This window comes from Shewanella sp. 4t3-1-2LB (genome assembly GCF_017368415.1).
Lineage (GTDB): Bacteria > Pseudomonadota > Gammaproteobacteria > Enterobacterales > Shewanellaceae > Shewanella > Shewanella fodinae.
Map to the genome: position 1 here is coordinate 1 of NZ_JAFNJD010000031.1, position 53,810 is coordinate 53,810.

The window sequence follows — 53,810 nt, forward strand, 5'->3', positions numbered from 1 at the left end:
GAAGGTGAATCCATGAGAAAACTAGCGCAATCCGGACAGGTAGGGTAAAAATAGGGCTAGAGAAAAGTAAGGAATAATGGTGTCCGGTTTAAACAAGAACCGGTGTCCGGAATCGCCGGAATACGCAATTTGTATGCCTAATGGCATGTCATTATTTAACGGCACTAATTGGCTGTGGTCCGGATATACTTTTACCACTTCAAACTCTACCTGTTCGTCGCTGAAGTTAGCGTATTTAACCCCTTGTTCATCCACATAGTTAAACTGATATTGCAATTTGAACATATCACCAATCTTCACGCCTTGACGCCCCCCCATCGCGACTTCCAGCGTGTTACTGCCAACACGCACGATCCTCGATTTAGGGTGAGCACATTTGAGGAGGTCACTCATGTCTTCAACAGCCACTTTCAATAATCTGGTGACTTCCAAGCCATAATCTGACTGCCACAACTGTTCGCTCCCTGGCGCTACCTTTTGAGTGAGAGAAAAGGGCCAATAGGTACGAGTGTGGTAATCTTTTTTCATGATTGGCAGCCCAGAGATACCATCAATAAGATACATGCTGATGCCAAATTCCCGCACTAACTTGTCACGGCTGAGTAGGCCGCTAGTGACTTTGCCTACAGCAAGATCGGTGATCCGCCCCATAACGATATACTGCGCCCGAGATTGCTCTGACAGATATTGCAGTTGCTGCTGGTCTTGATTGGACATACGATCGGGGTCAATAGCCAAGGGGTGTTGCAATAAGCTTTTTGCCAAGAAATCAGCTTTAGCCTGATCAAACTCGAAAAATAGCCGTTGTGACACTTCCTGAGGGAAATCGCTGAGACCGCCATATCCGGCATAATCACGGTCAGCGAGCGCTAGAGGCGCCATGATGATCGACTTACTGGTGAGATGCTGGTTTTCACATAATGCGCCATCATTCCAGATATCGGCACGTAAGGTGACAGTTACCCGATCATCCTTGCTGTATTCCTCCATTTTTTGGATTTGAGTAACATGACCGTTAGCCCGTACTTGAAAGGTGTTGCCATTAAGGCTGCCTTCATCCACCTCACTGAGTAGCGACACGGAGGCACCCGCCTGTAAAATCGCATCTCTAAGCGCTGCTCGCGCGGCTTGCTCTTTGGCATAATCTTCATTGCCATTAATAACGGGAGCAGAGCCTACGCCTTTATACCAAGCAGCGGTGACTGGCCAAGGCAATAGCAGTAACAACATCAACGCTCTCAGTACCACCATTTGTTTTCCGTCTCTATTGGTTTGTTTTCAACTGAGCCCAAATCAGCCAGCACGTTGGTATCAAGTGACAACTCTGTGGTGTAAAAAGCCCCTTGCACGTTTTGGCTGACGACTTTTGCCCCTCGGACAACACCTTGGACTTTGGCATCCAAGGTCTTGCGGTTAGTCGTTTCACCAGTCATACGGGTATATGCGCGTAATTGCTGCCCATAGAGTTGTTCAGCCAACCGCCGATAAGCATCCAAACGGGAGGCTTCCATGGCCTGCATCAGTTTTTCTTCATAAGTTGGGCCGACTTGTGATGCAATCGGCGCATAGCCAGTTGCCTGCAACACCTGAGCATGCTCAGGGGCAACAAGCTCGTAGCGCACTAATTGTTCATGAGTGCATGCAGTCAATAGCCAAAGGATCGTGAAGAATAATAAAAAGCGCATCAGAAGGGCCACACGGTTGGGTTATTCAGTTTGTCAGTCAGCCAACCTAAACGTTGGCTGTTAGCCAATTCACCGTTACCAGAGTATTCAATTCTGGCATTGGCTATCTTGGTTGATGGCACGGTATTGTCTGGCAGAATATCCTTGGCGCGGATAATGCCCGTTAACCGAATAAACTCTTTACCATTGTTGATCAATAACCATTTATCACCGCGGATCAACAGTGTGTTGTTTTTCATCACTTTCATCACAGAAACGGTTATCTCGCCTTCAAAATCATTGGACTGACTTGAACTACCATCACCTTTAAATTTCTGTTGCTGACTGAGGTCAAGATTCACCTCCTTCCCGGCAATTTTCAGATTACCACCGGGCACGGCGATGGGATCCAGTGTAAAACCAGTGCTTTTATTCATCTGAGTGCTGCCACTTTTACTGGCTTTGGTCGATTCGGCGAGTTTCACTGAAATAATGTCTCCCACCCGAAAGTGAGCCTGCTCCACATAAATACTTTGCGCTTGATGAATATTAAAAATCGAGCCTGTGGGGAGCGCTGATACTGGCTCATCCGCGGGATCTATCAATGCGTAGTAAGGATCATCTGGATCCGCGTCATCCAACTGTTGCACCGGTTCTCCGGCGGGGGGTAAAACTTTGGAACCTGAGCCATTTTTACCAGCAGTGTTCTGACTTCCAGAAGCACAAGCTGTCAGGATCAGAGTCATCATCAGCATTGTCATTGTCTTGATGAGCATTGCATGTTGTCCATACAGATTTCTGTTGAAGCAATCGTTAGCAATCTAGAAACAGACTTCGCAAAAAAATGACAAATACTGTGCAAAAAATGTGGAACACTTAAAAAGTGTGATACAGAGCAAAAAGCACACCAGTAAAAAACCTACCGGCTAAAGCAGAGGGAAATATAGCGGCAGCAAAAAGTCCCAGAAACGATAGGATCTGTGCGATTCCATCATTCTGGGGCATGCATTCAATCAGTCTAAACAGACCGCAACACGGGGGGTAAGCTTGGTGACGAGTTCGTAGGCAAATGTACCGATCTTTTCCGCCACTTCTTCTACGGGCAACTGTGGCCCCCATAAAATAGCATCATCACCGACTTTATCGGTGGCATTCGGACCCAAATCAACAGTCAGCATATCCATGGAAACCCGTCCAACAATCGGGACTCGTCTGCCATTAATCAACACTGGCGTACCTTGTAACGCATTACGGGGGTAACCGTCACCATAACCAATCGCCACCACCCCCAACTGGGTGTCTCTGTCGGACAGCCAATGACCGCCATAACCCACAGTGTCACCCGCTTTATGTGTTCTGACCGCAATTAACTGCGACACTAACGTCATAGCGGGTATCAACCCATGTTTGACACCACGATCACCATCCACCGGCGACACGCCATACAAGGCAATTCCCGGGCGGATCCAGTCAGCTTGGCTCGCTGGCCAAAACAAGGTTCCCGCCGAATTTGCAGTTGTTCGTTCTCCCGGCAAATCTCGAGTAAGCTCATTAAATATGGCGAGCTGTTTGGCGGTATAGTCTTTCTGCAGTTCATCAGCGCAGGCAAAATGCGTCATAAAATTAATCGGTTTGGCAACCTGAGGACAACGCAATAAACGCTGATAAATCTCTTGGAATTGTGCAGGAGAAAAACCCAAACGATGCATGCCGGTATCGAGCTTCATCCACACGGTTACCGGTTTATCCAGATGCGCCTGCTCCAACATCTGCAACTGAGATTCATGATGCACGGCGGTATCAATATTATGCTCAACCAGCAGAGGTAAATCTTCGCTTCTGAAAAAACCTTCCAGAAGTAGCAGCTTAGCCTTAACGCCACCCTTTCGCATTTCCAATGCTTCTTCCAGTCGCGCCAAGCCAAAGCCATCGGCATCCGGCACACTGTTCGCAACATTTAGAAGACCATGGCCGTAACCATTGGCTTTTACAACGGCAATCACTTTACTGTGAGGAGCTACTTCTCGAAGGCGCGCTAAATTATGTTTGAGCGCCTGACTGCTGATTTCAGCTCTGGGAAAGGGTTTCAATTAATACCTTCATAAACTTATGAGTATGGAGTGACAAAGGTCGCTCCAGAATGGTCAGACGGAGGTCTAATCCTCGTCGAATTGCGGTCCAGCATAGTTGTCAAAACGGGAAAATTGTCCCTGAAAAGTCAATCTGACCTTACCGATAGGACCGTTACGCTGTTTACCAATAATAATCTCAGCGACACCTTTATCTTGTGAGTCTTCATGATAAACCTCATCACGATAAATGAACATGATAAGGTCGGCATCCTGTTCAATAGAACCAGATTCACGCAAGTCTGAGTTCACCGGACGTTTATCTGAACGCTGCTCCAATGAACGGTTAAGCTGTGACAAAGCAATAACCGGGATCTCCAGCTCTTTTGCCAACGCCTTCAATGACCGGGAAATTTCGGCAATTTCCAAGGTGCGATTATCGGCCAAAGCCGGTACTTGCATCAGTTGCAAATAGTCCACCATAATCATTGACAGCCCACCATGTTCACGGGCTACACGACGGGCACGGCTACGCACTTCCGTTGGTGTCAGCCCCGAGCTGTCATCAATGAACATTTTACCTTTTTCCAGCATTAGCCCCATGGTAGAAGAAACACGCGCCCAATCATCATCATCCAGTTTACCGGTACGAATACGGGTTTGATCAACGCGGCCAAGCGAGGCCAGCATACGCATCATGATTTGTTCGGAAGGCATTTCCAGACTGAAGATCAACACCGGTTTATCTTCATTAAGGGCGGCATATTCGCACAGGTTCATTGCAAAAGTGGTTTTTCCCATGGAAGGACGCGCAGCAACAATGATCAGATCGCCCGCCTGGAAGCCCGCCGTTTTTTCATCAAGATCCGCAAAACCAGACGATACACCAGTCACCCCGTTATGCGGGTTATTATAAAGTTGCTCGATCTTATCGACGGTTTTTTCAAGAATGCTTTTGATGCCTTCTGGACCTTCATTGCTATTGGCACGCTGTTCGGCAATCTTAAAAACCTTGGTCTCGGCCAAGTCCAGCAAGGCGCCTGAATCCCGCCCTTCAGGATTGTAGCCAGCGTCGGCTATCTCGTGAGCGACACGGATCATCTCACGCACCACTGCCCGCTCACGCACAATCTCGGCATAGGACAGAATATTGCCAGCACTGGGCGTGTTTTTGGCTATCTCACCCAAATAGGCGAAACCACCAGCATCTTCCAGTTCATCAGTCAGTTCCAGCTGTTCTGATACCGTGATTAAATCAAGTGGTTGCCCACTATCTACAAGCTTCTGCATGGCGCTGAAAATCAGCTTGTGGGCGCGGGAATAGAAATCCTCTTTAACCAATGCTTCAGCCACCTTATCCCACGCCTCGGCTTCCAACATCAGGCCGCCCAGCACCGACTGCTCTGCTTCAATGGAATGGGGTGGCAACTTCAAGGCGTCAACCTGCGCCTCTTTACGCTTGTCACCTCTGACTTTGAAAGCACTCTGCTGTGGCATAAATCGGAAAGTCTCCAATATTGAACAAAAAATAAAAAATTATATAAAAACAAATAATTACAGTTGTAAACCCCGTCTCTCAAAAGTAAAAACTATAGGGTTAGGAGACACAACTATAGAAAATTGAAGATACTAAAAATGAGGTATCACCAATCCTCAAATTAGCGGTGGACAGTATAACCTTTTTAAACAGCACACGCCTACAGATGCCATGAAGACACTTGAAAATTGGCCTATACAACTGCCACAAAGCCTAAATGACTGGGATAACTAAGTTATCATCACATAAAACCCATAATAAGTTATAAAAAAGAATTAAATGTTAGTATTTTGATACTTTAACGAATTGAAAATTGCATTTAAAAAACAAAAATGCAACAATTCTGACGCTGTAAAAACAAAAAAATAACCTTAATAATTTTGTCTAAGAAGGAAGATATAATAATGAAAAGAGTTACATTTAGGAGGACGTTGGTCGCGGTCTCGGTATCCGCCTTTTTCGCGCTTAGTTTGCCTGCCTATTCCGCTAGTAATACAGACGGTTCAATTCAAGGTTCGGTTGTAACGACTGCTGATGCACCGTTGAGTAATGCAACAATTACTATCAAAAGCAAAGACACGGGCTTGACTCGGACTATAACAACGGACGAAAGTGGCAAATACCGTATTCCTCGCCTTCCGATCGGTAACTATACCGTTACTGTATCCGCGACAGGTTATAATGATAAAGTTACAGACAATGTTTCAGTAACGATTGGTGGTAATGCCAACGTAACCTCAGTGATGAATCAGACTGGGATGGAACGCCTTTCTGTGGTTGGTAGTCGCGTTGCCGCAATTGACACAACCTCCTCAGAATCGTCTCTCGTCATAAGTCAGGCAGATATTGAGCGTTTGCCAATGCCCAAAGACATCACTAGCGTGGCCCTATTGGCACCAGGTACTACTCGAGGCGATGATCGCTTTGGTAACTTTGCTTCCTTCGGTGGAGCATCAGTGGCGGAAAACGCCTTCTTTATTAATGGTCTTAATGTTACAAACTTCCGAAATGGTCTTGGTTTCTCCAATGTTCCATTTGATTTTTACGAGCAGTTTGAAGTGAAAACTGGTGGTTATGGTGCCGAATTTGGTCGTTCTACTGGTGGCGTGGTTAACGCCGTAGTCAAGCGTGGAACTAATGATTGGCATTTTGGCAGTAACGTTTATTGGCGTCCAGATTCATTGTCAGAAAATTCACCAAACAGCTATCTGTCTAATGGTGATCTGTACATTGATAACGCTAACACCACTTATAACAAGATCGAAGGCAACGTCTATGCTTCAGGTCCTATAGTCAAAGACAAACTGTTCTTCTATGCGATGTATCAGCCACGAAGAATCACAAAAGATTCCATCACAGAAGAAGGTACGGCTAAACAGAAAAGTGCCTCAAACAACCCTTTCTGGGGCTTAAAACTGGACTGGAACATTGCGGAAAATCACACACTGGCATTTTTAGCTTTTTCTGACAAAAACAATGAAGATATTGACAGCTTCGCAGATATCGATGGCAGTTGGAACTATTTGTCAACCACGACCAATAAAACCGGTGGTGATAACTATGTTGCGACATACATAGGCCAACTGACAGATAGTTTTACAACCAAACTGACCTATGGTGTAAACAAAGCTAACTCTTCGACCGTCAGCAATTCATCTGAACTGTGTAACCTTATTGTTGATACTCGAGATGTTGCGACATCAACCTACCCAGGCTGCGCATCAACTGCTGACTATTTCTTGGAAGCTGGTAATGATCAACGCAAAGAGTTCCGCGCTGATTTTGAATGGACCATAAATGATAGTCATACACTGGCCTTTGGTTATGACTTAGAAAAGAACAGTTCCTATTCTCAGCAGTTCTATTCAGGCCCAGGCGGTGTATATTGGTACTACTATGATGTGGCCGACCCAACAGTTGGTACATCCTTACCTAATGGAGTCAAAACACCAGTAGGAGTCACTCAGTATGCCCGTAGTCGTGAACGTACAGTGGGCGGAAATTTTGAAACTGTATCCAAAGCCTTATACATCGAAGATACTTGGACAGTCACAGATACTGTCACCTTGAATCTGGGACTGCGTTGGGATTCTTTTAATAATAAAAACGCTGAGGGTGCCTCTTTTGCAAAAATTGATAACATGATTGCTCCACGTATCGGTGCATCATGGGATATCAATGGTGATGGTGAATCAAAGCTGTTTGCTAACGTGGGACGTTATTATTTGCCAGTGGCCAGCAACACTAACGTACGATTATCTGGTAATGAATACGATGTAAGACGTTTTTACATACTGGAAGGTACTCAGGATGAAGTAATCAACGGTGTTACCGTTCCGACACCAATTCTCGGAGATCAAATTGGCCCAGATCAAGTAAATGCAGATGGGACAGTCCCTAATACTGATTCCATCGTAGACCAAAGCCTAGATCCAATGTACCAAGATGAGTACATCATCGGCTATCAGGCAATGCTCACCGAAGACTGGTCATGGGGTATCAAAGCTACCCAGCGAAAACTGAATGGCGCCATTGATGACATGACGATTGATCATTGGATTAAGGCAACCTACGGTTATACCCCAACTTCCAACATATATGTATTGGGTAACCCTGGCGAAGACATGACCGTTAGTGTTGATACAACAGGTAACGGTGATTATGAAATGGTCACTATTCCAGGAGATGCACTTGGTTACCCTAAAGCCAAACGTACCTATAATTCCATTGATCTGAACTTCACCCGCTCTTGGGCAGATGACTGGACTATGAGTGTTAACTACACATGGTCACAGAGCTACGGTAATACTGAAGGCCTAGTAAAATCAGATAATGCCCAGACTGATGCAGGTCTGACCCAAGACTTTGACTTTCCGGTATTGATGGAGGGCGCTGATGGTTATCTGCCAAATGATCGCCGTCATATGATAAAAGTATTTGGTGCATACTCAGTCACTGAAAACTTCACTGTGGGCGCTAATATTAGCGTTGAATCTGGCCGTCCGTTGAACAAGTTTGGTATTGGTAGCCCATCTGGTCTTCCATCTTATGGAGATACTTACTATACCCAAAATGCAGATGGCACCTACACTATGAACAGCCGTGGGACTGCTGGTCGTACTGACTGGGTATATCGTGTGGATCTGTCAGCTTCTTATAACTGGAAAATCACTGATAACCTTGATGTACTGCTGAAGGCTAACGTATACAACGTGTTCAATTCTTCTGCTAGCATCCGTAAATACGAATTCTATGAACAGAGTGGCCCTGGTGATCTGAACCCATACTACGGTGCAACCACCGCTTACCAAACGCCTCGTTACGTAGAATTTAGCGCCAGCGTGAAGTTCTAAATAGCTATTGTATTGCTTCAGACGAGAACACCGCCATAGGCGGTGTTCCTTGTGTTCAATAGTTGGAGGGGGGGAAGTTTACCCATAAAAAAACACCGCCATCAGGCGGTGTTTTTTCGTCAAAGACCGATTATGCTTCAGCTACGATAGTAACTTTAACAACCGCTTTAACTTCGGAGTGCAACTGCACTTCAACTTCGAAGTCACCAGTAGAACGCAGAGCGCCCAGTGGTAAACGCACTTCGGATTTAGCCAGTTCAACACCTGCAGCAGTTACGGCATCAGCGATATCACGAGTACCAACTGAACCGAACAGTTTACCTTCATCACCAGCTTTAGAAGCAATAACTACTGCTTCCAGTGCTGCAATCTTTTCAGCACGAGCATTGGCAGTTGCCAGTTCGGCAGCCACTTTAGCTTCCAGTTCAGCACGGCGAGCTTCGAAAACTTTGACGTTTTCATCGTTTGCAACAACTGCTTTGCCCTGCGGCAACAGATAGTTGCGAGCATAGCCAGCTTTTACAGAAACCTGGTCACCCAGGTTGCCCAGATTGGCAATTTTATCAAGCAGAATAACGTTCATTATCAATTCCTCTCAATTCGATTTGGATCAATGCCAGCTTACTGATGCAGATCAGTGTAAGGCAGCAGAGACAGATAACGAGCGCGCTTGATAGCACGAGCCAACTGGCGCTGATATTTAGCGCTGGTGCCAGTAATACGGCTGGGAACAATCTTACCGCTTTCGGTGATATAGTTTTTCAACGTAGCGATATCTTTGTAATCGATCTCCGTAACACCTTCAGCAGTGAAACGGCAGAATTTACGACGACGGAAATAACGTGCCATTTTGACAGTCTCCTAAATTTTCAATTCGACATTTTCGGCGTGTAACACCAGTCTACTTTGGCCATTGCGACTCTGTTGTAGAGTCAGAAAGCCGCTGACCTGGATATCCACACCTGCTTTCAGCTCATCTGTAACGCTTTCAAAGCGTTCACCACTCAATACCACTTGCAGTACACAGTAGACGTTTCTTGGCAGTTCTGCGTCGAAACGCTGTGACCTGTGTTCCAGTTGAATTACCGTGTGTTCGATGCCTGCCGGGCTTTTAAAGCGTCGACAACGCAGAATCTTTCCGGATAATTCCAGATGGTTGGTGGTCACAGAAAAACTTACTCAGCAATCTCTTCAGCGTTTTCTTCTTCGAACTCAGCAGAATCTTCGTCAACAGCTCTGTCGCTGTTGGCAGCGCGACGTGAGTCACGTTCATCTTTTGCTTTGGCCATTGGAGAAACTTCGGTGATGGCAGTTTTGGTGCGCATAACCAGACTACGCAGAACAGCGTCGTTGAAACGGAAAGCAGTTTCCAGCTCTTCGATAGACTCTGCAGTAGCTTCTACGTTCAGCAGAACATAGTGAGCTTTGTGCAGGTCCTGAATAGGATATGCCAGTTGGCGACGGCCCCAGTCTTCCAGGCGGTGGATCTTGCCGCCTACAGCGGTGATAGCACCGGTGTAACGCTCGATCATGCCAGGAACCTGTTCACTCTGATCGGGGTGAACTAAAAATACGATTTCGTAATGACGCATTTATTGCTCCTTACGGTTATTTAGCCTCTTTGTGGCTCAGTCAAACCCCTACGAGGCAAGGAACGAAAGTAAAGTGACTGATTTAGGCGCGAAATGGTACATAAAGGGGGACATAAACTCAAGCAATAACTTTGCCTGTAGACAGTCTGCAGTTATTATGTGACGCTGATTTGCAGCAGTAACAGCATAAAGACCCGAACACAATGACAAGATTATCTCTACTGGCGCTTTTTTGCTTTTTGTCATCGCCGGCCTGGGCTCTGGTTCCTCCAGATTATCGTGAGCCCCCAAATAACTTTACCGCCGAAATCGAAGCTGGTTTCCAACTCAATACGGGTAACACCGATTCTACCAGTTTCAACGGTCGTACCAAACTGGTGTATGACACCAGCAAAACCACGCAAGAAGGTACCTTCAAAGCGTATTATGCCGCTGATTCCGAAAATACCACCGCTGAAAAGTATGACCTGCAGCTACAGTCCAACTATAAACTCAAGCAAGGCTATGTCTTTGGACGTGGGGAATTCGTCTGGGACAAATTCGGCAGTTACACCGATATTTATACAATTTCCAGTGGTTACGGTTTTGACGCCATCAGTACGGGCAGAACCAAGCTGAGTTTGGAAGTCGGTCCTGGTTATCGTTATAACTTACCCATAGCCACTGATGATGAGCCCGACCCCTCGTCAGAAACAGATGTGATTCTGCGTACCGCTGCCAGATTTGAACAAAAAATCCACGAATACACCACGTTCAATGCTGATCTCACTGCAGAAATTGGCGAGAACAACAACACAGTGACACTGGATATGGGTTATAAGAACACTCTCTTTCAGGACTGGGCATTTAAAGTCGGTTTCTACGTTAAATATACCGAAATCGTGCCGGAAGGAAGTCAGCAGACAGACACCATTACCACCTTTAACCTGCTTTATACCTTTCAGTAAAAACAAAGGGATGGCTTTCACCATCCCTTATTATTCTCACAAAGTATTGTCTCAGGCTTGCCGTTGGCGTACAGCCTCAAACAGACAGATGCCCGTTGCCACTGAAACATTAAGACTGGAAACACTGCCGGCCATGGGAATAGAAATCAGAGTGTCACACCCCTCGCGACTCAAACGCCGCAGTCCTTTTTCCTCAGCCCCCATAGCGATTGCCAGCGGTCCACACAGATTAGCCTGATATAAGGTGCTGTCAGCTTCACCTGCGGTTCCCACAATCCAAACGCCCCGCTCCTGCAACTGCTTCATGGTGCGAGCAAGGTTGGTTACTTGAAATAAGGGGACTGTTTCTGCGGCGCCGCAGGCCACTTTACTCACCGAGGCAGTAAGCCCGGCCGAGTTATCTTTGGGCACAATCACACCGTGCACCCCGGCAGCATCAGCATTACGTAAGCAGGCACCCAAATTGTGCGGATCTGTCACACCATCCAGAATGAGTAGAAATGGCGTGTCTGTCTTATCCAGTAACGCTTCTAGATCATTCTCAGTCAGTATTTTGGCCGAACGAACGCGTACCACAATCCCCTGGTGCTGAGTGCTTTCCGCTTTCTCGTCCAGCGTTTTACGGGCAGCCATCTGTGGTTTAATGCCGATAGTATCCGCTAATGCCAACAATGGACGGATACGTTCATCCTGACGGCCATTAAGTAGCCACATTTCCAGTACCCGTTCAGGGGAATGTTCAAACAAAGAGGTTACGGCATGAATGCCAAACACCAGTTCCGGTTTCTTCATACTTTATTTCTTTCTCTTGGGCCGTTTCACAGCCTTACTTTTTTCAGTCTTAGCAGGCTTTTTAGCAGCTACCTTATCGGTGCTTTTATTGCGCTTATCGCCGCTTTTAGCGCGACCTTTGTTGGCCGCGAGTTTGGCACCTTCACGGTTGACACGTTCGCGTGCGGTCAGTGGTCGGCTAGCACTGCGGCTGCGTCCACGACTGCGCTGTCCCATATCATCCACCATCAACAGTTCAATTTGGCGATCGTCAAGATTCACTGCAGCCACTTTGACCGTTACTGGATCGCCAATTTGGTAGACTTTGCCAGTATGCTCACCGATCAGGCGCTGCCGCAACGGATCATATTGATAGTAGTCACTCCCCAGCGTTGAGATATGCACCAGCCCATCAATGAACAGATCTTTCAGCCGCACAAACAAGCCAAAGCTTGTGACCGAGGCCACCACGGCTTCAAATACGTCTCCAACATGATCCTGCATAAACTCGCACTTGAGCCAGTCGGCAACATCGCGGGTTGCTTCATCTGCGCGGCGCTCGGTATTGGAGCATTCTTCCCCGAGGAGATCCAACTCTTCCAACTGATAATTGTAACCGCCATCTGGCGTCCACTTATCCTTCACATCTGCCTCAGTTTTGGCTAACAGATAGCGGATAACACGATGCAACACCAGATCAGGATAACGGCGGATAGGCGACGTAAAATGGGCATACTCTTCCAACGCTAGACCAAAATGGCCTTCATTATCTGGGGTGTAGATGGCCTGGCGCATTGAGCGCAGCAACATCACCTGGATAAGTTGTGCGTCAGGTCGTTCTCGCACCTGCTCCATCAACGCCTGATAATCAGCAGGTTGGGGTTCCAGTCCACCATTGAGCTTCAAACCGCGTTCAGCCAGAAACTCCTTGAACTGCGTCAGCTTCTGCTCCGATGGTGCTTCATGTACCCGGTACAGCGTATGACCTTTATGTTTCTTGACAAATTTAGCCGCCGCCACATTGGCCATGATCATGCATTCTTCAATGATCTTATGCGCCTCATTGCGCACCCGCGGCACAATCCGGTCTATCTTGCGCTGCGCATTGAAGATGAATTGCGTTTCTTCAGTCTCAAAACCAATAGCACCACGCTCTTGCCGTTGCTGCTCTAGCGTCCGGTAAAGCTCCTGCAACACCTGTAGATGCGGATATAGTTCGCGATACTGTTCAGGAACATGACCGCTCTCCAGCATGTCAGCGACGACTGTGTATGTAAAACGGGCATGGGAATGCATGACTGCCGGATAAAATTTATAGCTAGAGAGTTTGCCGCTGGCAGCGATAGTCATCTCTGCAACCATACACAGCCGGTCTACGCCTGGATTGAGGGAACATAGTCCGTTTGAGAGCTTTTCCGGTAACATTGGGATCACTTGCGACGGGAAGTAAACCGAGTTACCGCGAGATCGCGCTTCAATATCCAGCACCGATTCGCTACGTACATAATAGCTTACGTCAGCAATCGCGACCCACAACCGCCAGCCACCACCACGTTTACGCTCTGCATATACGGCATCATCAAAGTCACGGGCATCTTCACCGTCGATGGTGACCAAAGGCAACTGGCGCAAATCAACGCGTCCGGCTTTATCGGTGTCCAGGACTTCATCCGGGATTTTACGCAACCGCTTCTCAATGGCCGCCGACCACGTGTGGGGCAAATCGTAATTGCGTAAGGCAATTTCGATTTCCATACCTGGCGCCATATCCTTCCCCAATACTTCGGTAATTTTACCGGCCGCTTTCACATAACGGCCAGGACGGCGGGTTAGTTCGACCACCACTACATCATTTTCTCTGGCACCATTGCGGTCAGCGTTATCGATCAAGATTTCCTGGGTGATGCGTTTGTCATCAGCGACCACAAATCCCATGCCGCAATCCAGATGAAACCGCCCAACCAAAGGCGCAGCGCGTTCTTCTAACAGGCGGACAATCCGCGCTTCAGTACGACCATGTCCGCCAGCTTTTTGTGCTAATACCCGATCACCATGAAAATACTTGAGCATATCGCCATGATGAATATAGAGATCTTCTCCAGCTTCATCAGGATGGAAGAAGCCATAGCCATCTTTGTGACCTATGATGGTGCCAGCGATCAAATCCATCCGTTCCGGCAACCCATAACATTGACCACGGGTAAACACTATCTGTCCATCACGTTCCATGGCGCGCAAACGGCGACGCAGCGCTTCTTGCTGTTCTTCGTCGTGAATATCCAGAGCTTCGGCAATATGGTCGCGGTTCAGGGGGGACGGCTGGCTTTTCAGGTAATCCAGAATAAATTCCCGACTGGGAATGGGTTTCTCGTATTTCTGCTGTTCTCTCTCAAAATGAGGATCTTTAATCATTCAAATTCCATCAGTTAGTTAACCACGGCTACTCATCTGTGTACCGTGGCCTTTTTCGCTTGTTCTAATTGACTGGCGGGTAACTTACCCGCCAGTTTCGCCAGTAAGACACTGGCCTGTTCTTGGGTTTTGGTATCATTGAACGTCTGGTTATAGAGCCAATGATAAGCCATCATGTAATCACGTGGGCTGCCATACCCTTCGCCAAATAACTTCACCAGCATCATTTGTGCGGGCAAATCACCATTAGCAGCCGCAGGATAAACATACTGCACTGCCCGCTGTTTATCTTTCATCAAAAACTTGCCTTGCGCATAGTATTCCGCAAGCCGAACCATTGCCTCGGCACTGCCCTGATCCGCAGCGGCCCGCAGTTGTTGGATACCACTAGCGGGATCGGCCTTGACGCAAACACCGTAATTAAGCATTTCTCCCCACAAATACTGATACAGTGGCTCTTTCAATACATCTGCATGTGCTTCAATATCCTGCACAATTTGGCAGTTATCGGCTTTTATCTGTTGCAGATAGGTATGGCTGCGGATCATTTTCAGCAATTGTGCCTGTGAGTAGATATCTACCGCTTTTTGCTCCGCCATCAAGGGCGCCGCTATCAGCAGGGATAACATCAGTATCAGTCGCAACATAAAGCTTTTCCGAGACAGTTAAAGACATAAGGATCATCGGCAGTATAACGCAATTCTGAAGGGATGCTGCAAGTTCATACATTGTAAAAAAGGCCGCTTAGGCGGCCTTTGGAGTAACTTATTCTTTAAACGGATTCACCAGAATCATCGTTTCGTTACGGTCTGGCCCGGTCGAGATAATATCTATCGGCGTTTCCAGTAATGCTTCTATCCGCTTGATATAGTCTATAGCGGCTTGTGGTAACTGCTCCAACGAGGTTGCCCCAAATGTGCTTTCACTCCAACCAGGTAAGGTCTCGTACACAGGTGTTACCTGCTCATAGCCCTCAGCTGCCAACGGAGTAACTTTGCTGACAGACCCATCTGGGAGTCGATAACCGACACAGATTTTGACCTCTTTTAGCCCATCCAGCACATCCAGTTTAGTCAGGCATAGACCACTTAGACTGTTAATCTGGATAGCACGGCGCATGGCCACTACATCTAACCAACCTGGGCGACGTCTACGTCCGGTTGTGGCACCAAATTCATGCCCTTTAATCGACAAGTGCTCACCAATGTCGCAAGTCAGCTCTGTCGGGAACGGACCACCGCCTACGCGAGTAGAATAAGCTTTGATAATACCCAGTACATAATCAATGTAACGCGGTCCCAAGCCACTACCTGTAGCAACGCCACCGGCGGTAGTGTTGGATGAAGTCACAAACGGATAAGTCCCGTGGTCAATATCCAGCATGGTGCCCTGAGCACCTTCAAACAGAATGGAATCGCCATTCTTACGGGCACTGTCGAGTAACTCGGCGACATCAACGCACATGCTCTTGAGATAATCAGCCAGCGCTAGCGAGTCTTCCAGAGTTTTCTCATAATCCACCGGCTCACACTTGTAATATTCAGTGAGGGTGAAATTATGGTATTCCATGACTTCTTTCAGCTTTTCAGCGAACTGCGTAGGATTGAACAGATCGCCCAAACGCAAACCGCGACGGGAGATCTTGTCTTCATATGCAGGGCCAATACCACGCCCGGTAGTACCGATGGCTTTATTGCCGCGCGCTTTCTCACGAGCGACGTCTAATGCACAGTGAAATGGCAGGATCAGCGGACATGCCTCGGACAACAACAGACGTTCTTCAACAGGAACGCCTTTATCCTTCAGCATTTTAATTTCTGTCATCAGCGCTTCTGGTGATAGCACCACACCATTAGCGATGACGCACTTGACGTTATCGCGGAGAATACCAGATGGGATCAGATGAAGAACGGTTTTTTCACCATCGATGACCAGTGTATGACCAGCGTTATGGCCACCCTGATACCGAACCACGTATTTTGCCTGTTCTGTCAGAAGGTCGACAATCTTACCTTTTCCCTCGTCACCCCATTGAGTGCCGAGAACGACTACGTTTTTGCCCATTGTTTGCTGCAAGGTTGCGGTTAAAGCAGGATTCTAACAGATTTTGACCGGTGAAGGGCAAGAGTTTACGAAAAAATAATCAGTATTGCTGCGCCAGCTAACACTAATGCGGCCCCGAGACGTTGCATGCTGCTTGCTGGCATTGCGGCTATCTGCTGCAGATATTGGCGCCAACGGTTAGGGAATAGAAGCGGCCCCAAACCTTCAAACAACAACACTATGCCCAATGCCGTTAACCAAAGATGCCATCCCATTATTTATGCCCTGAATTGTTTAACTATCGGTTCATTCTGCCATAAAAAAACCCGGCTGATGCCGGGTTTTTGCAAACATAAAAGCGATATTAACGCTTAGAGAACTGTGGTTTACGACGTGCTTTACGCAGACCCACTTTCTTACGTTCAACCTGACGAGCATCGCGGGTAACGAAACCAGCAGCACGCAGAGTAGGACGCAGAGTTTCATCCAGTTCCATCAGCGCACGGGTAATACCGTGACGGATAGCGCCAGCTTGACCAGTGATGCCACCGCCTTTAACGGTTACATACAGATCCAGTTTATCGATCATTTCAACCAATTCAAGTGGTTGACGAACTACCATGCGGGCAGTTTCACGACCGAAATAAACATCCAGAGGACGCTTGTTAACAACGATATTACCACTGCCTGCTTTGGCAAATACGCGGGCAGTTGAAGTTTTGCGACGGCCAGTGCCGTAGTACTGAGTTGCAGCCATTTGCTTAATCCCGTTTAGATATCAAGAACTTGAGGTTGTTGTGCAGCGTGGTTGTGCTCTGCGCCCGTGTAAACTTTCAGTTTACGGAACATGGCACGGCCCAATGGGCCTTTTGGCAGCATACCTTTAACCGCTTTCTCGATGATCATTTCTGGCTTATGAGCTTGCAGCTTCTCAAAGCTGATCTGCTTGATGCCACCTGGGAAGCCGGAATGGGAGTAGTATGTCTTACCCAAAGCTTTGTTACCGGTAACGGTCACTTTCTCAGCGTTGATCACGATGATGTAATCACCGGTGTCTACGTGAGGAGTAAATTCAGGCTTGTGCTTACCACGGAGGCGCAAAGCGATTTCGGTGGCGATACGGCCCAAAGTCTTACCTTCGGCATCAACAACATACCAGTCGCGAGCTACAGTTTCTGGCTTGGCAGTAAAAGTCTTCATTATTACAAAAACCCAAAGTTAAATTCTGTCACATGTTGCCGCGGATGCAGACAACACTATATACCGTTCCATACCCCTTCGAGCATGTAGTTGGCTTTAACCGCCCAACAAAGGACGGAGTAACGTGGGCAGGCGCAGGATTATAGACAAAGCTGAACTAAAAATCATCTGCTTTTTGCAGCCAACCCAATATTTTTACCTAAAAAATTATGGCAGATGTTCCAACGCCAGATACTCTTTGGATTGCATTTCTATCAACCGGGAACGACAACGCCGAAATTCGAAGCTCAATTGTCCTTCAGTATAGATTTGCGACAGCGGTACTGCTGCCGAAATAATCAATTTTACCCGCCGCTCGTAAAACTCATCCACCAAAGCCAAAAAACGCCGGGGAATGTCATCTCCAGTCTGTAACAGGCCCATCTGTTCAACACCACTCAGTAGCACCGTATGGAACTGATGCGCCAGCGCCATATAATCTCGCTGACTCCGAGGACCATCACATAGCGCGCGAAAATCTGCAAACAATACGCCTTTATTGCGTCGCTGGATATTGATATGACGGCCATTGATTTCCAGCGGTGCGGTGATGATTTCCGTGCCATCGGTCAATTGGCGGAAGTAACTTTGCAGATTGCTTTCCGCTTTCTGATCCAACGGAAAGTGGTAAATTTCGGCCTGCTCTAGGGTGCGCAGACGATAGTCGATACCGGAATCCACATTCAGCACCCGACAATGCTGTTTAATCTGCGCAATTGCAGGCAAAAAGCGCGCCCGCTGCAAACCATTTTTATACAGATCGTCCGGAATAATATTCGAGGTCGTAACCAACACCACTCCCTTTTCAAAAAGGGCAGTAAACAAGGTGCCAAGTAGCATGGCATCGGTAATATCAGACACAAAAAATTCATCAAAACAGATGACCCGATATTGCTTTGCCATCCGCTCGGCTATCACCAATAAAGGATCACGAGTGCCCTTGAGCTCATTCAGCTGTTGATGGATGTTGGCCATAAAATGATGGAAATGTGACCGCAATTTTCGGCTATCTGGTAACGATTCGAAAAAAATATCCATCAGATAAGTCTTACCACGACCGACACCGCCCCATAGATATAGTCCCTGCACGGGTTGCGGTTTACCGCGACCTATCCAATGCCGCCATCCACCTTTGGCAGGTTGTTGCAATAAATCATAGACTTGCTGCAAAGCTCTGACGGCACGTTCCTGAGCGGCGTCATAACTAAAATCGGCGCGTTCCAGATCCTGCTGATAATGTTCCCACGGAGTAATTTGTGACACTTGAAATCTTCTCGTTATGCCCTATGTGAAATATACGGCCTTTCAATAGAGGCCAAATGTTAACATGTGAAGCCAAAGCTGGTATAGACATGTCACAGGCGACAATTTTTAACACATTGTTTTTAATATTTTTTACTATATTTGAAAGCAATAAAACGTTGCTATAAATAATTAATCTTTGTTAATGACTCGAACTTTTCAAAATCCTGTTCAGTCGGATTAAGTACCGATAGCTCAATGAGCATTTAACATTTTCGCCGCCACCTGGCAGAACAGAACATCTGAATGAGTCCGGATGAGGAGCAATACATAGATGAAGACCAAGTTATCACTGATTTCCGCGGCCCTGTTAGGGGCTAGCCTGATGTTAAACCCTGTAGTGTCACAAGCTTCCATTCCACAGGCAGTAGACGGGCAGAATGTTCCTAGTCTTGCCCCAATGTTGGAAAAAGTGACACCAGCCGTAGTATCAGTTGCTGTATCAGGCACCCATGTGTCACGGCAGCGCGTACCCGATATTTTCCGCTACTTTTTTGGTCCTAATGCCCCTCAGGAGCAAGTGCAGGAACAGCCTTTCCGCGGACTGGGTTCGGGGGTAATTATTGATGCGGACAAAGGTTACATTGTCACCAATAACCATGTTGTCGATGGTGCCGATGAAATCAAAGTAGGTCTGCATGATGGCCGCGAAGTGACCGCCAAATTGTTGGGCACAGATAAAGAGTCAGATGTCGCGCTGTTGCAGATCAAGGCTGACAATCTGACCGCCATAAAAGCGGCAGACTCTGATTCTTTGCGGGTCGGTGATTTTGCCGTCGCCATTGGTAACCCTTTTGGTCTTGGGCAAACCGTGACATCAGGTATTGTCAGCGCCCTTGGTCGCAGCGGCCTAGGCATCGAGATGCTGGAAAACTTCATTCAAACCGATGCCGCCATTAACAGTGGTAACTCCGGTGGTGCATTGGTTAACCTCAAAGGCGAACTGATTGGCATCAACACCGCGATTGTTGGTCCAAACGGTGGCAACGTGGGTATTGGTTTTGCGATCCCAGCCAATATGGTACACAACCTAGTGAATCAAATTATCGAACATGGCGAAGTGCGCCGTGGGGTACTTGGGGTCATGGGACGTGATTTGGACAGCAAGCTTGCTGAAGGTTTTGGTCTGAAATCACAGCACGGTGGCTTTGTTAATGAAGTTGTTGCCGACAGTCCTGCCGCTAAAGCTGGCATCAAAGCGGGCGATGTTATTGTCAGCTTGGATGGACGTCCGGTGAAAACCTTCCAAGAATTGCGGGCCAAAATAGGCACCATGGGAGCAGGCACCAAAGTTGAGTTGGGGATTATCCGCGATGGTGATCAAAAAACCGTTAAGGTGACTTTGGGTGATGCGGGTGAGATGAAAGAAGCGTCAGCGGGTGATGTACATCCAATGCTGGCAGGAGCAACACTGGAAAATAGTGATAAAGGGGTTGCCATCACCGCAATTGCTCAAGGCTCTCCTGCTGCCATGAGTGGTCTGCAAAAAGATGATCTGATTATAGGGGTAAATCGCTCACGTATTGATAACCTGAAACAGCTAAAAGAAGCGCTCAAGGATCAAGAAGGTGGCGTAGCCCTGAAAATCCGTCGTGGTAACAGTCTGCTGTATCTAGTATTGCGCGGATAGTGTCATATCGATGACCAGGGAGCCGCAATAGCGGCTCCTTTTTTACAAACACATCCATTACTACATCTGCCATTTTTCAACGAGCGATACAGTATAAAACATGCTAATCTAGCTCAACTTTTTTCACTCAACTCGAACACGGATAGCCACTAATAATGCTCAGATCCTCGCTGATTTACCTCGCGAAAGCCGTTGCCTTCGGCTTGGTAATGGCCGCCGTGTTTATTGTATTTACCCGCTTTGTTGCTGATCCCAATGGTGGTCTACTGCAATTTAACAGCGGTAACGAGTTATCATTTTCTTCTGCGGTACGCAAAGCTGCACCGGCAGTCGTCAATATCTACAGTCTCAGTATCAACCAAGAGCAACCGCTTAACTCTAGCAAACTGCAAGGGCTCGGCTCTGGGGTGATAATGAGTAAACAGGGCTACATAATCACTAATTATCATGTGATTAATAAAGCCGATGAAATTGTCGTAGCACTGCAAGATGGCCGTAAATTCAGTGCCGATGTGGTGGGACTTGATCCAGAAACTGACCTTGCGGTGCTTAAAATTGAGGGCGATAACCTACCGGTAGTGCCAGTTAATCTGAAGCACGCTCCTCGGGTTGGTGATGTGGTGCTGGCGATTGGCAACCCCTACAACTTAGGGCAAACCATCACCCAAGGTATTATCAGTGCTACTGGGCGCAGCGGTTTGAGCAGTCGCTACTTAGATTTTCTGCAAACAGATGCCGCTATTAATGCCGGCAACTCGGGCGGTGCGCTGATCGATACTACAGGCAGTCTTATCGGCATTAATACTGCGGCCTATCAGTTGACCAATGATGATAAAGCCGGGCACGGTATCAACTTTGCCATCCCTATCGAACTGGCATACAAAGTGATGGGAAAACTGATCAAAGATGGTCGGGTAATTCGTGGGGCGTTAGGTATTTCCGGCGAGCCCGTAAATCAGGTGATAGCGCAAATCCTCAATCTGCCGGATTTGAAAGGCATATTTATTACCAGCCTAGACTCAGGCGGCCCCGCATTCCGCGCAGGACTGCGACCTCGTGACGTCATCATCAAATATCAGCATGAAGATGTTACCGGAGTGGATATGTTGATGGACCGCATTGCTGAAACCAAACCGGGAACCAAGGTAGACGTGCAGATTATCCGCGACGGTAAAACACTGGATATCCCAGTCGTGATGGGTGAAAAACCGGTACGCTACAACTGAGAAATTACCGTTAGCCATCGCCGCCCATAACAAAACACCGGGATGAACCCGGTGTTTTTATATCTGTTTAGCAAGACTTAATGACGCCAGCTAGACTCTTCATCATTAAGATCTTCATCTTCTTCTATATCTTCGTCATCACCCATGAAGTAGGTGCCCCAGCCATCATAGTCAACCTTATGTTTGCTGGCTAACTGTAATAGTTGCTCGCAGGCTTTATCCAGCAATGCCACATCCAATGCGTGATAGGCAATAGCATCGAAGCAAAACAGCACACTACCATCATCTAGTTCCACTTCTTCGGCATCATTTACTTCAAAGCCCAATTTGAACGCATCGACAGCGGCTTTCTCCAGGCGATCAAAATCACTGGAAGAAAAATGATGCTCAATGGTGTATTCAGCATCGGCATCAGAACCATCGTTCAGCAGTGACTCTACAATATCGCGATTTTCCTGCTGCTGAGCCTGCAGTTGTTGTTGAACACTCATTTATTAATCTCCAGTTGAGGCATTAGCGCTGATTATACTTCAGGACGATGTGATGGCGCAGCCATCAGTTGCGCCGCTTCAAGGTTTAACTGTTCCAGTTTAGCGGCCATCTTTTGGTGGATTGCCGCAGCAAAGTCACGAAGCTGACTCGGTGCAACATTGTCAGTGGCGATGGGCTCAAGTAATTCAATAATCACCACCCCATTGTTACGTCGGTTAAGGCGAATATGGCTCTGGCAAGACGCAATAATAGGTACCACAGGGACACCGGTTGCTATCGCTGTGTGGAATGCGCCCATTTTAAAAGGCAATAGCCCTCGGCCTCGACTGCGTGTGCCTTCTGGGAAGACCCACAATGATAGCCTATTCTGTTTAATTTTACGGGCTACTTTACTCAACGTAGCAACTGCTCGAGAACGATTGTTACGATCGATCAGAATGTTGCCTGACAACCAGTAAATAATACCGAACAAGGGGATCCACAACAGACTCTTTTTGCCCAGCGACACGGTTCCCTTAGGCACTACCTTTGATAAGGTAAACAGATCAAAATTATTTTGATGATTAGCGAGGAAAATACAGGGCTGACACTGATTGCGTGCAAGGTTACGGATGATCACCCGCAGCCCTAGCAAGGGGGTAACTGCGGCAAAACAACGCGCCAATACATAAACATTATCTTTATGCATGGGCCGCAACAGACACAATACAATACTAAAACAGAACAGCAATACCAGCAGTAACGCCAGTACTATGCTTCTGAACACTAACAGCACTATTTTGCTCCTCACAGGAAAGTGCGCCAGTATACCACTAACAACTCACAACGCACTGCGATAAGGAAAGCATAGTGTTAATTATTCAGCATCATCTAAATAATGATTGCGGCATTTGGTTATGGCAGCGTATGGTAAACGAAGATAAGTAAGTTCGGTTTATATCGTCCAGTTGGTGTTCCCGAGTAGCATTAAACAACGGTTACCAACGTTAAGTGGTGGTTAAGTTGACCTTAAGCCGCGAGCAATAGACTCAAAGACAACTTCAGTATGCAGAGGAATGGAATATGCTAGCTTTTATCCGCAATAACATAGGGATCATCCTATTCGCCATCTTGTTTTTTGGCGTAGTATTCGGTGGCATCTATTACGTGGAACACTCTCTGGAATCTCAGGAACGGGTTGTTAACTGATCAGCGGTATTTCTGGCGCTGCTCGCCGTCATCCTTTCTAGGTGGCCGCTCGATAACTTTCAGTTGATCCATCAGATGTGACATCAACAACGTGATCAATATCAGAATTGCCAGCGGGATCCCCAGATGACGAGTTTCCGGCCATAGCCAAAGCATCCCCCCGGACAAGAGCAGCAAGTAAAAACTCACCATTTTCACTTTTAGCAACCAGGGCGTGCGCCCTAGCCAAACCAGGCAATGTGGACACTGGATCTGCGCCGAAAAACCGCTGCCCCGCTGTTGGGTAATTGCTTCAACTTTTATGGCCTTGCCACAATTCGGACAGATCATCTGCTACTCTAAAATCAATAAAAAACGGCGCATTCTAACAGAAATGCGCCGTGATTGGTTAATTATGCCAAACACACATTAGTCATCATGTACCGGTCTGCGGGCAGGAAACAGTTTACGGACCAACACGAAAAACAGCGGTACGAGGAATATTGCCAACACTGTTGCGGTCAATGTGCCACCGACGATCCCGGTACCGATTGACATACGGCTAGCTGCGCCAGCGCCGGTTGACACTGCCAGCGGCAACGTACCGAAAATAAATGCCATGGATGTCATCAAAATTGGCCGTAGCCTGAGCTTAGCGCCTTCCATCGCGGCATCTAACGCCGTTTTACCGCGCTCGTAAGCAGCTTCAGCAAATTCGACGATCAAAATGGCGTTTTTAGATGACAAACCTATCGTCGTCAGCAGCGCCACCTGAAAGTAGATATCATTTTCCAGTCCGCGCAACATGGCCGCTAGCGCCGCACCTATAACCCCTAACGGGATCACCATAATCACCGATAAAGGAACAGTCCAACTCTCATACAACGCAGCCAGACACAGAAATACCACCAGAATAGAGATGCTATAAAGCAAGGTAGACTGCCCACCGGAAAGTTGTTCCTGATAGGACAAACCACTCCAAGCATAGGTAGTAGCTCCACTTGGCAGAGCTTCAGCCAGACGCACAATCTCATTCATCGCCTCACCGGAACTGATGCCGTTAGCGGCACCTTGAATTTCATAGGAGGCATAGCCATTAAAACGGTTGAGACTTTGTGGTCCAGCACCCCAAGTAACATCACTGAAGGCTGAAAACGGCGTCATCGCCACTTTGCCGTTGCTGTCAGTACCTCGCACATACCAGTAACGCAAATCATCCGGCTGAGAGCGATAAGGCGCATCGCCCTGAACATACACCTTCTTCACTCTGTTTTTATCAATGAAATCATTAATGTAACTACCGGCCCAGGCAGTGCTGAGCGTATTATTGACGTCTGCTAGATTCAGCCCTAATGTAGCAGCCTTGGCGGAATCAATATGTACTTTCAGTTCTGGGGTATCGCTAAGACTGCCTTCACGGATAGATGACAGGAATTGATCCTGTCTGGCGGCTGTCAACAACGCCTCTTTATACTGCGTCAACTGTTCACGATCAGTTCCAACGGCCGCCAACAGCTGATAGGAAAAACCACTACTCCGCCCGAGGCCACGCACGGGTGATGGCGACATGGCAAAGACCCTGGCATCACGGATAGTCGCAAAATAACGGCTGGCACGCTCTGCAATAGCCTTAGCACTGTTGTGGGCACCAGGACGTTGATCCCAGTTTTTTAAGGCAATAAACGCCATGCCGGCATTCTGCCCACTACCACCGAAGCTAAAACCAGAAATGGTGAAAATGGTCTTGAGGTTAGCGTTTTCCTCAGTCATAAAATAGTGTTGGATCTGCTTAGCAACGGCGCGTGTACGTTTAACCGAAGCGCCGGTTGGCAGATTGTACTGCACCATCAGAATGCCCTGGTCCTCGTCCGGTAAAAAACCTCCCGGCAAATGTGACAAGATCCCCGCAAGTGCAGCAATGATAAGACCATAAACCATCATCCAGCGCAGCGGTCGCCGCAGAACTCGCGCGACACCGCCGCCGTAACTAGCACTGAGACGCTCAAAGTTGCGATTGAACCAGATAAACAAGCCTCGCGGTTCACGTTCGTGATCCATAGGTTTTAGCAGACTGGCGCACAGCGTTGGACTCAATGTCAAAGCAACCAGCACGGACAGGATCATTGATGACACGATGGTAATGGAAAACTGCCGATAAATGACCCCAGTAGAACCGCCAAAGAATGCCATCGGCAGAAACACCGCCGACAATACCACGGCAATCCCCACCAATGCTGAACTGATCTCATGCATCGACTTAATGGTAGCAGCACGCGGCGACATCTTCTCTTCACGCATCAGACGTTCAACGTTCTCAACCACGACAATGGCATCATCCACCAGCAGCCCAATCGACAGTACCATCCCAAACATTGTCAGGGTATTGATGGAATAACCAAATGCCTTCAGCACGCCAAAAGTGCCCAGTAACACCACAGGGACTGCAATGGCCGGGATCAATGTGGCACGCCAGTTCTGCAAGAAAATCCACATCACCAACACCACCAACAAGATGGCCTCAAACAGCGTCTTAACGACTTCCTTAATAGACTCTTGAATAAAATCCGTACTGTCTCGAGGATAGGCAACCTGATAACCCTCTGGGAAGGTACTAGCCATGCGGGCGATGGTACCTTTCACCAGATTGGAGGTGGTCAGTGCATTGGCGCCAGGTGCTAAGTTAATTGCCATGCCCGAAGCGGGATGACCATTAAGCCGCGGCTGGAAACTGTAGCTCTCGCTACCCAGTTCCACTCTGGCAACGTCCTTGAGTTTCACGTCGGCACCATTGTCGTTATGTTTAACAATGATCTCGCGAAACTGTTCTGGGGTTTGCAACATTGATTGCGCAGTCACTGTGGCATTGAGTTCCTGCCCATCAACCGTCGGCAGCTCGCCAATGCTCCCAGCCGCCACTTGGGCATTCTGAACCTTCAACGCGCTGGTAATATCGGCAGGAATTAACTCATAGGCAGCTAACTTGGCCGGATCTAGCCAGATCCGCATCGCATGCTGGGCACCAAACACTCGCACATCCCCTACCCCTTCAAGGCGAGCGATAGGATCCTGCATGTTGGATGCAAGAAAATCGGCAACATCATAAGAGCTAGCCTTATCGGTGGTGTCATATAAGGAAAACACCATCAGGAAGTCGGTTTGGGATTTAGTAACTGTGACCCCCTGCGACTGCACTGCCGTAGGCAAGCGCGAAGTCACCTGTTGCACCTTATTTTGCACCTGCACCTGGGCAGTATCTGGATCGGTGCCCTGCTCAAAGACCACCGAAATCTGCGCCCGACCAGAACTGGAAGATGAAGAGAAATACAGTAATCCATCAATCCCGGTGAGCTGTTGCTCCAACACCTGAGTAACGCTGTTTTCTACCGTCTGAGCATCAGCACCGGTGTAACTGGCAGAGATGTTAATCGTCGGAGGCGCTACGTCTGGGTATTGTGCAATGGGCAACGACACAATAGCAAAGGCCCCTGTCAGCATGATGATGATGGCAATAACCCAGGCAAAGACCGGACGATCAATAAAAAAACGCGCCAGCATAATCAGCGTCCTTCCTTGCTAGTTTGCGCAAGTGCGACAACTTCGCTTTTAACGGTCTGACCAATCCTGACTTTATTTGCCCCTTCCACCACCAGCATATCACCAGCAGCTAACCCCGAAGATATTACCCACTGGTCACCTATGGCCTGCTCAGTGGTTACCATCTTCTTCGCTATCTTGCCATCCTTAGCTACCACCAAGGCATAGGCATGCCCTTGATTATCCCTCGAAATCCCCTGCTGTGGCACCTTGATGCCATGCTGATCAACAGCGACCTCCAGTTTGGCGCGGACAAACATTCCCGGCAGTAACACATCATCAGGATTAGCAAACTGTGCCCGTAACACCACCGAACCAGTAGAGCGATCGACCGAGACCTCACGGACTTTCAGTTGCCCCTTGTGTGGGTATGTGGAACCATCTTCAAGAATTAAACTGACATCGGCACTCCCCTTGACCACGCCGGCGCGGGACAGCATTTTACGCAGTTCCAACAAATCCTTACTGGATTCATTCAGGTCAACATTCATGGGGTCGAGTGTATTGATGGTGGTCAATGCCGAGCTCTGAGCGGCACTGACTAGAGCCCCGGGCGTAACATTCGAGATACCGACATAACCGCTGATGGGTGCAGTAATTTGGGTACGTTGCAAATCAATTCGGGCACTTTTTAATGCCGCCTGATAGCCAGCGACTCGGGCATCGGCCTCCATAAAGGCCGCATGGGCATCTTCTGCATCTTGGTGAGAGATACTCTTATCCTGCAATAATGCCTGATAGCGCTGATCTTTCAGTCTGGCCGCTTCCAGCGTTGCCTGAGCGGTACGTAAATCAGCATCCGCTTTCGCATAAGTCGCTTCATAGGAGGCCGCATCTATCTGATAGAGTACATCCCCCGCCTTCACTTTAGCGCCTTCAGAAAATAGCCGCTGCTGGATAATGCCATTTACTTGCGGCCGGACTTCCGCACTCATAGACGCCACCGTTCGCCCTTGCAACATAATCGTTAGCGGCAGCACCTGCTGCGTTACCTTGACGACTCCGACTGTAGTTTCAATTTGTTCAGGTTTATGCTGTTCCTGGCAGGCGGTCAGTGTGCCCGTCAGCAACAAGGCTGCGGACAGTAGTGTTATTGTTTTTATCATGAGATGAATTCTTGGAATACACAGATACAGCCAGCACGATAAAGCAAGTGTGTTTTATCGCCAAGCGCCGATGACAGGAAAAAACGTAAATTACTGGCATTAATTATTTCAAAGTGTGAATGCACTGATAACCTGGCCCTTTTCAGGGCCAATCGCAGTAATATCCTTGATTAAGATCAAGGCGTATTGCCTAGAGTCGTAGCACGGTCAACACTTACTAGAGACCGCAGATATTACCCTCCGCATCAATATCAATGTGCAGGTATCCAGGCGTGACACCGAGTCCCGGCATTGTCATCACATTGCCAGCCAAGGCCGTGACAAAGCCGGCACCAGCATTGAGTTTTAACTCATTAATAGGGATAACAAAGTCGTGAGGGACTCCTTTTAAAGAAGGATCGTGGCTGATGGACATCGGCGTTTTAGCGATACACACAGGTAATTGGTCTGCGCCGAGTTGCTGGATCTCCAGCAACTGCTGCTGTGCTTGGGTGGACAAAGAGACACCAGCAGCGCCATACCCCAGCTCTGCCAATGTTGCTAAACTGGCCCGCAAACCTGCTTCTGGGTGATACAGCGGCTGAAATGCCGCAGGTTGCTGCAGAGTCCGCAACACCGCTTGCGCCAGCCCTAATGCGCCAGCCGCCCCGTGACTAAAAGCCTCACTGACCACGCAATCTGCCGCACCGGCTGCAATAGCGGCTTGCTGCAGCCAAGCCAGTTCCTGTTCGGTATCCTGCGGAAAGCGATTAATGGCCACCACCACAGGAAGCCCATAGCGTCGGACATTATTGAGATGCCACACCAGATTCGCAAACCCCTGTTGTAACGCTAAGAGATCAACGGTGCCAATATCCTCTGGTGGTTTAGGCGCATGGCTTTTCAACGCCCGAAGGGTTACCACTAAGACAGCACAGTCTGGCGCATGACCAGAAGCGCGCACCTTGATATTGCAGAATTTTTCAAAGCCCATATCAGAACCGAAACCACCTTCAGTGACAACATAGTCAGCCAGTTTCAGGGCTATCTCATCGGCAATAATCGACGAATTGCCGTGGGCAATATTGGCAAATGGCCCTGCGTGGATCAGGCATGGTGCGCCGTTAAGGGTTTGCATGAGCGTCGGCTCAATCGCCTGACGCATGATAGCCGTCATGGCACCAGCAACGCCTAGTTTTTCTGCTGTTATCGGTTGCCCGTCCTTGTCAAAGGCCAGTAACAGCTTGCCGATACGTTGACGCATATCCTGCAAATCACGGCTAAGTGCCAACACCGCCATCAGTTCAGAGGCGGCCGTGATGGTAAAAGAGGAACTGTGTTCCGGGCCGTTATTGCGACCCTGGCCGACAGTTACCTGCCGCAGCGCTCGGTCGTTATGATCCATCACTCGCGACCACAGTAATCGCTCAGGGTCAATATTCAGCGGTCGCAAGCCACTTTGCTGCCAAAACGCTTCTGCGCCAAGCCGGATTTCATGGTGTAATCTTGCGTCCAAAGCCGCAGCCGCCAAATTGTGGGCACTGGTGACGGCATGAATATCACCAGTCAGATGTAGGTTAAGCTCTTCCATCGGCACCACTTGCGCGTAACCGCCGCCAGCAGCACCACCCTTCACGCCAAATACCGGCCCCATACTTGGCTGACGCAAGCAAGCACATACACGTTTGTTGAGGGCATGTAACGCCTGAGTAAGGCCAATACTGGTGACGGTTTTACCCTCACCATGAGGCGTTGGATTAACTGCAGTGACGACAATAAACTTACCACAAGGGTTCGATGCCAAGCGTGGTAAAACCTGTAGTTGTACTTTCGCTTTGGCGTCACCTACGGTGTGATATTCATCGGCAGCTAATCCCAATGATTGGGCGACTTCAGCAATAGGCCGCCGCGGCGTTTGACGGGAAATTTCAATATCTGACAGCATTTAGAAGTCCTGCTCTGAGGCGGGTTTTATTATTGAGCACGCATACTAGAGCAATCGCCACCCAGACAACAGTCGCGCGCTGTTTCAAAGCGTAAACACTGAACCCGTATCAAAAAAGCCATTGACCAGAGCCTTAATCCAAGAAGACGACGTGGCCCACTAAATGTGGCCGACGGCCTTTTTGATCCCGAAGCTCAAACAAGATGCCTTCAGCAGACGTTTCCGCATTAAAACTGACACAAGCAGGCATAAACAGGGGCAACTTAAACGCGACATCAATCGCAAACGGCCGCTGACCAATTTGCGGCATGAGTTCCGCCACACAGCGCGCCTTAGACCACATACCATGTACCAATACCCGGTCAAAACCAAAACGCTTGGACAACAGCGGATGCAAATGGATCAGATTATAATCGCCTGATGCTCTGGCATAGCGGCGGCCTAGATCTTCGCCTAATTCCCAAAAGACAGGCTCCTGCCAGTCCATATCAGTACCTTTGGGAGGTCTGGCTCGGCGACCTGGTTTGTCCATGCGGTACAGATAGGTTGATACGGCATCCCACACCAATTCATCACCACTATACACTTTGGACAATAACTCAAACTCCAGCCCGGAGTCGGTTTCCCGGCTCTCACCCACGGCACAGTCAATATCTAGCAGCTCATCCACAGCAACACTGCGGTAACAGCGGATCTGGTTACGCAGGTGGATCAGACCTAACAGCGGAAAGGTAATGGCTTCATGGGTAAAAATGGTGGCATGCAGCCGAAACGCTGCGACATACAGATAAGTAGGTGGCAATACTCTGCCATCAAAAGCAAAGCCACAGACATCAGCGTATTCAGCCACTTTCACCGCAGACAGTGGTACTTGTCTAGCGCTTACCTGAAGATGCGGCAAAGGTTGCTGGTCCCAGCCAGGCTTACGCCCGAAAAAAATCTTGCGATACAAGGAAAACAACGAGGGCATAGCCCGCAATTCCAAACAGGATTCCATCACCAACGGTTACCACTCCTATTGATTGAAGCGAACATTATAACCATAGTTTGTCTCAGGTCTTAGTCCGAATTTGCGCTATTACCTGCTGACACTGTGCTAATCGACTATGAATATGAGACACTAAGCGCTTTCCACACCCTAAGTTATTCCGCCGTGCAGGACAAGAATTTCGACAAATTGGCGCAAAAGTTTGCCCATAATATTTATGGCACCACCAAAGGTGACATCCGTATGGCCGTACTCTGGCGCGATTTGCAAGAGCAGTTACCCTTGCTTGGCAACCGCCGATTACGAGTGCTGGATGCTGGCGGCGGTTTTGGTTATTTCAGTCTTAAACTCGCACGGCTTGGCCATCAGGTGGTGCTTTGCGACATCTCTGAAACCATGTTGCAGCAAGCCCAGCAACTGATTGACGCTGAGCCAGAAGCAGTGGATATCACCTTAGTCCATGCCCCGATACAGCAACTGCACATTGTCGAACACGGACAATTTGATCTCATTTTGTGTCATGCGGTGGCCGAGTGGTTGGTCGATGCCAGAGAGACGTTGGCACAACTGCTGACGTTGTTACATCCCGGCGGGCTCTTTTCCCTAATGTTCTACAACAAAGAAGCGATGCGGTTTCACGCGCTAACTGCCGGTAACTTCGATTATGTAAAAAACGGGCTTAAATCAAAAAAGAAAAACCGCTTAAGTCCAGAGAATCCGTTAGAGATCCCAACGGTTCGCCAATGGTTCGATGACTGGTCGGTCACCCTGCTTTGTGCTTCCGGCGTTCGAGTAATCCATGATTACATGAACAAACGCCTACCGGATAATTATGATGAGCGCCAGCTCATTGCCGTTGAACTAGAATACTCGCGCCGCGAACCCTATCTGTCACTGGGGCGTTATATTCATTTTCTCGGGCAAAAACGCTGATCCATCAGTGCTGATATCACACGAAGTTTGCCAACAATTGCGGACTTGAGCACCAGCTTGCTGCAGATAATCAAGCAAGTTGTGTGCTCCGGCGAGGTGGGCGCTGCCAACCGCCACAAATAGCGGTTTGGGTTGCTGCTGTAACAGTTGCTGCAGCCGCTGCGCCATCTGGCGATTGCGCTGCCACAACATTTTATCAAGCATCACCTCCCCACCTTGCGCCTGCAACTGCTCCTGCGTGAGTTTGGCGATGGTGTGCCGATCGCCTCGCTGCCAAGCCGTCACTAATGCCTGAATATCAGTCGCGGGTGCCTGAATACTGTCGCGTACCATAGCCCACTGAGTTGTTTCATCAAATGCTGCTAGCATCTGTAACTGTCCTTTGGCCGTTTCCAATTGCAACAAGGGCTTGTTACCTTTTAAGTTCAACAGCTGCTGCTCTACGCCAAACTGCGGTGACAATCCCATGCTGGCAAGTCGTAACATGCTGATCTGCACTGACTGCAACCAGGGCGAAAACTGCGCCAACTGTTGGCAAATGGCCAACGGCTGACAGTACTCATCCAGCATTTTTTGCGTTTCGATGTCCGCTTTTAGCGGGTGCATGCCATACTGTTGCACCCACAACGACATTTGGGGATCTTGCACGTCTGCTTCTAACACCAGCGCAGAAGCGTGCTTGAATGCCTGATCAATTTGCGTCGGCAACGGGTAAAAATCGGCTTTGCCAACATGAAAGGACCCCAACACCCATGCGGTTTTTCCCTGATAATCCACCTGAAAAAACAAAGGCGTTATCGATGGTGCAGCAATGGCAACATTGCTCAAAACCAGGGCAAGTGCCCCCAGCAATTTCTTCCAACGGCTTGTTGATGCCATTGCGCTTCCTTATAATTTTCACAAATTCGTTAAAGGACTCTCGTTATGCCATATACCAAGGTCATAGCGCAACTCAAGACCAATTTGCAGACGGCTTATCGACAAGCAGTGGATGCAGATAACAGTCTTGACCAGCTACAGCAGCAAGGCCACGCCAAGTTTGCCAAAATATTCACAGATGATCAGGGGTTTACAACATCCAGTAACCGCTTCTTGCCCTATGTGCAGGAACTGGCTGAAATGGTTGCAGAGTTAGAAGAAGATAAAGCACCGTCACAGCAGCAACTGGAACACTTAGTGAAGCAACTGGCAATTTTGCTGCAGACACTGGCACGCTTCAAAGAACAGGGCCGTCAGTAGCGCTCGATCACAGAACAGGCAAGCGCGGTTTCACTGTCATCTGTTTGTCACTGAAAATTCATATGCTGCTGCCCCGGTTCAGTTGAACGCGGTACAGGCAGATGACTCCCGAGCACGAGGTACTGCTGGAACAGATAATCCAGCAGGCAGATATTGCGATACATTTTCAGCCAATCGTCAACATTGACGCAAACCGCATGTACGGTTTTGAAGCGCTGAGCCGCGGGCCTGAACAAAGCCCGCTCTATTCCCCGATACATCTGTTCCGCGCAGCAGAACAGCAGGGGCGACTCTCTGAGCTAGAAACACTGTGCCGCACCCTAGCAGTGCAGCAGTTTCAACAACAGCAACTGCCGGGAAAATTATTCATCAACATCAGCCCGATGGCGTTGCTCGATCCGCGTCATCCCAAAGGCCACACGTTGCGACTGGCACAGCAACTGGGGCTACCGCCTTCATCGATTGTCATTGAACTGTCTGAGCAATATCCAGCTGAGGATATTGATCTATTAAAAAGCTGCCTCGACTATTACCGCCATCAGGGATTTCAAGTGGCGCTGGATGATCTCGGTGCCGGTTATTCTGGTTTACGCCTATGGTCAGAACTAGCCCCCGATTATGTTAAAATTGACCGTCATTTTATCGACCGTATTGATCAGTTTCCGGTAAAACAGGAATTTGTACGTTCCATTGTCACCTTATGCCAGAGTCTTACCTGTCAGGTTATCGCTGAAGGTATTGAAACCGAGGCAGAACTGGCGGTGTTACAACGTTTAGGTATTCAGTTGTGTCAGGGATTTCTGCTGGGTAAGCCACAACCGCACCCGTCCCCCAAACCACACACTTGGTTTCGGTCATTTCGCCAACAACCGCAACCACGCTATAACGAAACGGCCGATTGCCTGTGCCAGGAGGCAATTTCACTGCCACCTACCACGCGACTAAAAAGCCTTAGCCATTTGTTTCTAGAGCGACCAGCCTTACAAGCAGTCGCCATTATTGAATACGATTTCCCGTTGGGATTGGTGTATCGCCAGAGCTTGTTGGAGCTGTTCTCCACCCCCTATGGCCGAGCACTACATGAAAACCATCCGGTCACGGAAATCATGGATGGCGGCGTGCTGATGGTCGAGGGCTGTGAACCTTTATCCTCCGTCAGCCAACAACTGACATCCGATAACAACCAATATGTGGCGCAACAATTCATCATTTTGCAGCAGGGAAAGTTCCGTGGACTGGGACACACCCGAGATTTGCTGCAAAGAATTACTGAGCAGCGGATCCAGACCGCCCGCCATGCCAACCCACTCACGGATCTGCCGGGGAATGTGCCGATTCAACAGGAATTGTTACGACTGGGGCAACAACAACAGCCGTTTTATTTAGCATATCTGGATCTCACCAACTTCAAGGCCTACAACGACGTTTACGGCTTTGCCAAAGGTGATGAGGTGATCCGCTGTGTCGCGGATCTATTAAGATTTCACGGGCGCCGGCACTTCATTGGTCATGTTGGTGGTGACGATTTTGTGATGATTGCTGCCGATACGGTCATGGTAGAACACTGCCGCCAGATCCTAGCCGAGTTTGAAGTGCTCAAGCGGCGTTTCTTTACCGAACAGCATTGGACAGAACAGAAATTTCTGGCTCGCAACCGTCAACACGAGCTGTGTATCCAGCCGCTAATGAGCCTGAGTGTTGGGATTATTCCGCCACAGCTTACCAAAGCCGCGAGTGAGGAACAGCTGTCACATCTATGTGCTCAGGCAAAAAAACAGGCAAAACTCACGGAAAGTGGATTTTGCCTGCTACAGATCCCACAAGAACAGATCGCCTGAAAATTACAGTTTGGGGGCAACGGTATTCTCAAACCAATCGCTTAATAGGGCTTTTTCATACCTGAAACTGGAATTATCAATATTGCTGATGCGATCCATAAAGCGCATATCCCGCAATTTTTCGGACCCGACCATTATCACCTGATCACCATCCAGAACCCGATAAGAGAAGTTAATCCGTGGCGGATAAATGTCTTTGACGATGCGGATATCACTGGTTGATGCCTGACCAAAGGTTGGCCGTAAATCGCCCGCTAAGTCCACATCTGTCACCACTAACTCCAGTTTCTCCTTACCTTTCAAAGCCTTTGCAGACGCCTTATCGAGCGCTTTAGTGAGATCTTCAAACATCCGCTGCTCATAGCGTTTTTGTACCTCTGTTGCAGTACGAATATCGGTATACTTATCTGGAGTTTGCCACTCAATCTTGACTTTACCAGAGGTGGTTACTGGATTAGCCGCGGCGGCATCTTCGGTAGCCACAGCACAACCAGCGCTCATAATGCTCAGTACGCTGGCGAAAAACAGATAGCCAATTTTCATCTTTGCCTCCTTGTCGGCAACCTAACGACGATATCACCTTTGGCAATAGCCGTCTTTATGGTACTTAGGGTTACACTAAACGTCGCTGAATATTTGGATTTTGGATATAGCACCGAGTTCCAACTTTAAGTTAACTTTATCATTCTTTACAGCAATATAATCGCGTTTATGCGGGAGAGCTTCGTGAAATTATCAGTCCCAGTCATTTTTACCTGCTGCCTACTGATCACCGTGTCTGCAGTGGTTTTCTGGATCAATCGAAATTCACAGCCTACCATCCCTAACGACTGGACTGCTTTTGTTTATCACCACGGCTTTGGATCCGCAAACTATTTGAAAAAGGAAGGCTTTACTGATTATCAACAGTGCCGTGACTATGCCCGAACACAATCGGCCAAATATGAAAACGCGCCTTGGGAATGTGGTGGTGGCTGCCGCTTTGATTCCCGCCGTCAGGGATATGTTTGCGAAGAGATGCGCAATCACTAACGGCTTATGCTATCGTCAATGACAGCGCTGTCTTCCGGTGTCATAGCGTTATTAACTAACGCGCTAGCTCGGCCACTTTTTTAGTGATGTTTTACCTGATAATTCGGAAAATTCACTTTCATTAGCTAGAGCCTTATGGCAAGTTAACAGCGCTATAACAATATCTACGGAAAGACAGAGAGTATAAAAAAATGAATAAAACCGAACTGATTGCCAGTATGGCTGAGAAATCTGAGCTAACAAAAGCAGAAACCGCCCTGGCACTTAAGTCTTTTGAAGCTGCGGTAACCGAAGCACTAAAAGCCGGTGACAAAGTCTCCATTGTGGGATTTGGCTCTTTCGAAACAACAACTCGGGCCGCCCGAACTGGCCGCAATCCGCTGACAGGCAAAGAAATTCAAATTGCTGAAGCCACTGTGCCAAAGTTCAAAGCTGGTAAGGCGTTGAAAGACAGCATTAGCTGAATTTGTATTGCTCAGTAAAAAACGCCTCTTGCTATAGAGGCGTTTTTATTTGTGTGAAACTTTTACATTGCACTATTTTTGTGCAACTAGCGCCATAATAATGCAGCAGTTTGTTTACATACAAGGCAATATTTGGTTAAGTTTTTGTAAAAACTCATTATTAATTTTTGGCACAGCTTTAGCTCATCTTTCTTTGGAATTACATCAGCACAATGAAAAGCCGACGTTCCGGCAGATTTCCGGATCTCCGGCAACTATAAGAGGGATAAAGGGGATGAGTATGAAACAAAAACTGCTGTCGCTGAGCGTGCTTGCAAGCTTAATGATGATTGCACCAATGAGCCAGGCCACGGTGACTGGAAATATCGGGGCAACGTCGAATTATCTATGGCGCGGTGTCACTCAAACTGCGGATGCTGCGGCAGTGCAAGGCGGCATTGATTACAGTCATGAATCCGGCTTCTATCTGGGCACCTGGGGTTCCAATGTCGACTTTGGCAACGACACCAGTTATGAAATGGATATTTACGGCGGTTTTTCCCACTCCCTCAATGATGACTTTAGCTATGACGTAGGCTATCTATACTATGGCTATCCAGACGCTACTGACTCTATCGATTTTGGCGAGTTGTACCTGAAGCTTAACTGGAAGTGGTTAGAAGTAGGTGTGGCTAAATTTGTGACCGCTGGTGATGATGTCGCTGCCGATGGTTTGGATGACAAGGATTACACCTACTACCATATCGCCGCTAGTTATCCTCTGGCGGACAGCATCACTTTGGGAGCCTATTACGCCTACTCTACAGGTGACGTGATTACCAGTTGGTACGGTGTCGATGACTACTCTGAATACAATGTGTCGGTCACCAAAGACACCAGTATTGGCGCTATTTCCTTCAAACTGGCAGACACCAATCTGCCAGACGATGACGTCAAATTTGTACTTGGCTACACCTACGAATTTGAATTCTAATAAATATCAATGAATTACAATAATAATATTAAGCAATAACAATAATAATCTGAACGGGTCAAGGTGATGCCAGGATGGCCACTATGATGATCCATGCTAAACTTCAGCCGTGCCTGAATCCGACCCGTCATCCGCATTACGGATGACGGGTTTTGTTTGATCAGCCTGCATCACTGTGGCTGCAGAAATTGTGTCATAAATTGCTCAGGTGGCATCGGCTTACAGTAAAGGTAACCTTGTAACAGATGGCAACCATGATCACGACAAAACTGGGCTTGAGCTTCAGTTTCAACCCCTTCCGCCACCGACAGCACATCAAAACCACTGGCAAAATTGATGAGCGCCGCCAGCAAGCGTCGCGCCCGTTCATCCTGTTCGATACCTGCAACGAAACTCTTGTCTATTTTCAACACCTTAATTGGAAAATCCTTTACATGTTCCAATGATGAAAAGCCAGTGCCAAAATCGTCCAAGGACAGCGTCACACCTATTGCCGCGACCGCCTCCAGCACTTCTGCTAACTCTCTAGGTTTTTCGATCAGGGCGTTTTCAGTGATTTCAAGCTCCAACAGCTCCGCTGGTAACCCACTGGAAAGTAACGCACTTTCAACCTGTTGTAACAGTTTTTCACGAAGATTCTGAGAGGCCGACAGATTGATGGCAATACTCAAACGTCTGCCCGGCGCGAGTTGTTGCAACCATAGTTGGGTTTGTTGGCAAGCCGTCTGCAATACCCATTCACAAATGGCATCCATCATTCCTAGCTCTTCGGCAATAGGCAAAAAACTATCTGGCGCGATCAATCCGTCTTGGGGATGTTGCCAGCGCAGTAATGCTTCCATTCCTTCCAACACGCCGGTGTGGGCATTGAATTTTCCCTGATAAAACAGTCGAAATTGTTCAAGCTCAAGCGCCTGCCGCAGCCCGGTAGCAATATGCTGACGCCGTCGAACCGCCAAATCTAATGCCTCAGAATAAAACTGCAACTGGCTACGTCCACGCTGTTTAGCGCGATATAACGCAATATCAGCGCATTTCAATAATCCAGAACTGTCAGACGCCAAGCGCCCATAACAGGCTATACCGGCGCAAGCGCCGATAAATAGCGGCTGCGCATCGACTAGAAATACGGGTTGTAGTGCTTGCAGCAGAGCGGTTGTGAGTCCCTCAGCGATGCCTGAAGCATTATTGCCAGTCAACACCACCACAAACTCATCGCCGCCAATGCGAGCCAGCAGGCTGTTGTCTGGAACGACTTGACTCAAACGAGCTGCAACCTCCACCAATAAACGGTCACCCATCTGATGTCCATGAGTATCGTTCACCCCTTTGAAATCATCGAGATCCAACAAAATAAGGGCCAGTTCGCTATTTTTGCTTCGCGCTAATGCCAGCGCTCGGCTTAGGCTCATCTCAAAACCATAACGATTTAGTAAGTCGGTAAGAGAGTCGTGCTCCGCGAGGTTACGCAGGCGCTCATGCGTTTTTTGCAGAGCTCGACTCATACTGGCGCGTTGTTTTGCCAATCGAATAGCGCGGGTCAGGCGCCGGGTATTGACCTCATCTTTCAGCAGAAAGTCCTGTGCGCCCATTTCAATACAGCGATCTGCCAGATATTCGTCCTCATAACGCGAGATCATCACCACGGCCGTGGCATCACCGGCTGACGAGTGCAGACTGTGTAACAGTTCCAAACCATCCGCATCAGGCAAACGATAATCAAGGATAATACCGTCAAAATGTTGCTGACGAACCAAATCCAGCCCCACTCGGCCACAGTTAGCTTCGACAACATTAAAGCCGATATCTGACTGCGCCAGAGCCCTTATAATCGCGGTTCTGTCAATCTCGTCGTCATCAATCAGCAATAGATCCATCTTGTTTTCACCCTGCATCAAATGGTAAAACCACAACCTGCCAGTAATTTTCCAGCATGTTAAAAATGCGCAGAAACTCGTCTTTGATATAGTGTTTGACGATGTAACCAGCAACATGGTGCTGGTACGCGGCGACCTTATCTTCATCAGCCGCAGAGGTGGTCAACACAAAGACAACCGATAGCGAAAGCTCCTCGTCATTGCGCAACTGCTCAAGAAATTCTAGGCCACTCATCCGTGGCATGTTCAGATCCAGCAAAATTAGATATGGCTGACTTACTTGTTTTTGTCGTAGCATTTGCAACGCTTCTAGCCCATCTCTGGCGCGTATCAGCGGATTCAATAGGCGTAATTGTTTCATCGTACGCACGACGGCCATATGGTCGATGTCATCGTCGTCAATCAGTAGTATGGTCACCTCCCTATAAGGTGTGGCTGTCATTTATGAAACTCCTTGAGGTTTTTTGGCCAGGTAAAATAGAAGCGGCTACCACGACCTTCTGACACTAGCCAGATGCTGCCGCCAAGACTCTCAACACACTTTCTTACCAGTGATAATCCTAGTCCACTTCCCTCCACTTCATCCCGTGGCCGCAGTGTCTGAAAAATGGCAAACACTTTTTCATGGAATTGTGTTGGGATCCCAGGGCCGTCGTCCTCCACACAAAAGCAGTAAAAATCGTGCTGTTCGCTACAACTGACGTTGATAACACCACTATCTTTGTCATGGTGTTTGATGGCATTACTCAACAGATTGCGAAATACCAGCTCCAACGGCACTCGGGCGGTGACAAATTGGGGAAGTTCAGTGACAATTGCCAGATGGTAGGTGGGCTGCACGTTCACCAGAGAAAACACCTCTCGAACCAATTGCGCCGAATCCGTCATGACCAATTGGGCATCAACACGACCGATGCGAGAAAATGTTAGCAATCCTTCCAGCAGCAATTCCATGCGTTGTACCCGACTACGGATCAGCCGCAAATATTTCTGTACTGTATCGCTGGCATTGTCAGCTAAATCCTCTGCCAGCCAATCAGACAGCTGTTCAATCCCCCGCAGTGGTGATTTAAGATCATGCGATGCAATATAGGCAAAACTGTCTAATTCGCTGTTAATCCGTTCCAGCTCGGCTGTATGTTGGGCTTTTTCCAGCTCCACTTGTTTGCGCTGTGAAATATCGTTAATCGTTGCCAGAACCGCAGGACCATTACTGAACATTAACGGCGTCAATCCCACTTCCACCGCCACCAATGAGCCATCACTACACTGCCCGTAGAGATCATCGCGGCTGGACATATTCTTGGCAATCGGGTGGCAAAAGTACTCCGCCATATAGTGGCTGTGATTACTGCGCTGCGCACTTGGCAACAGCATATTGACCCCTTGCCCAAGCATTTCATCGCGGGAGTATTTAAACAAGCGCTCGGCGTGCGCATTGACCAACGTCATCACGCCATCGTGGTTCACTATCACCAAGGCCGACGGTGATGCTTCAATCACTAACCTGAAACGCTCCTCGTTAGCGAGCAACTCCTGTGCTAACAGGCTTTCTTTAAAGCGTGCTTTAGCATTGTGATACAAAAAATAGAACAACAGCACCCAGAACAATCCACCAAATGCCAGTAACAATGCACGCTGTAATGACTCTGTCGCTGACACAAAACTGCCAGTGCTGCGTGTCACCAATAGCCATTGATGCCCACCTATTGTCAACACAGCTTCATTGTTATGATAAATTTCTGGCGGGCGCGGGTTGCTGCGATACATCAACTGAGATTCGTCCGCCTGCTCGCCATCATAGATCTCCAGCTGCAACGCCGAGAAGCGGTCACCGATAATCCCCTCCATCAGATTGTTCATCCGAAACGGCGCATAGACCATCCCTTTGGCCTGACGCTGACCATTTTTGCTTTCAGTAAACAACGGGAGGTACATCAGAAAACCGGCTTGCTGATCCTGACCAGTTTCCTGTACTAGCGTTATTCGCCCTGATACCGCCGCCTCTCCAGTCGCCACTGCACGATCTATTGCTTTGCGTCTTATTGGCTCCGAATACATGTCATAACCAAAGGCACGTCGATTTCGCCAGTCAAACGGCTCCAAATAAACGATAGCCAGATAGAGAGCCCGTTCTCCTTCGGGGTGCACCTTATAATCGGGGAACCCTTCCGCCCGAATAGCCTGTTCCTCCGGCACCACCTGCTCTTGGGTCAGAAACTGGCTGTAGCCCATGCCTTGGATCCCGGGATAGAATTCATCTAATCGCGCGTTTGACACATAATGGCGCCACTCTGCTCTGGTTACGCCATTAGTGGATGACATAAACAACCCCAAACCACCCCGCAATACCTGCTCGTAAGCCCGCATCCTGTCGCTAATCGCATTTTTCAACACACGGGTCTGGAACTCAAAACGCTCGACTCCGCGCTGTTCAATGTAGAAATTAAACAGATATCCGCCGACCAGAATAAATACCAACGCAAAGGTCATCACTAACCACAATGACAATGGAATCGAAAACTCAGGAAACTCCTGGTCTAGTTTTTGGGGCTCGGAACTGACGTAATCCTTTACCATCTGAGGCGACTCATCCTTCAGGTATCGACAGATGAAGTCTGGTAGTTAATTGAGAAAAATCAAGATGTCAGGCAAATAATGCTAAACGACAAATACTTGGAGGAACAAGTTTGCAAATTGCTGCGATGATCGCACTTTAGCAACAGCTCAATTGCTAAATTACTCATCAAGGAACCAAGTTATTGCCGGAGAGCAACAAAATTTTTTTGCAGTTCTGACGAATATTTTTTGCTTTGCAGCCGCATTTTTTTTGGCTAGAAATTTCGCATATATCTGTCATACAGGAGTTCTTTATGACCCATATAGTTGACTTAGTGCCCGACGATGCAGAAATTGAAGCAATGACCACTCCCAAAAACCGTCAGGCGGAGCACGCGCTGAAACACCGACGCGAAGTGAAACGCCGTCTCGAGGATTACTTGGAGCGCCTACAATTGCGCAAGGCTCTCGGACTGGATGATGACGAAGAGTATTAACTAAAACAGGGCATCAGCCCTGTTTTCCTTTAAAGTTTTGATTGTGTGTCAGCAACATCTCTGCCTTGGCACCAAGATAGACGTACAGTCCCAAGGCAATCAGCAACCCTACCACTGCCAACATCATCAAGATTGCACTCTGAAGATATTCAATTTCTCCCAAGGATGCCTTAAACATTGTCAGCAGCGCTTCGATGGAAATGGCGATCAGAATGGTGGAAATAAAGCGGGTGATAGTACGCCGCGTAGAACTGTGTCTGAAGATATCTTTATGCATCAACACCTCCTCTTCAAGGATGGTTTTACCAAGATCAAATACCGCCAAGGCTAAGGTGATAAAGATAATAATACCGAATGGCTTGAGCGAGTCATGTTGCAGATCGCTGCCAAGCACCAACAGATGCCAGATATCCCGAGTGGCGATTAACATCAGCACTGCCACAATCACAAACAAACCGGCAACCAAGAGTGCGTATACTGCTTTAAATAACGGCGTGACTTTACGCCGCGTGCTATCCCCCATCATAAATTCAATCAGACGAGTGAGATTGATATCGACCACCACATATCCCTTTTGGCCGGAGGGCAACGTCAGCGCCAGCGACGCCGACAAGCATAGCTGACCCGAAGCATTGGAAAGATAAGGCTGCGTGATTTGAGTACCGGTTTTATCACGGACATTCAGGTAATACGGGCGTTGACTGCGATCTGGGCTCTCCCCCACCGACAATAGCTTTACTTGCTGATTAATCAAAGCCAAATTAGGGCTGATCTGTCGCCCAGCATTGTCCAGCAGATACATCAGCTCCACAAACGGATAACGTGCGGCAACCTCACTGAAAACCTTTATCGCTTTTCCTGTATCAGCAAACAGTTGCGTATCTGACATTCCCGTCAAAATCGACTCCAGCAACTCATGCACCAACGTTTCATATTCATGGTAGCGCTCGATCACACTGAGATAACTCATACTGGCCATACCCACCACTCCCGTTGGTCAAAACGTCATGCACTTCAAGCAGTTTTGATGCCAATAAGAAATACCATTTAAAACAACATATTAAAAATTATGAGTCAGGGGCGGATGAAACAATTTCAGGCAAGCGCACCAAAAGGAGGCAGCGAGGGACAGTCTGAAAAATTGTTAACAATACTGCCATTCCGTTGACTAATGAGTACACTTTTAGTTGTCGCAGTAACATGTTGTTATTTTGACAATATCTGTTTTATTGACGGTTTTTCCCCATCTATGAGTCACTTTTTCTCCTTATTCAATAAAAACTAATAAATAACAATAAATTTATTGATTTTTAACTTTTTATTAATTATTCATAATTAACTGTTACAAAAAGTAACAGTGTCTATGACTATGAGGAAGGATCCTTACCAATGAAAATGAAAACACTCACCGCAGCGCTTATTGCTGCATCTACCTTCACCCCCACTGTTTTTGCCGCATCAGTTGTACACCTTAAACCTGGTTCTGCCACAGCCCAATCACTGACACCGGCGGTTAATCCAGCTAAGGCGTTGGGGCTCTCTGACAGCCAGAGTTTTAAAGACAAAAAGATCAGCGTTGGCAAACACACAAAATCACGTATTCGCCAGTTCCATAAAGGCGTGGAGGTTTATGGTGTCTCGATGGCTGCCGATGTCAGCCCTATGGGCGTTTATTCCAATCTGTCCGGTCAGTATGTCACGGGTCTCGATACGGATGTCAGCAATGTCACACCGGCATTTAATGACAAACAGGCCATCGCCCTGGCATTGAAGGCTAATCATATGGAGAGCGCCCAGCGCAGTCAGGCAAAGCTCTATATCTGGCTAGACGAAAGCCAACAGGCACATCTGGCTTATCTAGTTGACCTGTTTGTATCAGATCCGCAACCCAGCAGGCCGTTTACTGTGATTGATGCGCTGAGCGGTGATGTTCTCAAACAATGGCAACAGTTAACCTATGCACAGCAGGCAACAGGGCCAGGCGGCAATGAAAAGACCGGAGAATACTTCTATGGTACCGATTACGGGTATCTGCAGGTCAACAACAGTTGCCAGATGGACAACACCAATGTCACCACACTGGACATGAATAATCGCACCAGCGGCAGTGGCACAGTGGTGCAATTTACGTGTCCTGACAGTCCAGAAAACTATGTAAATGGTGCCTACTCTGCTGAAAATGATGCCCACTACTTCGGTGGGGTGATCTTTGACATGTATTCCGACTGGTTCAACACGTCACCACTGACGTTTAAGCTACAGATGCGCGTGCACTACGGCCGCAGCTATGAAAATGCTTTCTGGGACGGTACCGGTATGACATTTGGTGATGGCGCTACCACCTTTTACCCATTGGTGAGTCTTGATGTTTCAGCCCACGAAGTATCCCATGGTTTCACTGAACAGAACTCAGGTTTGACGTATTCCGGTGAAAGTGGCGGGATTAACGAAGCCTTCTCTGATATGGCGGGAGAAGCGGCAGAATATTATATGAAAGGCAGCAACGACTGGATGGTGGGTGCCGAGATTTTCAAAGGCAGTGGAGCACTACGCTACATGGATCAACCGAGTCGCGATGGCACTTCCATCGATAGTGCCAACGATTACTACAATGGCCTGGATGTACATTATAGCTCTGGCGTATTTAACCGAGCCTTCTATCTGCTGGCAACCAGCAGCGGCTGGGATACTAAAAAGGCCTTCGAAGTTTTTGTAAAAGCCAACCAGCTCTACTGGAACGCTAACTCTGGGTTTGATGACGCCGCATGCGGCGTTTCTCAAGCAGCAAACGATCTGGGCTACAGTGCTAGCGATGTGGAAACTGCTTTTGCTGGCGTCGATGTGGATGCAAGCTGTAATACCACACCGCCACCTGCCACAACTGGCGAGCTGTTAAACGGCCAGCCGATTAGCGGTATCACAGGTACCAGTGGCTCTGAACAACGCTGGACCTTTGCTATACCTTCCGGGGTGCAAACAGTGACCATCTCCACCAGTGGTGGTAGCGGTGATGTGGATCTGTATGTGAAATATGGCAGCGAGCCTACCAGCAGCAGCTATGATTGCCGCCCCTATCGCAGTGGCAACACCGAAAGTTGCAGCTTCAGACGTCCAAGCGCGGGGACCTTCTATATCATGTTGAAGGGATACTCAGCATATTCTGGCGTCACCCTGACAGGCTCTTACTAAACGCCCCGTCCTGATTAACCCAAAAGGGCAGCGGTTGCTGCCCTCTTTAATGGGATTTTCCACTCACATTGACTTCTGCGCCGCCAGCGCTTTCTGCTTTTTAAAATATTCGCGGGTCAAGCGGAACACTACCGGACTCAATAGCAACAAAGCGATAAGATTTGGCAAAGCCATCATGGCATTGAGGGTGTCAGCCAGTAACCAGATAAACTCCAGTTTTGCTATCGCGCCAATCGGCACCACCAGCGTAAAGATCAAGCGAAACGGTTTAATGGCATTAACACCAAACAGAAACTGCACACATTTCTCGCTGTAGAAACTCCAACCAAGAATGGTGGTAAAAGCAAATATCGCCAGCGCTACGGCAACCACATAATTGCCAATAGGAAAGGCATGACTGAAGGCATAAGATGTCAGCGCCGCACCGTTTTCACCAGAACTCCAGGCACCAGAAACCACAATGGCCAACCCAGTAATGGAACACACCACTATGGTATCGATGAACGTACCGAGCATGGCTACCAACCCCTGAGTTACCGGGTTATTAGTCTGAGCAGCCGCATGGGCAATTGGCGCACTACCAAGACCCGCTTCATTGGAAAAAACCCCTCGGGCAACACCATAACGGATAGCTGCCCAGACGGCGGCACCAGCGAAACCACCCTGTGCTGCCACCGGTGTAAAGGCACTTTTTACCACCAACACAAACGCAGCTGGAATATCATCGATATAAACGACTAATACGGCCAAACCTGACACCACATAAAAAATCGTCATCAGCGGTACCAGCTTGCCAGCAACATCAGCGATGCGTTTGATGCCACCCATCAACACCGCCCCCACCAACAACATCATTACCACGCCGGTAATCCACGGCTCAACGTGAAAGTTAGAGGACAACGCATCGGCGACTGAATTTGCCTGCACCGTATTACCGATACCAAAACCAGCAAACGCGCCAAAAAAGGCGAACAAGGTACCCAACCAAGCCCATTTACTGCCAAGACCATTCTTGATGTAATACATCGGACCACCGATATGGTTGCCGTGTTCATCTTCTTCGCGGTACTTCACAGCGAGCACCGCTTCAGAAAACTTAGTCGCCATACCGACCAAGGCTGTACACCACATCCAGAACAACGCACCAGGTCCGCCCACCGCAATGGCGGTAGCAACGCCTGCGATATTGCCAGTACCAATAGTGGCTGACAGCGAGGTCATCAAGGCATTAAACGGGCTGATCTGCCCTTTTACATCCGCATCTTTTTCCGGAATACGGCCAGACCAAAGCAATTTAAAGCCAGTACCTAATTTAAGTACTGGCATTAATTTCAAACCAACAGAGAGAAACAATCCTACACCGAGGATCATCACCAGCATAGGAACCCCCCATACCAGTGAATTAACTTGATTGACCAGCGAGACTATGACTTCCATCCAAACCTCATGTCGTTGTTATTGTTATAAACGTCATGCCAGACTTAGTAGAAAGACCATGACTGGCACAATGAAGCCTCAGGTTACAACGAATGATTAACAATTGGAAATAGCCAATGCCACCTATGGTGGCATCTTCTGTAAGCCGATGTTTGCGAGATTCAGTTCTGTGGGCAATGGCGCTGGCGTTGCTGCCAGTGAGGTAACAACTGTACCAACATGACTGACAGTACAATAAGCACTATTCCCGCCTGAGATAGCAGATTCAATGGAGTAGCAGAAAAACTGCCACGCCACCACCCCAACTGCCCCACTAGATCGGTAGCGGCAAAGCTCAGCACTGGCGTCAGTGCCATCAACGCGCCTACCTGTGCCGCTGGCCAGTATTTCATCGCTTGGCCAAAACAACCATAAGCCACCAAGGTACTTACTGCACAGAAAATGGCGATCCACCATTGTTCAATATTCATCGTATAGAACGGCGATATGTCACTAAATGGCAATAACACCGGCAAAGAAAAACCATAGATGAACAGCAACACATTTGCAGGCGACAAACGACGTCCTAGTGACTTCTGCAATAACGCATAACTGACCCAACTGATCACCGATAGCTGCACAATAGCGACACCCACTAGGATCTTACCTGCGCCGCTAGCACCGCTAAGAAATGGATTGAAAAATAGTAACATGCCGCCAGCGAGGGCAGAGAAACACAGCAATTGAGTACGAGAGAAACGCTCCCCAAAAAACAGTACGCCACCAAGCGCCAAAAAGAACGATGAGGTCTGGAAATTGAGCTGCACTGTACCAGGCGCCAAGTATTTCAAGGCAAACACAAAGCTGACATAGTTACCGATGAGCAACAGCGCAGCCAGCGCCAACTTCAACCAATCTCGCCGACGCAATTGCGCAAATTGCTGCAAGCCACCAAGCAAGCATTGCTGCAACAAGGTTGCCACAAATGCAACGCCAAACCGGAACCAAGTCAAGGTCACAGGATCAATAAACTCCGCAGACAATTTCAGGGCAATAGGCATTACCCCCCAAAATATGACCGTGGTGGACATAAAAATTAACCCTAGACGGGCGGCATTAGCAGACAAGGAAGACTCCGGGACAACAAATGAGGCACGACTGCAGGGATGGATTCGCGAACAGCATGCCGGACCACTGTATTTTGCCGAAATACCGCACTGCCGCCAAGCGCTATTGGATATGCGCTGGAATTTTTACATAAACCGCAATATCAGTTCAGCCACGCTAAACGGGGTAACTGTGTCAAATCCAGTTTATCGGCCAGATTGACAATCACCACTTCTGCAGATCCCTGCTGACGTAACACCTGCTGCAGAGTTTCCTGTGCCGTCGCTTCGCCGTGCACTAACAATAGTGGTGGCGAATTGTTGAAATGTTGATACCAATGCAATAGCTCTTGTTGATCCGCATGGGCTGACAGCCCCCCGACCGTATGGATCAGCGCATTTACCGGCACACTTTCCCCATGTACCGTCAGCTCAGTGGCGCCATCCACTAATAAGCGTCCTGGCGTGCCCCGCGCCTGGAAGCCACAAATGATAATGTCACACTCAGGCCGGAACAGGTTATGTGCCAAATGACTGCGGATGCGGCCGCCATTACACATACCGCTGCCCGCAATGATGATCAGCCCTTGGTGGATATGGTTCAGTGCTTTCGACTCTTCAGTGCTTTGAATAAACTGCACATTACTGAGTAACGGATGGTTGCCAGGATTAAGCTGTACAAAACGACGAAAGTCGTCATCCATCAAGGGATAATTGCGCACATAAACTTTAGTAGCTTCAATGGCCATCGGGCTGTCGAGACACACTTGCCAACGGCCCAGATCCCACTCCTTAGCATACAGATGAAACAGATACAGCAGCTCCTGTGCGCGCCCTACGGAAAATGCCGGGATCAGAATATTGCCACGGCTTTCACTGATCGCCTTGGCAAAAATGGCTTTCAGTTCCTCCAGTGTTGCTTGCCAGCTACGGTGGCTGCGGTCACCATAAGTGCTTTCCATCAACACCAGATCTGCTGTGTCGATTAAGGTGGGATCCCGTAAAATTGGCATGCCAGCACGTCCGAGATCGCCACTGAACACCAGTTTCTTCTGACAACGGCCATCGTCCAGCCATAGTTCCAATATCGCAGAGCCGAGAATATGCCCAGCATCACTCAAGCACACACTGATGCCAGGAACTGGTTCAAAGCGCACCCCATATTCCAACGGCACAAAGTGCCGCAAGACATTATCGACATCTTGGTCATCAAACAGTGGCGCCAATGGCGGCAGATCCTGCTTTAAGCGCTTTTCGTTTTCTCGTTCAACTTGACGTTGTTGCAACGATGCCGCGTCACGCAACATGAAAGCGCACAGCTCAGCGGTCGCTTTTTGAGTATAAATGGGGCCGTCATAACCGCGCTTCATCAACAATGGTAACCGACCGGAATGGTCAATATGCGCATGGCTAAGCACCACGGCCGTGAGCGTGTGTGGGTCAAACGCAAAAGGGTCTTGATTACGCAGTTCGTCCTTTTTACCGCCCTGGATTAAGCCACAATCCAGCAGTAACTGAGCGCCATTGAGTTCCAACAAGTGACAGGAACCCGTTACTTCTCCTGTGGCTCCCAAGCATTGCAGCGTCATAGTCATAAGCCATCTCCGCCAGCTGTCCTTTACCTTAATCCTACGCGCTATTGCGACAAAAAGCCTGTTTCGTTTAGCATTTTTACTGTTTTGGTAGGGCAAAAGAGATGGCAAAAGTGAGTAACAACAAACCGCTGCTAAACCACAAGCAGGCGTTCAATCCATATTGTTGATACAAAACTCCTGACAGTACGGTACCCAGCAAACGCCCGGCAGCATTCGCCATGTAGTAGAAACCAACATCCAGCGATACCCCGTCTTCGCTGGCATAATGCACAATCAGAAAACTGTGCAGTGACGAGTTCACTGCAAACACCGCCCCATACAGCCACAGTCCGCCCAGTAGCCACCAGTGCGGATCAGCGCCCGCCTGTAACATTGAGGCCATAACTGCCGGTAACGCCATCAACAATGCCACCCAGGATACGGCCATCATCCGGCCCGGTGTTTGCACTGCCCCTTTTTTGGTGCCAGTGAGCACTGGCGCGAGTGCCTGCACTATGCCATACGCTATCACCCAACTCGCCAAAAATGAGCCGACCAGCCAGTTATCCCAGCCTAGATGCACACTTAAATACACCGGCACCGCCACCACAAACCACACATCGCGGGAAGCAAATAAACATAACCTTGCCGCAGACAAGATATTCACCGCGCGGCTTTTGGAAAAAATATCACGAAACTTAGGTTTATTTTTGGCCTTGCCTAAATCCTGACGCAAGAGGGTCAGCGACAACTGCCAGACCACCAGCAATCCTAGCGCCATCACCAGCACTGCACCTTCAAAACCTAATAGCGTCAGTAGCGCGCCGCCGAGGAAAAAACCTACGCCTTTCAGAGTATTTTTCGAGCCGGTCAGTAACGCCACATAACGGTACAAGCGACCTTGCGTATCATTGCCACTGACCAGAGTTTTCACCGCGCTCTTGGCACTCATTTTATTGAGATCTTTGGCAATCCCAGACATGGCCTGTGCGGCCATCACCCAAGGCACCGTCAACCAAGCTGCGGGCACCAACAGCATCGCCAACGCAATAATCTGTATGCCAAGGCCTAGGTTCATGGTGCGATTGAGGCCGATTCTGGCACCGAGCCAACCACCAATTAGATTAGTGACCACCCCGAAAAACTCGTAGAACAGAAACAGCATGGCAATCGATAGGGCGCTGTACCCCAAATCATTGAAATACAGCACCACCAACATCCGCAAGGCACCATCAGTCAGCGTAAACGCCCAATAATTGCCGGTAATAATCAGATACTGGCGCAGTGCTGGACTCACAGGGATCATTAATGGGCATCTCCACTATCGGCCTGACCGACCAGCACTGCCAGTTCCGCGGTACGATTGGCATAACCCCATTCATTGTCGTACCAGCAATACAGCTTTAGCTGAGTGCCGTTGATCACCATAGTAGACAAAGCATCAATGATGCTGGAGCGTGGATCGGTACGGTAGTCCACTGACACCAACGGCCGTTCTTCATAACCCAGAATACCTTTCAGTTCACCGTCAGCGGCTTCTCGCAGTAACTGATTCACCTCGGCTTCGGTCGTTGGCCGTTGCAATTCAAACACACAATCGGTCAGCGAAGCATTAGCTAACGGGATCCTCACTGCATGGCCATTCAGCTTGCCCTTGAGTTCCGGGAAGATATGAGTAATCGCCGTGGCGCTGCCAGTAGTGGTCGGGATCAGGCTTTCACCACACGCGCGGGCACGGCGCAAGTCTTTATGCGGTGCATCGAGAATTGTTTGGGTATTGGTTAAATCATGAATGGTGGTCATTGACCCATGGCGGATCCCCAGTTTTTCATGGATCACTTTCACCACCGGCGCCAGACAGTTAGTGGTACAGGAGGCAGCCGTGACAATGGAGTGCAATGCCGGATCAAATAACTGCTGGTTCACCCCCATCACTACATTGAGTACACCTTCCTCTTTGACCGGGGCAGTAACCACGACCCGTTTCACCCCTTGTTGCAAATAAGCTTGTAACAGCGCCTTACTGCGCATTTTGCCCGAGGCTTCAATCACCACATCGCAGCCGGACCAGTCGCTATCCGCAATGGCTTTGTTGCCGCTCACCGCAATCGCCTTGCCATCAATCAGTAATTGTTCACCGTTAGCACTAATCTGTCGCCGCCAGCGACCGTGCACCGAATCAAACTCCAGCAAATGCGCCAGGGTGGCAGCACTACCAGCCGGATCGTTGATCTGCACAAACTCCAGTTCTGGCCATTCCCAGGCGGCACGTAATACCAGTCGGCCAATACGGCCAAAGCCATTGATTCCTACACGGATCGTCATCGGATATCCTCTTTATTTATTTGGCTAACCAGGCTTCAATCTGCGCTTTCTGTGGCATAGAACCGCTGTGCACTACCTGTTCATCGATGACCACTGCTGGCGTGCTCATCACACCGTAACCCATGATCACTTCTGGATTGGTTTCTTTGCTGACGGTGGCAGCAACGCCGTGTTCTTTCACCACTTCAGCAATCAGCTCTGCGGTTTTGACACATTTAGTACAACCACTTCCCAACACAATGATATTTTTCATATTTTGCTCCTTAAAGCATTGGACCTACCAGATTAAATAACCAACCGATCAAGGTGAATGCCAGCAGCAAAATGCCAAAAACACTGGCTAACAAACGCCACTGCATTACCTGTTTCAACAACACAAATTCAGGAAAGCTGGCGGCAACTGTCGCCATACAAAACGCCAAAGTGGTACCAACGGGTAAACCGTTTTGCAGCAGGCTTTCCATCACGGGCACAATGCCTGTCACGTTGGAATACAACGGCACTCCGATTAACACTGCCAGCGGTACTGACCACCATTGTCCCTGCCCTAAATGGTCTGCCACCCAGCCTTCTGGCACAAAACCGTGTAACGCGGCACCGAGTCCGACACCAATAAACACCCATTTCCAAACCCGGCCGACAATCTCTTTGGTTTCCGCCGCCGCAAAATCGTGGCGCGCTTGCCAACTCAATTGCGGTGGTGTTTGTGGCGTTCCGCAGCAACTAACTTGTTGCTGTTGCCCACGCTGTAGCGCTTTGGCAGCGAACGACTGTAACCAGCGCTCAGCGTGAATCGCATCCAGAAAGGCACCCGACGCCACACCCACCAACATACCGATGACCACATAGATCAACGTGAACTGCCATCCCAGCAGTCCCACAAGCAGCAATACCGCCACTTCATTGATAAGCGGTGAAGTGATGAGAAACGCCATAGTGATCCCCACCGGGATACCTGCCGAGGTAAAACCAAGAAATGCCGGAATACTGGAGCAGGAACAGAAAGGGGTCACCGCGCCAAAGGCGGAACCGAGCAGATAACCTGTCAGGCGATTTTTACCTGCAAGATAATCCCGGACTTTTTCAACATTGAGCGATGCCCGTAACAAAGCAATCACATAAATCATCAACAGCAACAGCACAAAAATCTTGCTGGTGTCTTCCACAAAAAAATGCAGCGCTTCGCCCAGACGACTTTGAGGCGCCAGCGACAACACCCCGTAAACCAGCCAATCCGCTAACGCGGTGAAAATTGCGAACATTTGAGTACCTCAGGCAGCAATAACGGTTAGGACACAATCAATCACCACAAGCGGCCGCAGCGCAGCAACGTTCTGGGCGCCAATTCATCGCGTGAAGCCTCTCGATTGGAGCTGCCAGCATGGCTTGATTGTCTTGCAAGGTCGCCACTAGGACTTGTCGGCACCAAGTGGGCAGTGTCTCGTCAAAGCGATAAAACACCCATTGACCTTGACGGCGGTCTTGCAAAATCCCCTGATTACGCAATTGCGCCAGATGCCTGGACACTTTTGGCTGGCTCTGTGCTAATGCCGCCGTCAGTTCGCACACACATAGCTCGCCCTGCTGCTGGATCAGCAGCAAACAACACAGACGGGTGTCATCCGCCATCGCCTTGAAAAATACGCTTGGTTCCATTGGATACTCCAGCATCGGTTCGTGCACCATGGTCATTGACAGCAGCGAACGAGCTTATACATATGGATATTAATAT

General features: G+C 48.6%; 51 protein-coding genes. 13 read left to right on the top strand and 38 right to left on the bottom strand.

Features of this window, described 5'->3' with window-relative positions; translation table 11 throughout:
• Positions 1 to 21: 21 nt before the first annotated feature.
• From J3L11_RS12190 to dnaB, 5 genes are all read right to left on the bottom strand, one after another.
• Positions 22 to 1,251, bottom strand: a complete 1,230-nt coding sequence (locus J3L11_RS12190) for a flagellar assembly protein T N-terminal domain-containing protein (protein ID WP_207571161.1) — start codon at positions 1,249 to 1,251, stop codon at positions 22 to 24.
• A complete protein-coding gene (locus J3L11_RS12195; protein ID WP_207571162.1) occupies positions 1,239 to 1,622 on the bottom strand; it encodes an LPP20 family lipoprotein in 384 nt (127 codons plus the stop codon). The genes J3L11_RS12190 and J3L11_RS12195 overlap by 13 nt, the downstream gene beginning before the upstream one ends.
• Positions 1,623 to 1,684: 62 nt before the next feature.
• Complete coding sequence (locus J3L11_RS12200; RefSeq protein ID WP_207571163.1) at positions 1,685 to 2,413, bottom strand: flagellar basal body L-ring protein FlgH; 729 nt, start codon at positions 2,411 to 2,413, stop codon at positions 1,685 to 1,687.
• A gap of 264 nt (positions 2,414 to 2,677) precedes the next feature.
• Positions 2,678 to 3,754, bottom strand: coding sequence for an alanine racemase (gene alr, locus J3L11_RS12205; RefSeq protein WP_207571164.1), 1,077 nt, complete (start codon positions 3,752 to 3,754; stop codon positions 2,678 to 2,680).
• Between the two features lie 66 nt (positions 3,755 to 3,820).
• Positions 3,821 to 5,230: a replicative DNA helicase gene (gene dnaB, locus J3L11_RS12210; RefSeq protein WP_207571165.1), complete on the bottom strand. Its 1,410-nt coding sequence runs from the start codon at positions 5,228 to 5,230 to the stop codon at positions 3,821 to 3,823.
• A 444-nt stretch (positions 5,231 to 5,674) separates the two neighbouring features.
• Here dnaB and J3L11_RS12215 point away from each other — a divergent pair, with 444 nt between their 5' ends.
• On the top strand, positions 5,675 to 8,623 hold the full coding sequence (locus J3L11_RS12215) for a TonB-dependent receptor (RefSeq protein WP_189618303.1): 2,949 nt from the start codon (positions 5,675 to 5,677) through the stop codon (positions 8,621 to 8,623).
• 130 nt (positions 8,624 to 8,753) lie between these two features.
• Here J3L11_RS12215 and rplI read toward each other — a convergent pair whose 3' ends face one another.
• The 4 genes from rplI to rpsF are packed head-to-tail and all read right to left on the bottom strand — an operon-like array spanning position 8,754 to position 10,215.
• Positions 8,754 to 9,206, bottom strand: coding sequence for a 50S ribosomal protein L9 (rplI, locus tag J3L11_RS12220; protein ID WP_133037350.1), 453 nt, complete (start codon positions 9,204 to 9,206; stop codon positions 8,754 to 8,756).
• Positions 9,207 to 9,244: 38 nt separating this feature from the next.
• Positions 9,245 to 9,472, bottom strand: a complete 228-nt coding sequence (gene rpsR / locus J3L11_RS12225; protein ID WP_025009344.1) for a 30S ribosomal protein S18 — start codon at positions 9,470 to 9,472, stop codon at positions 9,245 to 9,247.
• Positions 9,473 to 9,484: 12 nt separating this feature from the next.
• On the bottom strand, positions 9,485 to 9,790 hold the full coding sequence (gene priB, locus J3L11_RS12230; RefSeq protein ID WP_189618304.1) for a primosomal replication protein N: 306 nt from the start codon (positions 9,788 to 9,790) through the stop codon (positions 9,485 to 9,487).
• Between the two features lie 8 nt (positions 9,791 to 9,798).
• Positions 9,799 to 10,215: a 30S ribosomal protein S6 gene (gene rpsF / locus J3L11_RS12235; protein WP_133037352.1), complete on the bottom strand. Its 417-nt coding sequence runs from the start codon at positions 10,213 to 10,215 to the stop codon at positions 9,799 to 9,801.
• 203 nt (positions 10,216 to 10,418) lie between these two features.
• On the opposite strand from rpsF, the gene J3L11_RS12240 reads away from it, so the two are divergent.
• Positions 10,419 to 11,162, top strand: a complete 744-nt coding sequence (locus tag J3L11_RS12240; protein WP_207571166.1) for a DUF481 domain-containing protein — start codon at positions 10,419 to 10,421, stop codon at positions 11,160 to 11,162.
• 51 nt (positions 11,163 to 11,213) lie between these two features.
• Here J3L11_RS12240 and rlmB read toward each other — a convergent pair whose 3' ends face one another.
• The 8 genes from rlmB to zapE form a co-directional block, all read right to left on the bottom strand.
• Positions 11,214 to 11,954 carry a 23S rRNA (guanosine(2251)-2'-O)-methyltransferase RlmB gene (rlmB, locus tag J3L11_RS12245; RefSeq protein WP_207571167.1) on the bottom strand — a complete coding sequence of 247 codons (741 nt, stop codon included), beginning with the start codon at positions 11,952 to 11,954 and terminating at the stop codon, positions 11,214 to 11,216.
• A 3-nt stretch (positions 11,955 to 11,957) separates the two neighbouring features.
• Positions 11,958 to 14,345, bottom strand: coding sequence for a ribonuclease R (rnr, locus tag J3L11_RS12250; protein WP_207571168.1), 2,388 nt, complete (start codon positions 14,343 to 14,345; stop codon positions 11,958 to 11,960).
• A 32-nt stretch (positions 14,346 to 14,377) separates the two neighbouring features.
• Complete coding sequence (locus J3L11_RS12255; RefSeq protein WP_189618308.1) at positions 14,378 to 14,992, bottom strand: SEL1-like repeat protein; 615 nt, start codon at positions 14,990 to 14,992, stop codon at positions 14,378 to 14,380.
• Between the two features lie 118 nt (positions 14,993 to 15,110).
• Positions 15,111 to 16,409 carry an adenylosuccinate synthase gene (locus J3L11_RS12260; RefSeq protein ID WP_189618309.1) on the bottom strand — a complete coding sequence of 433 codons (1,299 nt, stop codon included), beginning with the start codon at positions 16,407 to 16,409 and terminating at the stop codon, positions 15,111 to 15,113.
• Between the two features lie 65 nt (positions 16,410 to 16,474).
• The gene (locus J3L11_RS12265) at positions 16,475 to 16,663 is read right to left on the bottom strand and encodes a DUF2065 domain-containing protein (RefSeq protein WP_133037358.1); all 189 of its coding nucleotides are present in this window, start codon (positions 16,661 to 16,663) and stop codon (positions 16,475 to 16,477) included.
• A gap of 89 nt (positions 16,664 to 16,752) precedes the next feature.
• A complete protein-coding gene (gene rpsI, locus J3L11_RS12270; protein WP_133037359.1) occupies positions 16,753 to 17,145 on the bottom strand; it encodes a 30S ribosomal protein S9 in 393 nt (130 codons plus the stop codon).
• A 14-nt stretch (positions 17,146 to 17,159) separates the two neighbouring features.
• Positions 17,160 to 17,588, bottom strand: coding sequence for a 50S ribosomal protein L13 (gene rplM, locus J3L11_RS12275; RefSeq protein ID WP_207571169.1), 429 nt, complete (start codon positions 17,586 to 17,588; stop codon positions 17,160 to 17,162).
• Between the two features lie 207 nt (positions 17,589 to 17,795).
• Positions 17,796 to 18,890 (bottom strand): cell division protein ZapE, encoded by a 1,095-nt coding sequence (gene zapE / locus J3L11_RS12280; RefSeq protein WP_207571170.1) that lies wholly within the window; start codon positions 18,888 to 18,890, stop codon positions 17,796 to 17,798.
• Between the two features lie 313 nt (positions 18,891 to 19,203).
• On the opposite strand from zapE, the gene degQ reads away from it, so the two are divergent.
• Both degQ and degS read left to right on the top strand, forming a co-directional pair.
• Positions 19,204 to 20,559 carry a Do family serine endopeptidase DegQ gene (gene degQ / locus J3L11_RS12285; RefSeq protein WP_207571171.1) on the top strand — a complete coding sequence of 452 codons (1,356 nt, stop codon included), beginning with the start codon at positions 19,204 to 19,206 and terminating at the stop codon, positions 20,557 to 20,559.
• Positions 20,560 to 20,711: 152 nt separating this feature from the next.
• Positions 20,712 to 21,785 (top strand): outer membrane-stress sensor serine endopeptidase DegS, encoded by a 1,074-nt coding sequence (gene degS, locus J3L11_RS12290; RefSeq protein ID WP_189618375.1) that lies wholly within the window; start codon positions 20,712 to 20,714, stop codon positions 21,783 to 21,785.
• A gap of 77 nt (positions 21,786 to 21,862) precedes the next feature.
• Here the strand turns inward: degS and rraB are convergent, their stop codons facing one another.
• Positions 21,863 to 22,276 carry a ribonuclease E inhibitor RraB gene (gene rraB / locus J3L11_RS12295; protein ID WP_189618314.1) on the bottom strand — a complete coding sequence of 138 codons (414 nt, stop codon included), beginning with the start codon at positions 22,274 to 22,276 and terminating at the stop codon, positions 21,863 to 21,865.
• Positions 22,277 to 22,308: 32 nt separating this feature from the next.
• Positions 22,309 to 23,052: a 1-acylglycerol-3-phosphate O-acyltransferase gene (locus tag J3L11_RS12300; protein WP_207571172.1), complete on the bottom strand. Its 744-nt coding sequence runs from the start codon at positions 23,050 to 23,052 to the stop codon at positions 22,309 to 22,311.
• 287 nt (positions 23,053 to 23,339) lie between these two features.
• Between J3L11_RS12300 and J3L11_RS19555 the strand changes: the two genes are divergently transcribed.
• Positions 23,340 to 23,465, top strand: coding sequence for a hypothetical protein (locus tag J3L11_RS19555; protein ID WP_268244771.1), 126 nt, complete (start codon positions 23,340 to 23,342; stop codon positions 23,463 to 23,465).
• On the opposite strand, the gene J3L11_RS12305 is transcribed toward J3L11_RS19555, so the two are convergent.
• The 5 genes from J3L11_RS12305 to J3L11_RS12325 all read right to left on the bottom strand — a co-directional run bounded on the left by J3L11_RS12305 (position 23,466) and on the right by J3L11_RS12325 (position 31,038).
• Positions 23,466 to 23,795 carry a hypothetical protein gene (locus J3L11_RS12305; protein WP_133037366.1) on the bottom strand — a complete coding sequence of 110 codons (330 nt, stop codon included), beginning with the start codon at positions 23,793 to 23,795 and terminating at the stop codon, positions 23,466 to 23,468.
• Between the two features lie 78 nt (positions 23,796 to 23,873).
• Entirely contained in the window at positions 23,874 to 26,999 is a 3,126-nt protein-coding gene (locus tag J3L11_RS12310; protein WP_207571173.1) for an efflux RND transporter permease subunit, read from the bottom strand.
• Between the two features lie 2 nt (positions 27,000 to 27,001).
• Positions 27,002 to 28,144: an efflux RND transporter periplasmic adaptor subunit gene (locus J3L11_RS12315; RefSeq protein ID WP_207571174.1), complete on the bottom strand. Its 1,143-nt coding sequence runs from the start codon at positions 28,142 to 28,144 to the stop codon at positions 27,002 to 27,004.
• A 217-nt stretch (positions 28,145 to 28,361) separates the two neighbouring features.
• The gene (locus J3L11_RS12320; RefSeq protein ID WP_207571175.1) at positions 28,362 to 30,068 is read right to left on the bottom strand and encodes a formate--tetrahydrofolate ligase; all 1,707 of its coding nucleotides are present in this window, start codon (positions 30,066 to 30,068) and stop codon (positions 28,362 to 28,364) included.
• 133 nt (positions 30,069 to 30,201) lie between these two features.
• Positions 30,202 to 31,038 (bottom strand): MaoC/PaaZ C-terminal domain-containing protein, encoded by an 837-nt coding sequence (locus J3L11_RS12325; RefSeq protein ID WP_207571188.1) that lies wholly within the window; start codon positions 31,036 to 31,038, stop codon positions 30,202 to 30,204.
• A gap of 183 nt (positions 31,039 to 31,221) precedes the next feature.
• Here J3L11_RS12325 and J3L11_RS12330 point away from each other — a divergent pair, with 183 nt between their 5' ends.
• A complete protein-coding gene (locus J3L11_RS12330; protein WP_207571189.1) occupies positions 31,222 to 31,989 on the top strand; it encodes a methyltransferase domain-containing protein in 768 nt (255 codons plus the stop codon).
• Here J3L11_RS12330 and J3L11_RS12335 read toward each other — a convergent pair.
• Positions 31,948 to 32,868, bottom strand: a complete 921-nt coding sequence (locus J3L11_RS12335) for a TraB/GumN family protein (RefSeq protein WP_207571176.1) — start codon at positions 32,866 to 32,868, stop codon at positions 31,948 to 31,950. The two genes, J3L11_RS12330 and J3L11_RS12335, sit on opposite strands and share 42 nt — an antisense overlap.
• A gap of 45 nt (positions 32,869 to 32,913) precedes the next feature.
• Here J3L11_RS12335 and J3L11_RS12340 point away from each other — a divergent pair, with 45 nt between their 5' ends.
• Together J3L11_RS12340 and J3L11_RS12345 are read left to right on the top strand one after the other, a co-directional pair.
• Positions 32,914 to 33,228, top strand: coding sequence for a prephenate dehydrogenase (locus J3L11_RS12340; protein WP_133037370.1), 315 nt, complete (start codon positions 32,914 to 32,916; stop codon positions 33,226 to 33,228).
• A gap of 101 nt (positions 33,229 to 33,329) precedes the next feature.
• Positions 33,330 to 35,066, top strand: a complete 1,737-nt coding sequence (locus J3L11_RS12345; RefSeq protein WP_207571177.1) for a GGDEF domain-containing protein — start codon at positions 33,330 to 33,332, stop codon at positions 35,064 to 35,066.
• A 3-nt stretch (positions 35,067 to 35,069) separates the two neighbouring features.
• Here the strand turns inward: J3L11_RS12345 and J3L11_RS12350 are convergent, their stop codons facing one another.
• Positions 35,070 to 35,609 carry a DUF3016 domain-containing protein gene (locus J3L11_RS12350; RefSeq protein ID WP_207571178.1) on the bottom strand — a complete coding sequence of 180 codons (540 nt, stop codon included), beginning with the start codon at positions 35,607 to 35,609 and terminating at the stop codon, positions 35,070 to 35,072.
• Between the two features lie 183 nt (positions 35,610 to 35,792).
• On the opposite strand from J3L11_RS12350, the gene J3L11_RS12355 reads away from it, so the two are divergent.
• From J3L11_RS12355 to J3L11_RS12365, 3 genes are all read left to right on the top strand, one after another.
• Positions 35,793 to 36,098 carry a hypothetical protein gene (locus tag J3L11_RS12355; protein WP_133037373.1) on the top strand — a complete coding sequence of 102 codons (306 nt, stop codon included), beginning with the start codon at positions 35,793 to 35,795 and terminating at the stop codon, positions 36,096 to 36,098.
• A 191-nt stretch (positions 36,099 to 36,289) separates the two neighbouring features.
• The gene (locus J3L11_RS12360; RefSeq protein WP_133037374.1) at positions 36,290 to 36,562 is read left to right on the top strand and encodes an HU family DNA-binding protein; all 273 of its coding nucleotides are present in this window, start codon (positions 36,290 to 36,292) and stop codon (positions 36,560 to 36,562) included.
• A gap of 280 nt (positions 36,563 to 36,842) precedes the next feature.
• On the top strand, positions 36,843 to 37,535 hold the full coding sequence (locus J3L11_RS12365) for a TorF family putative porin (RefSeq protein ID WP_189618322.1): 693 nt from the start codon (positions 36,843 to 36,845) through the stop codon (positions 37,533 to 37,535).
• Positions 37,536 to 37,705: 170 nt separating this feature from the next.
• Here the strand turns inward: J3L11_RS12365 and J3L11_RS12370 are convergent, their stop codons facing one another.
• From J3L11_RS12370 to J3L11_RS12380, 3 genes are read right to left on the bottom strand one after another with little or no spacing between them, the layout of a single operon-like run.
• The gene (locus J3L11_RS12370; RefSeq protein WP_207571179.1) at positions 37,706 to 39,412 is read right to left on the bottom strand and encodes a GGDEF domain-containing response regulator; all 1,707 of its coding nucleotides are present in this window, start codon (positions 39,410 to 39,412) and stop codon (positions 37,706 to 37,708) included.
• Between the two features lie 7 nt (positions 39,413 to 39,419).
• Positions 39,420 to 39,854 carry a response regulator gene (locus tag J3L11_RS12375; protein WP_189618324.1) on the bottom strand — a complete coding sequence of 145 codons (435 nt, stop codon included), beginning with the start codon at positions 39,852 to 39,854 and terminating at the stop codon, positions 39,420 to 39,422.
• The gene (locus J3L11_RS12380; RefSeq protein ID WP_207571180.1) at positions 39,851 to 41,992 is read right to left on the bottom strand and encodes a CHASE domain-containing protein; all 2,142 of its coding nucleotides are present in this window, start codon (positions 41,990 to 41,992) and stop codon (positions 39,851 to 39,853) included. Before J3L11_RS12380 ends, J3L11_RS12375 begins: the two co-directional genes overlap by 4 nt.
• Before the next feature lie 293 nt (positions 41,993 to 42,285).
• Here J3L11_RS12380 and J3L11_RS12385 point away from each other — a divergent pair, with 293 nt between their 5' ends.
• Positions 42,286 to 42,468 (top strand): hypothetical protein, encoded by a 183-nt coding sequence (locus J3L11_RS12385; RefSeq protein ID WP_133037379.1) that lies wholly within the window; start codon positions 42,286 to 42,288, stop codon positions 42,466 to 42,468.
• A gap of 13 nt (positions 42,469 to 42,481) precedes the next feature.
• Here the strand turns inward: J3L11_RS12385 and J3L11_RS12390 are convergent, their stop codons facing one another.
• On the bottom strand, positions 42,482 to 43,447 hold the full coding sequence (locus J3L11_RS12390) for a PDC sensor domain-containing protein (protein ID WP_189618326.1): 966 nt from the start codon (positions 43,445 to 43,447) through the stop codon (positions 42,482 to 42,484).
• Between the two features lie 410 nt (positions 43,448 to 43,857).
• Between J3L11_RS12390 and J3L11_RS12395 the strand changes: the two genes are divergently transcribed.
• The gene (locus J3L11_RS12395; protein ID WP_207571181.1) at positions 43,858 to 45,657 is read left to right on the top strand and encodes a M4 family metallopeptidase; all 1,800 of its coding nucleotides are present in this window, start codon (positions 43,858 to 43,860) and stop codon (positions 45,655 to 45,657) included.
• Between the two features lie 63 nt (positions 45,658 to 45,720).
• On the opposite strand, the gene J3L11_RS12400 is transcribed toward J3L11_RS12395, so the two are convergent.
• The 8 genes from J3L11_RS12400 to J3L11_RS12435 form a co-directional block, all read right to left on the bottom strand.
• Complete coding sequence (locus tag J3L11_RS12400) at positions 45,721 to 47,094, bottom strand: sodium:alanine symporter family protein (protein WP_207571182.1); 1,374 nt, start codon at positions 47,092 to 47,094, stop codon at positions 45,721 to 45,723.
• A gap of 161 nt (positions 47,095 to 47,255) precedes the next feature.
• On the bottom strand, positions 47,256 to 48,200 hold the full coding sequence (locus J3L11_RS12405) for a DMT family transporter (RefSeq protein ID WP_278250739.1): 945 nt from the start codon (positions 48,198 to 48,200) through the stop codon (positions 47,256 to 47,258).
• A gap of 143 nt (positions 48,201 to 48,343) precedes the next feature.
• Positions 48,344 to 49,774: an MBL fold metallo-hydrolase gene (locus J3L11_RS12410; RefSeq protein ID WP_207571183.1), complete on the bottom strand. Its 1,431-nt coding sequence runs from the start codon at positions 49,772 to 49,774 to the stop codon at positions 48,344 to 48,346.
• A 76-nt stretch (positions 49,775 to 49,850) separates the two neighbouring features.
• Positions 49,851 to 51,059: an organoarsenical effux MFS transporter ArsJ gene (gene arsJ, locus J3L11_RS12415; protein ID WP_207571184.1), complete on the bottom strand. Its 1,209-nt coding sequence runs from the start codon at positions 51,057 to 51,059 to the stop codon at positions 49,851 to 49,853.
• Positions 51,059 to 52,078: an ArsJ-associated glyceraldehyde-3-phosphate dehydrogenase gene (locus J3L11_RS12420; protein ID WP_207571185.1), complete on the bottom strand. Its 1,020-nt coding sequence runs from the start codon at positions 52,076 to 52,078 to the stop codon at positions 51,059 to 51,061. The genes arsJ and J3L11_RS12420 overlap by 1 nt, the downstream gene beginning before the upstream one ends.
• Positions 52,079 to 52,094: 16 nt before the next feature.
• The gene (locus tag J3L11_RS12425) at positions 52,095 to 52,331 is read right to left on the bottom strand and encodes a thioredoxin family protein (protein ID WP_133037385.1); all 237 of its coding nucleotides are present in this window, start codon (positions 52,329 to 52,331) and stop codon (positions 52,095 to 52,097) included.
• Between the two features lie 10 nt (positions 52,332 to 52,341).
• On the bottom strand, positions 52,342 to 53,340 hold the full coding sequence (locus J3L11_RS12430; RefSeq protein WP_207571186.1) for a permease: 999 nt from the start codon (positions 53,338 to 53,340) through the stop codon (positions 52,342 to 52,344).
• A gap of 37 nt (positions 53,341 to 53,377) precedes the next feature.
• Positions 53,378 to 53,734: a metalloregulator ArsR/SmtB family transcription factor gene (locus J3L11_RS12435; protein ID WP_207571187.1), complete on the bottom strand. Its 357-nt coding sequence runs from the start codon at positions 53,732 to 53,734 to the stop codon at positions 53,378 to 53,380.
• Between the last annotated feature and the right edge of the window lie 76 nt (positions 53,735 to 53,810).

Coding starts and splice junctions, on each gene's coding strand:
- J3L11_RS12190 (WP_207571161.1), bottom strand. CDS start 1,251: ATGGTGGTACTGAGAGCGTTGATGTTGTTACTGCTATTGCCTTGGCCA.
- J3L11_RS12200 (WP_207571163.1), bottom strand. CDS start 2,413: ATGATGACTCTGATCCTGACAGCTTGTGCTTCTGGAAGTCAGAACACT.
- dnaB (WP_207571165.1), bottom strand. CDS start 5,230: ATGCCACAGCAGAGTGCTTTCAAAGTCAGAGGTGACAAGCGTAAAGAG.
- J3L11_RS12215 (WP_189618303.1), top strand. CDS start 5,675: ATGAAAAGAGTTACATTTAGGAGGACGTTGGTCGCGGTCTCGGTATCC.
- rplI (WP_133037350.1), bottom strand. CDS start 9,206: ATGAACGTTATTCTGCTTGATAAAATTGCCAATCTGGGCAACCTGGGT.
- rpsR (WP_025009344.1), bottom strand. CDS start 9,472: ATGGCACGTTATTTCCGTCGTCGTAAATTCTGCCGTTTCACTGCTGAA.
- rpsF (WP_133037352.1), bottom strand. CDS start 10,215: ATGCGTCATTACGAAATCGTATTTTTAGTTCACCCCGATCAGAGTGAA.
- J3L11_RS12240 (WP_207571166.1), top strand. CDS start 10,419: ATGACAAGATTATCTCTACTGGCGCTTTTTTGCTTTTTGTCATCGCCG.
- rlmB (WP_207571167.1), bottom strand. CDS start 11,954: ATGAAGAAACCGGAACTGGTGTTTGGCATTCATGCCGTAACCTCTTTG.
- rnr (WP_207571168.1), bottom strand. CDS start 14,345: ATGATTAAAGATCCTCATTTTGAGAGAGAACAGCAGAAATACGAGAAA.
- J3L11_RS12255 (WP_189618308.1), bottom strand. CDS start 14,992: ATGTTGCGACTGATACTGATGTTATCCCTGCTGATAGCGGCGCCCTTG.
- J3L11_RS12260 (WP_189618309.1), bottom strand. CDS start 16,409: ATGGGCAAAAACGTAGTCGTTCTCGGCACTCAATGGGGTGACGAGGGA.
- J3L11_RS12265 (WP_133037358.1), bottom strand. CDS start 16,663: ATGGGATGGCATCTTTGGTTAACGGCATTGGGCATAGTGTTGTTGTTT.
- rpsI (WP_133037359.1), bottom strand. CDS start 17,145: ATGGCTGCAACTCAGTACTACGGCACTGGCCGTCGCAAAACTTCAACT.
- rplM (WP_207571169.1), bottom strand. CDS start 17,588: ATGAAGACTTTTACTGCCAAGCCAGAAACTGTAGCTCGCGACTGGTAT.
- degQ (WP_207571171.1), top strand. CDS start 19,204: ATGAAGACCAAGTTATCACTGATTTCCGCGGCCCTGTTAGGGGCTAGC.
- rraB (WP_189618314.1), bottom strand. CDS start 22,276: ATGAGTGTTCAACAACAACTGCAGGCTCAGCAGCAGGAAAATCGCGAT.
- J3L11_RS19555 (WP_268244771.1), top strand. CDS start 23,340: ATGCTAGCTTTTATCCGCAATAACATAGGGATCATCCTATTCGCCATC.
- J3L11_RS12305 (WP_133037366.1), bottom strand. CDS start 23,795: ATGATCTGTCCGAATTGTGGCAAGGCCATAAAAGTTGAAGCAATTACC.
- J3L11_RS12310 (WP_207571173.1), bottom strand. CDS start 26,999: ATGCTGGCGCGTTTTTTTATTGATCGTCCGGTCTTTGCCTGGGTTATT.
- J3L11_RS12315 (WP_207571174.1), bottom strand. CDS start 28,144: ATGATAAAAACAATAACACTACTGTCCGCAGCCTTGTTGCTGACGGGC.
- J3L11_RS12320 (WP_207571175.1), bottom strand. CDS start 30,068: ATGCTGTCAGATATTGAAATTTCCCGTCAAACGCCGCGGCGGCCTATT.
- J3L11_RS12325 (WP_207571188.1), bottom strand. CDS start 31,038: ATGCCCTCGTTGTTTTCCTTGTATCGCAAGATTTTTTTCGGGCGTAAG.
- J3L11_RS12335 (WP_207571176.1), bottom strand. CDS start 32,868: ATGGCATCAACAAGCCGTTGGAAGAAATTGCTGGGGGCACTTGCCCTG.
- J3L11_RS12340 (WP_133037370.1), top strand. CDS start 32,914: ATGCCATATACCAAGGTCATAGCGCAACTCAAGACCAATTTGCAGACG.
- J3L11_RS12345 (WP_207571177.1), top strand. CDS start 33,330: ATGACTCCCGAGCACGAGGTACTGCTGGAACAGATAATCCAGCAGGCA.
- J3L11_RS12350 (WP_207571178.1), bottom strand. CDS start 35,609: ATGAAAATTGGCTATCTGTTTTTCGCCAGCGTACTGAGCATTATGAGC.
- J3L11_RS12360 (WP_133037374.1), top strand. CDS start 36,290: ATGAATAAAACCGAACTGATTGCCAGTATGGCTGAGAAATCTGAGCTA.
- J3L11_RS12365 (WP_189618322.1), top strand. CDS start 36,843: ATGAAACAAAAACTGCTGTCGCTGAGCGTGCTTGCAAGCTTAATGATG.
- J3L11_RS12370 (WP_207571179.1), bottom strand. CDS start 39,412: ATGGATCTATTGCTGATTGATGACGACGAGATTGACAGAACCGCGATT.
- J3L11_RS12375 (WP_189618324.1), bottom strand. CDS start 39,854: ATGACAGCCACACCTTATAGGGAGGTGACCATACTACTGATTGACGAC.
- J3L11_RS12380 (WP_207571180.1), bottom strand. CDS start 41,992: ATGGTAAAGGATTACGTCAGTTCCGAGCCCCAAAAACTAGACCAGGAG.
- J3L11_RS12385 (WP_133037379.1), top strand. CDS start 42,286: ATGACCCATATAGTTGACTTAGTGCCCGACGATGCAGAAATTGAAGCA.
- J3L11_RS12390 (WP_189618326.1), bottom strand. CDS start 43,447: ATGGCCAGTATGAGTTATCTCAGTGTGATCGAGCGCTACCATGAATAT.
- J3L11_RS12395 (WP_207571181.1), top strand. CDS start 43,858: ATGAAAATGAAAACACTCACCGCAGCGCTTATTGCTGCATCTACCTTC.
- J3L11_RS12400 (WP_207571182.1), bottom strand. CDS start 47,094: ATGGAAGTCATAGTCTCGCTGGTCAATCAAGTTAATTCACTGGTATGG.
- J3L11_RS12410 (WP_207571183.1), bottom strand. CDS start 49,774: ATGACTATGACGCTGCAATGCTTGGGAGCCACAGGAGAAGTAACGGGT.
- arsJ (WP_207571184.1), bottom strand. CDS start 51,059: ATGATCCCTGTGAGTCCAGCACTGCGCCAGTATCTGATTATTACCGGC.
- J3L11_RS12420 (WP_207571185.1), bottom strand. CDS start 52,078: ATGACGATCCGTGTAGGAATCAATGGCTTTGGCCGTATTGGCCGACTG.
- J3L11_RS12425 (WP_133037385.1), bottom strand. CDS start 52,331: ATGAAAAATATCATTGTGTTGGGAAGTGGTTGTACTAAATGTGTCAAA.
- J3L11_RS12430 (WP_207571186.1), bottom strand. CDS start 53,340: ATGTTCGCAATTTTCACCGCGTTAGCGGATTGGCTGGTTTACGGGGTG.
- J3L11_RS12435 (WP_207571187.1), bottom strand. CDS start 53,734: ATGGAACCAAGCGTATTTTTCAAGGCGATGGCGGATGACACCCGTCTG.